The 47,645-nt window shown below is 68.7% G+C and carries 43 protein-coding genes, 2 rRNA genes and 1 pseudogene (2 of these 46 cut by a window edge); 22 read left to right on the top strand and 24 right to left on the bottom strand.

Annotated elements, in window-relative coordinates:
- Positions 1-914, top strand: a 23S ribosomal RNA gene (locus ACWPN8_RS01985); it begins 1,833 nt to the left of the window's first position.
- 146 nt (positions 915-1,060) lie between these two features.
- Positions 1,061-1,176, top strand: a 5S ribosomal RNA gene (gene rrf / locus ACWPN8_RS01980).
- 100 nt (positions 1,177-1,276) lie between these two features.
- Here the strand turns inward: rrf and ACWPN8_RS01975 are convergent.
- Positions 1,277-2,494, bottom strand: coding sequence for a glycerophosphodiester phosphodiesterase family protein (locus ACWPN8_RS01975; RefSeq protein WP_109446091.1), 1,218 nt, complete (start codon positions 2,492-2,494; stop codon positions 1,277-1,279).
- Between the two features lie 177 nt (positions 2,495-2,671).
- Here ACWPN8_RS01975 and ACWPN8_RS01970 point away from each other — a divergent pair, with 177 nt between their 5' ends.
- Positions 2,672-3,259: a hypothetical protein gene (locus ACWPN8_RS01970; protein ID WP_247872950.1), complete on the top strand. Its 588-nt coding sequence runs from the start codon at positions 2,672-2,674 to the stop codon at positions 3,257-3,259.
- Positions 3,260-3,282: 23 nt separating this feature from the next.
- Here the strand turns inward: ACWPN8_RS01970 and ACWPN8_RS01965 are convergent, their stop codons facing one another.
- From ACWPN8_RS01965 to ACWPN8_RS01925, 9 genes are all read right to left on the bottom strand, one after another.
- Positions 3,283-3,801: a flagellar protein FlgN gene (locus ACWPN8_RS01965; protein ID WP_109446093.1), complete on the bottom strand. Its 519-nt coding sequence runs from the start codon at positions 3,799-3,801 to the stop codon at positions 3,283-3,285.
- The gene (locus ACWPN8_RS01960) at positions 3,798-4,124 is read right to left on the bottom strand and encodes a rod-binding protein (protein ID WP_492239725.1); all 327 of its coding nucleotides are present in this window, start codon (positions 4,122-4,124) and stop codon (positions 3,798-3,800) included. Before ACWPN8_RS01960 ends, ACWPN8_RS01965 begins: the two co-directional genes overlap by 4 nt.
- A 15-nt stretch (positions 4,125-4,139) precedes the next feature.
- Positions 4,140-5,303: a flagellar basal body P-ring protein FlgI gene (locus tag ACWPN8_RS01955; RefSeq protein ID WP_492239724.1), complete on the bottom strand. Its 1,164-nt coding sequence runs from the start codon at positions 5,301-5,303 to the stop codon at positions 4,140-4,142.
- 11 nt (positions 5,304-5,314) lie between these two features.
- Positions 5,315-6,418 (bottom strand): flagellin N-terminal helical domain-containing protein, encoded by a 1,104-nt coding sequence (locus ACWPN8_RS01950; protein ID WP_492239723.1) that lies wholly within the window; start codon positions 6,416-6,418, stop codon positions 5,315-5,317.
- 4 nt (positions 6,419-6,422) lie between these two features.
- A complete protein-coding gene (gene flgK / locus ACWPN8_RS01945; RefSeq protein WP_492239722.1) occupies positions 6,423-7,820 on the bottom strand; it encodes a flagellar hook-associated protein FlgK in 1,398 nt (465 codons plus the stop codon).
- A 25-nt stretch (positions 7,821-7,845) separates the two neighbouring features.
- Entirely contained in the window at positions 7,846-9,090 is a 1,245-nt protein-coding gene (locus tag ACWPN8_RS01940) for a flagellar hook protein FlgE (RefSeq protein WP_492239721.1), read from the bottom strand.
- A gap of 211 nt (positions 9,091-9,301) precedes the next feature.
- Positions 9,302-10,324: a flagellar motor protein MotB gene (locus ACWPN8_RS01935; RefSeq protein ID WP_109446105.1), complete on the bottom strand. Its 1,023-nt coding sequence runs from the start codon at positions 10,322-10,324 to the stop codon at positions 9,302-9,304.
- 6 nt (positions 10,325-10,330) lie between these two features.
- Positions 10,331-11,218 (bottom strand): flagellar motor stator protein MotA, encoded by an 888-nt coding sequence (motA, locus tag ACWPN8_RS01930; protein WP_492239720.1) that lies wholly within the window; start codon positions 11,216-11,218, stop codon positions 10,331-10,333.
- A gap of 103 nt (positions 11,219-11,321) precedes the next feature.
- Positions 11,322-13,043: a hypothetical protein gene (locus ACWPN8_RS01925; protein WP_492239719.1), complete on the bottom strand. Its 1,722-nt coding sequence runs from the start codon at positions 13,041-13,043 to the stop codon at positions 11,322-11,324.
- 186 nt (positions 13,044-13,229) lie between these two features.
- Between ACWPN8_RS01925 and ACWPN8_RS01920 the strand changes: the two genes are divergently transcribed.
- The 6 genes from ACWPN8_RS01920 (at position 13,230) to ACWPN8_RS01895 (ending at position 17,337) form a co-directional block, all read left to right on the top strand.
- Complete coding sequence (locus ACWPN8_RS01920) at positions 13,230-13,586, top strand: hypothetical protein (RefSeq protein WP_492239718.1); 357 nt, start codon at positions 13,230-13,232, stop codon at positions 13,584-13,586.
- Between the two features lie 254 nt (positions 13,587-13,840).
- The gene (gene flgF / locus ACWPN8_RS01915) at positions 13,841-14,572 is read left to right on the top strand and encodes a flagellar basal-body rod protein FlgF (protein ID WP_492239717.1); all 732 of its coding nucleotides are present in this window, start codon (positions 13,841-13,843) and stop codon (positions 14,570-14,572) included.
- A gap of 24 nt (positions 14,573-14,596) precedes the next feature.
- Positions 14,597-15,382 (top strand): flagellar basal-body rod protein FlgG, encoded by a 786-nt coding sequence (gene flgG / locus ACWPN8_RS01910; protein WP_098735494.1) that lies wholly within the window; start codon positions 14,597-14,599, stop codon positions 15,380-15,382.
- 5 nt (positions 15,383-15,387) lie between these two features.
- A complete protein-coding gene (gene flgA, locus ACWPN8_RS01905) occupies positions 15,388-16,089 on the top strand; it encodes a flagellar basal body P-ring formation chaperone FlgA (RefSeq protein ID WP_247872951.1) in 702 nt (233 codons plus the stop codon).
- A 26-nt stretch (positions 16,090-16,115) separates the two neighbouring features.
- Positions 16,116-16,847 (top strand): flagellar basal body L-ring protein FlgH, encoded by a 732-nt coding sequence (gene flgH / locus ACWPN8_RS01900; RefSeq protein WP_492239716.1) that lies wholly within the window; start codon positions 16,116-16,118, stop codon positions 16,845-16,847.
- A gap of 28 nt (positions 16,848-16,875) precedes the next feature.
- Positions 16,876-17,337 carry a hypothetical protein gene (locus ACWPN8_RS01895; protein WP_109446115.1) on the top strand — a complete coding sequence of 154 codons (462 nt, stop codon included), beginning with the start codon at positions 16,876-16,878 and terminating at the stop codon, positions 17,335-17,337.
- 72 nt (positions 17,338-17,409) lie between these two features.
- Here ACWPN8_RS01895 and ACWPN8_RS01890 read toward each other — a convergent pair whose 3' ends face one another.
- Genes ACWPN8_RS01890 through ACWPN8_RS01865 form a run of 6 tightly spaced genes read right to left on the bottom strand, consistent with a single transcriptional unit; the run spans position 17,410 to position 22,617 of the window.
- The gene (locus ACWPN8_RS01890; protein ID WP_492239715.1) at positions 17,410-18,072 is read right to left on the bottom strand and encodes a flagellar hook assembly protein FlgD; all 663 of its coding nucleotides are present in this window, start codon (positions 18,070-18,072) and stop codon (positions 17,410-17,412) included.
- Between the two features lie 18 nt (positions 18,073-18,090).
- Positions 18,091-19,479, bottom strand: a complete 1,389-nt coding sequence (locus ACWPN8_RS01885; protein WP_492239714.1) for a flagellar hook-length control protein FliK — start codon at positions 19,477-19,479, stop codon at positions 18,091-18,093.
- 5 nt (positions 19,480-19,484) lie between these two features.
- Complete coding sequence (locus tag ACWPN8_RS01880) at positions 19,485-20,228, bottom strand: MotE family protein (protein WP_492239713.1); 744 nt, start codon at positions 20,226-20,228, stop codon at positions 19,485-19,487.
- On the bottom strand, positions 20,225-20,896 hold the full coding sequence (locus ACWPN8_RS01875; protein WP_492239712.1) for a DUF6468 domain-containing protein: 672 nt from the start codon (positions 20,894-20,896) through the stop codon (positions 20,225-20,227). The genes ACWPN8_RS01880 and ACWPN8_RS01875 overlap by 4 nt, the downstream gene beginning before the upstream one ends.
- Positions 20,877-22,049 (bottom strand): flagellar motor switch protein FliM, encoded by a 1,173-nt coding sequence (fliM, locus tag ACWPN8_RS01870; RefSeq protein WP_247872952.1) that lies wholly within the window; start codon positions 22,047-22,049, stop codon positions 20,877-20,879. The genes ACWPN8_RS01875 and fliM overlap by 20 nt, the downstream gene beginning before the upstream one ends.
- 19 nt (positions 22,050-22,068) lie before the next feature.
- A complete protein-coding gene (locus tag ACWPN8_RS01865) occupies positions 22,069-22,617 on the bottom strand; it encodes a flagellar basal body-associated FliL family protein (protein ID WP_492239711.1) in 549 nt (182 codons plus the stop codon).
- A 188-nt stretch (positions 22,618-22,805) separates the two neighbouring features.
- Between ACWPN8_RS01865 and fliF the strand changes: the two genes are divergently transcribed.
- From fliF to ACWPN8_RS01830, 7 genes are all read left to right on the top strand, one after another.
- Positions 22,806-24,524, top strand: coding sequence for a flagellar basal-body MS-ring/collar protein FliF (gene fliF, locus ACWPN8_RS01860; protein WP_492239710.1), 1,719 nt, complete (start codon positions 22,806-22,808; stop codon positions 24,522-24,524).
- Complete coding sequence (locus ACWPN8_RS01855) at positions 24,524-25,210, top strand: FliH/SctL family protein (protein WP_492239709.1); 687 nt, start codon at positions 24,524-24,526, stop codon at positions 25,208-25,210. Before fliF ends, ACWPN8_RS01855 begins: the two co-directional genes overlap by 1 nt.
- A gap of 21 nt (positions 25,211-25,231) precedes the next feature.
- Complete coding sequence (gene fliN / locus ACWPN8_RS01850; protein ID WP_109446131.1) at positions 25,232-25,570, top strand: flagellar motor switch protein FliN; 339 nt, start codon at positions 25,232-25,234, stop codon at positions 25,568-25,570.
- Between the two features lie 165 nt (positions 25,571-25,735).
- A complete protein-coding gene (gene fliP, locus ACWPN8_RS01845) occupies positions 25,736-26,518 on the top strand; it encodes a flagellar type III secretion system pore protein FliP (RefSeq protein ID WP_199237638.1) in 783 nt (260 codons plus the stop codon).
- A gap of 4 nt (positions 26,519-26,522) precedes the next feature.
- Positions 26,523-26,807, top strand: a complete 285-nt coding sequence (locus tag ACWPN8_RS01840; protein WP_492239708.1) for a hypothetical protein — start codon at positions 26,523-26,525, stop codon at positions 26,805-26,807.
- Between the two features lie 9 nt (positions 26,808-26,816).
- The gene (locus ACWPN8_RS01835; protein ID WP_492239707.1) at positions 26,817-27,845 is read left to right on the top strand and encodes a flagellar motor switch protein FliG; all 1,029 of its coding nucleotides are present in this window, start codon (positions 26,817-26,819) and stop codon (positions 27,843-27,845) included.
- Positions 27,846-27,890: 45 nt separating this feature from the next.
- Complete coding sequence (locus tag ACWPN8_RS01830; protein WP_492239706.1) at positions 27,891-28,607, top strand: hypothetical protein; 717 nt, start codon at positions 27,891-27,893, stop codon at positions 28,605-28,607.
- 40 nt (positions 28,608-28,647) lie between these two features.
- Here the strand turns inward: ACWPN8_RS01830 and ACWPN8_RS01825 are convergent, their stop codons facing one another.
- The 4 genes from ACWPN8_RS01825 to ACWPN8_RS01810 all read right to left on the bottom strand — a co-directional run bounded on the left by ACWPN8_RS01825 (position 28,648) and on the right by ACWPN8_RS01810 (position 33,884).
- The gene (locus tag ACWPN8_RS01825) at positions 28,648-29,484 is read right to left on the bottom strand and encodes an aldo/keto reductase (protein ID WP_492239705.1); all 837 of its coding nucleotides are present in this window, start codon (positions 29,482-29,484) and stop codon (positions 28,648-28,650) included.
- A 101-nt stretch (positions 29,485-29,585) separates the two neighbouring features.
- Positions 29,586-31,250: an ABC transporter ATP-binding protein gene (locus ACWPN8_RS01820; RefSeq protein WP_492239704.1), complete on the bottom strand. Its 1,665-nt coding sequence runs from the start codon at positions 31,248-31,250 to the stop codon at positions 29,586-29,588.
- An 11-nt stretch (positions 31,251-31,261) separates the two neighbouring features.
- Positions 31,262-32,341 carry an ABC transporter permease gene (locus ACWPN8_RS01815; RefSeq protein ID WP_492239703.1) on the bottom strand — a complete coding sequence of 360 codons (1,080 nt, stop codon included), beginning with the start codon at positions 32,339-32,341 and terminating at the stop codon, positions 31,262-31,264.
- Positions 32,342-32,498: 157 nt separating this feature from the next.
- Complete coding sequence (locus ACWPN8_RS01810; RefSeq protein ID WP_492239702.1) at positions 32,499-33,884, bottom strand: CmpA/NrtA family ABC transporter substrate-binding protein; 1,386 nt, start codon at positions 33,882-33,884, stop codon at positions 32,499-32,501.
- A gap of 812 nt (positions 33,885-34,696) precedes the next feature.
- Here ACWPN8_RS01810 and nirB point away from each other — a divergent pair.
- The 4 genes and pseudogenes from nirB to cobA all read left to right on the top strand — a co-directional run.
- On the top strand, positions 34,697-37,204 hold the full coding sequence (gene nirB / locus ACWPN8_RS01805) for a nitrite reductase large subunit NirB (protein WP_492239765.1): 2,508 nt from the start codon (positions 34,697-34,699) through the stop codon (positions 37,202-37,204).
- 6 nt (positions 37,205-37,210) lie between these two features.
- Complete coding sequence (gene nirD, locus ACWPN8_RS01800; RefSeq protein ID WP_109448330.1) at positions 37,211-37,618, top strand: nitrite reductase small subunit NirD; 408 nt, start codon at positions 37,211-37,213, stop codon at positions 37,616-37,618.
- A gap of 34 nt (positions 37,619-37,652) precedes the next feature.
- A complete protein-coding gene (locus tag ACWPN8_RS01795; RefSeq protein WP_492239701.1) occupies positions 37,653-40,292 on the top strand; it encodes a molybdopterin-dependent oxidoreductase in 2,640 nt (879 codons plus the stop codon).
- A 186-nt stretch (positions 40,293-40,478) separates the two neighbouring features.
- Positions 40,479-41,255 (top strand): annotated as a pseudogene (gene cobA / locus ACWPN8_RS01790) (uroporphyrinogen-III C-methyltransferase); the annotation flags it as partial.
- Here the strand turns inward: cobA and ACWPN8_RS01785 are convergent.
- Positions 41,157-41,939, bottom strand: a complete 783-nt coding sequence (locus ACWPN8_RS01785) for a C40 family peptidase (protein WP_492239700.1) — start codon at positions 41,937-41,939, stop codon at positions 41,157-41,159. The pseudogene cobA and the gene ACWPN8_RS01785 overlap by 99 nt on opposite strands.
- Positions 41,940-42,181: 242 nt before the next feature.
- On the opposite strand from ACWPN8_RS01785, the gene ACWPN8_RS01780 reads away from it, so the two are divergent.
- Positions 42,182-43,261 carry a saccharopine dehydrogenase family protein gene (locus ACWPN8_RS01780; RefSeq protein ID WP_109448334.1) on the top strand — a complete coding sequence of 360 codons (1,080 nt, stop codon included), beginning with the start codon at positions 42,182-42,184 and terminating at the stop codon, positions 43,259-43,261.
- Positions 43,262-43,279: 18 nt separating this feature from the next.
- Here the strand turns inward: ACWPN8_RS01780 and ACWPN8_RS01775 are convergent, their stop codons facing one another.
- The 3 genes from ACWPN8_RS01775 to ACWPN8_RS01765 form a co-directional block, all read right to left on the bottom strand.
- Positions 43,280-44,302, bottom strand: a complete 1,023-nt coding sequence (locus tag ACWPN8_RS01775; protein ID WP_492239699.1) for a potassium channel family protein — start codon at positions 44,300-44,302, stop codon at positions 43,280-43,282.
- Between the two features lie 141 nt (positions 44,303-44,443).
- Positions 44,444-45,853 (bottom strand): alginate export family protein, encoded by a 1,410-nt coding sequence (locus tag ACWPN8_RS01770; protein ID WP_492239698.1) that lies wholly within the window; start codon positions 45,851-45,853, stop codon positions 44,444-44,446.
- A 159-nt stretch (positions 45,854-46,012) separates the two neighbouring features.
- The gene (locus tag ACWPN8_RS01765; RefSeq protein ID WP_199237639.1) at positions 46,013-46,879 is read right to left on the bottom strand and encodes a 3-hydroxybutyryl-CoA dehydrogenase; all 867 of its coding nucleotides are present in this window, start codon (positions 46,877-46,879) and stop codon (positions 46,013-46,015) included.
- A gap of 331 nt (positions 46,880-47,210) precedes the next feature.
- Between ACWPN8_RS01765 and ACWPN8_RS01760 the strand changes: the two genes are divergently transcribed.
- Positions 47,211-47,645, top strand: the 5' end (the start) of a protein-coding gene (locus tag ACWPN8_RS01760; RefSeq protein WP_109448338.1) for an ABC transporter substrate-binding protein. Its footprint extends 576 nt past the window's final position; 435 of the gene's 1,011 nt are visible here — the first part of the coding sequence; it begins with the start codon at positions 47,211-47,213; the stop codon falls past the right edge of the window.

The following is a 47,645-nucleotide window of genomic DNA, read 5'->3' as shown; positions in this document are numbered from 1 at the left end:
CGTAACGACTTCCCCGCTGTCTCCAACACCAACTCAGCGAAATTGAACTCTCCGTGAAGATGCGGAGTTCCCGCGGTCAGACGGAAAGACCCCGTGCACCTTTACTACAGCTTTGCAGTGGTGCTAGGGACTTCATGTGTAGGATAGGTGGGAGGCTTGGAAACATGGGCGCCAGCTCGTGTGGAGCCAACCTTGAAATACCACCCTTGAAGTCTCTGGCATCTAACCGTGGCCCGTTATCCGGGTCCGGGACCCTGCATGGCGGGTAGTTTGACTGGGGCGGTCGCCTCCCAAAGTGTAACGGAGGCGCGCGATGGTGGGCTCAGAGCGGTCGGAAATCGCTCGTCGAGTGCAATGGCATAAGCCCGCCTGACTGCAAGACTGACAAGTCGAGCAGAGACGAAAGTCGGCCATAGTGATCCGGTGGCTCCACGTGGACGGGCCATCGCTCAACGGATAAAAGGTACGCCGGGGATAACAGGCTGATGACTCCCAAGAGTCCATATCGACGGAGTCGTTTGGCACCTCGATGTCGGCTCATCACATCCTGGGGCTGGAGCAGGTCCCAAGGGTTCGGCTGTTCGCCGATTAAAGTGGTACGTGAGCTGGGTTTAGAACGTCGTGAGACAGTTCGGTCCCTATCTGCCGTGGGTGTCGGAGTTTTGCGAGGATCTGTCCCTAGTACGAGAGGACCGGGATGGACATACCTCTGGTGCACCGGTTGTCACGCCAGTGGCATGGCCGGGTAGCTAAGTATGGACGGGATAACCGCTGAAAGCATCTAAGCGGGAAACCCACCTCTAAACCAGAGCTCCCTTGAGAGCCGTGACAGACCATCACGTCGATAGGAGGCATGTGGACGGGCGGCAACGCCTGAAGCTAAGCCTTACTAATCGCTCGATCGGCTTGATCTCGACACCACTAACCGCGCCATGCGCAGCAGCAAGCCTGCTCCAAAGCAGTGCTTGACCAGCGCATCGCCGTTCGATACATCCTCCTCACTTGCACTGAACAAGCATTAAGCGCTTTCGGTAACAGCGTCGGTCTTGTGCCTCGGTGACCTGGTGGTCATGGCGAGGTGTCAAACACCCGATCCCATCCCGAACTCGGCCGTGAAAAGCCTCCGCGCCAATGGTACTGCGTCTTAAGACGTGGGAGAGTAGGTCGCCGCCAGGTCGCTCAGGCACATGAGACGCTCAAATCAAAAGCACGCACGCTTGCATCTTCATCCGGATCACGAACGCCCCGCCTCGAAAGAGACGGGGCGTTTCGCTGTTTACTTCAGGTTCATGCAGTTCGCGTAATAGGTGACGGTCGCCGGCCAATCCGAGAAGATGCCCTCGACGCCGACCTGCTGGGCCAGCACATCGACCAGCTCATAGATCATGCCGTCGTTGTTCACGATCTCGTTGATCGACTTATAGTAATACCCGCCGCCCTTCTGTAGCGGGCCCGAGCGCTCCAGCGACCAGGTGATGATCTTCAGCCCGGCGGCCTTGGCTTCCCTGGCGTAGGCCGACGGAGCGATCCTGCCATTCTCCACGGTCACCAGCAGCGGCAGCGAGGGGGCGATGTAGTTGACGCCCATCTCCTTCAGCTCCTGCATCGAGGGCTTGAAGGTGGCCGGGTCCATGTGGTTGAAATTCTTGTCAGTTTCGTCCCGCTCATCCAGCAGGATGGCCTGCCTGGCGAAAGCCGGCTCGGCCTTGATCCAGTACAGAATGTCGGACAGGTTGAAGGACTGCGGGAACACATCCTCCGGCGGGATGCCGGCGGCCTTGTATTCGTCGATCATCGCCTGGGCGTAATTCTCCTGGGTCCAGCCCTGGTACGGCATGTCGACCGCAGGCGCCTTCAGTTCGGGCGTGAATTTCAGACCCTGCGCCTTGACCAGTTGAATGTACTCGGCATGGGTCATCAGCGTGCCGCCGGCCGCGGCATACAGGTCGGTGCGCCAGGCGGGCGTACCCTTCATATAGGCATCGACACTGGTCGCCTTGGTATTGGCGGCATCCATCTTGCCGGTCAGGCTCTTGAACTCGGCCAGGGTGATGTCGCTGGTGCGGCATTCAGCCGAGGCCGGCTTGTCCCCGTCGGACGGAGTGAAAGGCTTGGTGCATTTCCTGGCGAGGTCGGTTGCCAGGATGTTCGTGGTGGTGTGCAGGTCGTTCTGGGCGTGACGGCAGACGAGTTGCTTGTCGGCGGTGAAGGCCACGTCGCATTCCTGGATGCCGACACCCATCCGTGCCGCCGCGCGGTAGGACTGAAGGGTGTGCTCCGGGAACTGCATCGGCGCGCCACGGTGGGCGATGGAGAAGAGCTTCTTCTCCAGCGGCTTGTCGGCACAGGCCTCCAGCTTCGCCTTCAGCTCCGGATTGCGGATCTGGTCGATCAGGAAATAGGGGCGGGGGCCGACCTCCACCGCGGCCGCCGAAGCGGCACCAGCGGGCAGCGCCAAGGCCACGAAGAAAACCGGTGCGAACAGCCTGCGCATGGGGGGTGTGTCCTTACAGTATCCGGGGCCTTACATGTGCTTGATCACCCGATATGATCTTATGCCGTTTCGATGAAGAAGCGATGACGTGAGGATATTTGGGCTTTCTCGGCACCAAACCAGCTGTTCCCGGCGCCGCTTCACCGGCTATTAACATGTTTTTGCTGAATTTGACGGATGCGGTCCATCCCATGCGGTGATGACCTTGACGGTGGCGTGGTGATGGCGATGGGCGATTCGGACGATCTCTTCGACATGTATCGCAAGGACCACGCCGCGGCGGCGCCGACCGGTCCGGCCCTGGCGGCGGCGCTTGCCGACACGGTGAAGCGCAGCTTCGCCCAGATCGAGGAGCTTTGCGCCGACGTGACGCGGGCGCTCGCCCAGGCGCGCTACACCACGAAGCTGGCGCAGACGGTGACCGACCGCTCGAGCTATGTGCGGCTCGACCGCCAGTCGGAGACCTTCCGCGACTATCTGCGGAACTGGAGCCAGCAGCGGGCCGACAAGGGCGCCGGCGGCATGCATTGGGAAGCGCAGATCCTCGTCACCGACCATCGGCGGACGACGAAGGAGATCGGGCTGGGCGTCGCCTTCGAATGGCCGGGTGCGGGGGAGGAGGGCAGCCTCGCCTTCGTCGAATTCTGGCCGACCGGTGCCGGTGTGTCGCTGCCATCCGATGCCCGCGGCTTCCAGCGCGCGCTGGTCGCCAGCATCATCAAGCTGGAACAGGCCGGCGAGCTGTCCAGCGTGAAGGGCCGCTAAAGTCGATCAGATACCAACAGGCGCTACAGCGTGGCGTTCAGGCCGGAGGCCGACAGCTCCACCGGCCGGCGGGCCTGCCCGTCGCGGGCATAGGTGCCGTCGCTCGATGCCTTTTCCAGCGCGGTCAGCAGGTTGCGGTTGATGGTCAGCACCGCCTTGCGCAGGGCGACAAGGCCGGAGGCGTTGACCGACACCGCCCGCTCCAGCCGGTCGATGCGCTCCAGCGTCATTGTGCGCAGATCGTCGGGCAGGCGGATGCCCTCGTCGCGGGCGCGCAGGACGGCGCCTTCCAGCTGCTCGGCCATCGCCGCCTTGCGGTGGGCGAAGGCCTCCAGCCGGTCGAGCATGCCGGCGGCGATGCAGGCGGATTCCTCCTCCAGGACGGCGGACAGCGCCTCCACCGCGTCGAGGAAGTCGCGCACCAGCAGGGCGGTGGCACCGTCATAGCCGGGATCGGGAGCGGCCGGTCCCACAGCCTCCGCCTGTTCGGGCCGCCGGTCGGGGGCGAATTCGTGGATCAGGTCCTTGAGGGTGACGCTCATGAGCGCTGCTCCGCTTGGGCCGCGTAGAGGCGGGCGATCTCGTCGTGCGTCATCCTGCCGATGCCGAGCGTGCCGGATTCGGCGATGGCCTTGCCGTATTCCTGCAACATCATGCTGCGCCACGGCTTTTCCGCCGGACCGCCGCCGCCGAACAGCGGGCTTTCGCGCATGCCCGCGAACATGCTTTCCATCAGCTGGCCGACCAGCATCGCCTCGAATTCCTTCGCAACCTTGTCGGCCGCTTCCGGGGTGGGGATGGCCGGCGTCGCGGTTGTCGGCGTGGGCGTCGCAGGGCTGCGGAGGGTCGTTGCGGCGATGTCCATCGTCGTCTCCGGCGTTCAGATGATTTCGAGGTCGGCGTGCAGGGCGCCGGCTGCCTTGATGGCCTGGAGGATGGCGACCATGTCGCGCGGGCCCACCCCCAGCGCATTCAGCCCGTTGACCAGCTGTTGCAGGCTGACATTGCCGCCGACGGTCACGAACTGGCGGCCGTTGCCTTCCTGAACCTGCACGTCTGTGCGCGGCACGACGACGGTGGAGCCGTTGCTGAAGGGCTGCGGCTGCGACACCTGCGGCGTCTCCACCACGCGGACGGTGAGGTTGCCCTGGGTGATGGCGACCCGGCTGACCCGGACATCGTCACCGATGACGATGGTGCCGCTGCGCTCGTCCACCACCACGCGGGCGACGGCATCGGGGCGGACCGCCAGCTGTTCGATCTCGCCGATCAGGCGGGAGACGTTGCCGACATAAGAGCCGGTGATCCGCACGTCGACGGTGGTCAGGTCGACCACCCGGGCGTTGCCGGTGCCGAGCCGGCCGTTCACCGCGTCGGCGATGCGGATCGCCGTGGTGAAGTCGGGGTTGCGCAGGGCCATCCGCACCGCGCCGACATCGTTCAGCGCGAATTTCAGCTCGCGCTCCACCGTGGCGCCGTTGGCGATGCGGGCGGTGGTCGGCACGCCCTTGGTTACCGTCGCCGCCGCCCCGCCGGCGGTGAAGCCGCTGACCGACAGCGGCCCCTGGGCCACGGCATAGGCCTCGCCGTCGGCCCCCAGCAGCGGCGTCACCACCAGCGTGCCGCCCAGCAGGCTGGTGGCGTCGCCGAGTGCCGAGACCGTCACATCCACAGTGGTGCCTTGGCGCGGGAAGGGCGGCAGGCTGGCCGTCACCATGACAGCCGCGGCGTTGCGGGTGCGCAGGGTCTCGCCGCGGGTGTTGATGCCCAGCCGCTCCATCATCCCCTTCAGGCTCTGTTCGGTGAAGGGCGTGTTGATCAGCCGGTCGCCGGTGCCGTTCAGCCCGACGACAAGGCCGTAGCCGACCAGCTGGTTGCGGCGCACCCCGTCGAAGGTGACCAGATCCTTCACCCGTGTCTGCGCCGCCACGGGCACGGCCGACTGCATGCCGAACGCCAGCAGCAGCCCGCCGGCCAGCACCATGGCACGGCGCAAGGCGGGCCGGAGCCGGTACGATAGGGGGACCTGGATGCCGGGGATCATGTCGATGCGGCCTAGAGATAGTTGGTCAGGTGCAGCTTGGCGATGCGCGCGGTGGCGCTGGAGGTGGCGTCGATCTGCGCCTCCAGTTGGCTGATCCGCGTGCTGGCCTCGTAGGGATCGACCCCTTCCAGATTGTCGATCTGCAGGCTGAGGATCGATTTCTGCGTCTTGTGCTGTTCGGCCAGCGTCGCGAGCTGGGCGCGCTGGATGCCGAGCTGCGCCGTCGCCTCCCGCAGCTTGCCGAGGCCGCCGGACAGCTTGTCGACCGCAGTCCTGATGTAGTCGGGATAGGCGTCGACATCCATCTGCGAGGTATCGACCGCCGCCAGCATGTAGATGCCCTCCAGCATCTGCCGCATCATCGGGTCGTTTGCCTGCACGCCATAGGCGATGCCGGTGGACTCCGCCGGCTGGCCGCTGACGCGCGGCGATGCGGTGCCGCCCGGCTGCATCGCCGTGGTGCCGGTGTAGAGGCCACCCTCGAAGCTGTCGGTCAGCGGGGCGGGGGCCGGGGTCGCCGGATCGCGCACTGCGAACAGATCGTCGAGCCGGGCGACGACCGCCGCGGTCTCCGCCGCCGTGACCGGCATGGCGGTGCCGCCGGTGGCCGACTGGATGGCGTCCCGGACGATCTGCATCGGCGAGCGCAGGCCCGACTTGTCGCCGTCGACATTGCGCATCGGCGGCTGGTCGAGTGCTGTGCCGGCGAAGAGATAGCTGTTGCCGGACGAGGCGTTCAGCAGCCCGACCACCTGATCCAGCACGCCGCGCGCGCGGATTTGCAGAGACGTCCCGGTCGGCGACTGCTGTCCCAGCCCCGTCGAGGCGGCGGCCAGCAGGTCGGTGCCCGACGCGAGGATGCTGGTCATCGCGCTGTCCATCGTCTTCATCCGGCCGTCGAGCAGGTCGGTGGTCTTCACATACTCGTCGGTGCGGTCGAACAGGTTGCGCAGCGCGATGTCGCGGCCGGTGCCGGCGCCGATGGTCGCGGCGACGTCGGCATGGACGCCGGTCGACACCTCCTCGTTGGCGCGGGTCAGCTCCATCTGCTGCCGGGTCATGGTGCTTTGCAGCGACCGGCTCATCCCCAGCGTGGACAGGGCATTGTACAGCATCGGCTTACCCCTTGATCTGCAACAGGATGTCGATCATGCGGCCGGCGACCTGCACCACCTGGGCGCTGGCTCCGTAGCTCTGCTCGATCAGCAGCAGCTTCTGCATCTCGTCATCGATGTTGACGCCGTCGCGGTTGATGCGGGCGGTCTCCAGCGTGTCGGCGCTGATCTTGCGCGCGTTCATCTCCGACTCCGCCCCGGTGCGGTAGCCCTGCTGGGCCGACACCATGGCGGTGGCGTAGCTGCCGAGCGTCGCGGTGGCCGGCATGTCGGTGGCGGCGAAGCTGCGGATGCCGGTGAAGACGGCCTGGAATTTCTCGATCTGCGTCTGGTCGCCCGGCTGGAGCGGGGCCGCCGCCTGCACGCCGCTCTGCACCCGCCAGCTTTCCGTCCGCACCGCGTCGTTGACGGCGATGCGCGAGGCCAGCCCGGCGGTGGCGCCATAGGCGGCGCCTGCATCGGTGAACAGGCCGGGCTGGGTCGGGTCGGCCTCCGCCCCCTGGAAGGCCTGGACGAGGCCGGCGGCCAGCTCGTCCAACTGCGCCATGGCGCGGGGCATGTCCTGCTTGACGGTCTGGACATAGCCCATGATGCGGCCGCTCTGGATTTCGCTGTCCGGGTTGGCCGACAGGGCGACGCCATTGGCCATCACCTCGTCGCCCAGCAGGGTCAGCGGGCTTTCGCCGGGCGCCAGCGGATGGTCGAGCAGGGTCTGGCCGTTGCGGGTCATCACCACGACCTGGCCGTCCTCGCGGCTGTAGGTGCGGATGCCGATCTCCTGCGAGACCTGATCGAGCAGGCGGTCGCGCTGGTCGCGCAGGTCGCCGGCATCGCCGCCGCGCGTCTCCAGAGTCGCGATCTTGCCGTTCAGGTCGCTGATCCGCTGGAGCGAGGTGTTCACCGTATCGACGGAGGTCTGGAGCCGGCCCCTGGCATCGTCCTGCACCGTCTGCGCCGCTTCGGCGGCACGGTTCAGCCCGCCGGCCAGAGCCGTCGCCTGCGACACCACGGCGTTCCGCGCCGCGTCGTCGTTGGGCATGTCGTGCAGGCGGGAGAAGGCCTGTTGCAGCTTCGACAGCTGGGTCGAGACCGACTTCTCGTCCTGCGGCTGGCCCAGCACCAGCGCATAGTCGGCCAGCGCCGAGGCGCGCGCCTCCTGCCCGCTGTAGCGGCTGGTCTCGAACCGCGCATCGCGGATCAGCAACTCGTCCACCTTGCGGGCGACGGCGTCGACCCGCACCCCTGCACCTCGGCCCGCGGTGGTGACCGCCGACAGATCGAGGTTGCGGCGCACATAGCCGGCGGTGGTGGCGTTGGCGAGGTTGTGGGACACCATCGCCGCCTGCTGCTGCGTCGTGCGCAGGCCGGACAGGGCGGACGTGAGGGCGAGTTGGACGCTCATGGCCGGGGCTCCGTCGAGGCTGGGCTCAGCGCTTCAGGCGCGTGGTTTCTTCGACCATCTCGTCGGCGGTGCGCACCAGGGTGGCGCTGGACGAGTAGGCGCGCTGCGTCTCGATCAGCGACACCAGCTCGGTCGCGATGTCGACGTTGGACTGTTCCAGCGCGCTGCCGATGACGCTGCCGGCGCCGCCCTGCTTGCCCGCCCCCAGCGTCAGGGTCCCGGTGTCCGCGCCCAGCGTGTAGGTGTTGCCGTCCTGGGCGACCAGACCGTCCGGGTTGGTGACGGTGGCCATCGGGATCTGGTACAGCGCCTGACGGGCGCCGTTGTCGTACATCACCCACAGCTTGCCGCTGTCGTCGATGTTGACCGAAGTGACCTGACCGACCTTGGCGCCGTCGCCGGTGACGGTCGGCACGTAGTCGCCGTTCAGCTGGGTGAGGTTGCCGAGCGACAGGGTGAAGCTGTCGGCGGTCGGCGTGGCCGGCGAGGTGACGGTGAGGCCCGGCATCGGGTCGAGTGGCAGGCCGGCGCCGTCCACCGGCTTGCCGGCATAGGGGCCGGTCGCGGCGAAGGTCAGCGTCACCGGCGCGCCGGTCACGGTATAGCCGGCCGGGCCGGTGGCGGTCAGCGTCCATTGGTTGGGGCCGGCGGCCTTGGTCCAGGTCATCGACAGGTCGAGCGGGTTGCCCAGCCCGTCATAGAAGGTCGGGCTGCTGGTGAAGCTGTCGCCGGTCGCGGCCTGGGCCGGCAAATTGCCGGAGAAATCCATCTGCGTCGTTTTGCTGCCGCCATAGACCAGATTGCCGACATTCACCGACTGGAGGTCGTCGAAGCGGGAGCTGCTGACGTTCGGCATGGTGCCGTCCGGGTTCAGCTTCCAGGCCTCCAGATACTGGCCGGCATTGTTGCGCAGGAAGCCGGCTTCGTCGGGCAGGAAGCTGCCGGCGCGGGTCAGCGAATATTGCGGCGTGCCGGACGCCTTGTTGCCGACGACGAAGAAGCCGTTGCCGCTGATCGCCATGTCGGTGGTCGAGCTGGTCCCGAGGATCGTGCCGTCCTGCTGCATCTGATAGTGCGTGGCGGACTGCACGCCGCTTGCCGTGTAGGTGCTGCGGCTGCCGGGCGAGGTGACCAGGGTGGAGAAATCCACAGTGGCCCGCTTGTAGCCGACCGTCTGCGAATTGCTGATGTTGTCCGAAATGGCGGCAAGGCGCGAGCTTTGCGCGGACATGCCGCTGACACCGGACCGCATGGCGCTGTAAAGGCTCATCCTTGGAATCCTCTGGTCAACCGTCGAACGGGCCGTCGCAGTGACGACGAACGGAAGGGAAGGTGTGCGTTCCGGGATTCTCCGCGGATGACTGGCGGGGTTAACGGTAGCGAAGGGGTTTTAAAGGGGCTTTAAAAGAAAAAGCCGGCGGTTTTGTTAAAATGCGCAAGGCTTTTTCTTTTGATTGCCTTTCCGGCTTGATTGTTTTCGCCTATTGCCCCGCCGGCCGGCGCAGAAGCGTGATGCTGATCCGCCGGTTGCTGGGGTCCAGCGGGTCGCTGGCGCCGAAATGGTCCAGATCGGCCCGCCCTTCCACCCGGACGATGCGCCCGCCCGGAATGCCGCTGGCCAGCAGTTCGCGGCGGGCGGCGTTGGCGCGGTCGCTCGACAGTTCCCAGTTGCCGTACTTCGCATCCGGCGCATAGCCCAGCGCATCCGTGTGTCCGGTGATGCCGATGGGGTTCGGCACCGAGCCGAGCGCCGACGCCACCATCCGCATCAGCCGCCGCCCCTGGTCGTTCATCTGGGCCGAGCCGACCTTGAACATCGAGAAGCGGGCCTGATCGGTCAGCTGGACGCGCAGCCCCTCCGGTACCTGCTGGATCACCAGACTGCCTTGCAGGGCGCTGAGGTCCGGCGACGCGGCGATGCGCTGGCGGAGATCCCGTTCCAGCGACTCCAGCGCCACCTTCTCCGTCAGTTCGGAGGATTGGCGGTCGAGCAGCGCCTCCAGCTCGGCACGGGTGGCCTGGACAGTGGGAGCGGGCGGTTCCGCTGAGGGGGCTGCGGGCGCGCTTTCCGTCGCGGGGCGCAGCAGGTCCACCGGCGGGGCCGTGCCGCCGGGCGGGTGGGGCATCGGGTCCTTGCGGCCGGCGGGCTGGCGGTCGCTGTCGCCGACCGAGGCGACGACCGGCGGGGAGGCGACCGGGCTCGCCTGATCGCCGGCGGCGTTCGGGGTGGTCAGCGATCCGGTCTTGTCGACCGAACGGCCGGCCAGCATGCCGTCGGCGCCGGAATTGCTCTGCGACACCGCGACCGGGTTGAAGTAATCGGCGATTCCCTTGCGCTGTTCGGTGGTGGTGATGTTCATCAGCCACATCACCAGGAAGAAGGTCATCATCGCCGTCACGAAGTCGGCGTAGGCCAGCTTCCAGGTTCCGTTGTGCTCCTCTTCCTCGTGGCCGCCGAGGTGGCGCTTGACGATGATCGGGGGCAGGGCGGTCTTGCGCGGCATGGCCGGTCACGCCGGCTGGCGGGCGTCGCGGGCCTTGGCCTGCGACGACAGCGCGGTGGCGACCTCGACCTCGGCAAGGCTGGGCTGGATGTCGGTGTACAGCACCTTGCGGGCATATTCGGCGCAGACCTGCGGCGGGCTGCCGCGCAGATAGGCGCACAGCGCCGCCTTGATGCAGAAATACATGTTCAGCTCCAATTCGCGGCGCTGGCGGGCGGCGCTGGCGATGGGACCGACCATGCCGTAGGAGAGCAGCACGCCGAGGAAGGTGCCGGTCAGCGCGCCGCCGATCATCCGGCCCAGCACCTCCGGCGCCTCGCTGATCGCGCCCATGGCGTTGATGACGCCCAGCACCGCGGCGACGATGCCCAGCGCCGGCAGCGCGTCGGCAAGGTTCTGCAACGCCTTCGGCACCTGGTTCAGCTCGCGGCCCAGCGTGTCCAGCTCTTCCGCCATCAGCGATTCCAGGTCGTGCGGGTTGTCCTGGCCCAGCGCGATCAGGCGCAGATAGTCGCACAGGAAGGTGATGCAGCGGTCATAGCGCAGGACGTTGGGGTACTGGGTGAACAGCGGGCTGTCGGCCGGCTTGTCGATGTCGGTTTCGATCTGCGACATGCCCTTGGACTTAGCGACGCGCAGCAGTCCGTAGACCAGCGCGATCATGTCGAGATAGTCGTTCTTGGGCGTGGTCCGCCCGCGGGCGATGGTGCCGACGGCGCGCAGCGTGTCGCGCAGCACCGCCGGGCTGTTGGCGATGGCGAAGCCGCCGATGCCGGCGCCGATGATGATGACGATCTCCACCGGCTGCCACAGCACCGCCATCCGCCCGCCCATCGCGTAGAACCCGCCGAGCACGCTGGCAAACACCGCGATCAACCCGAACATCAAGCGCATGTCTTCTTCTCCGGATGTGCAAAGGCCATCGCGATTGGGGGCAACGGTCTGCCGACGCTACAGCCCGCCGTTTAAAGCGGCTTTACGGATCGGGGCCGAACGGTCAGGGGGACTTCCGCCACCCGCGCGCCAGCCGGTCGAGCGCGGTCGCCGCGGCAAGGTCACGCTCCACCGACTCCGCGCGCAGCGGCCCGTCGGCCGGCGGCGGGGCCAGCGCATCGAGCAGCCCGGCCCAGCGAGTGCCGGCCAGCCGCGCGCGCTGGGCCGCGCCGAAACCGCGCGAGGCATCGGCGTCGCCGGCCAGATAGGCCGACAGCCCCTGCAAGGCCAGATCGTCGGCCGTCGGTTCCGTCCCGGTGGCGGCCAGTTCGGCGAAGGCGCTCCGCGCCGCCCGCCATTCGCCGGCCGCGAACAGCCCCTCGGCCCGCAGCCGCGCCGCCTCCGCCCCGCCCAGGCCGCGCAGCGCGTCGAGCGCCCGTACGGTGTCGCCGTCGCCGAGCAGCGCGTCGGCGCGCAGCAGGGCGCGGCGTTCGGCCAGGGCCGGCTCCAGCGCCGCGCCACCGGTGCGGGCCAGCACATCCAGCGCCTCCCCCTCGCGCCCGCCGTCGATCAGGGCGCGGGCCAGCGTGGCGCCAAGCTCCGCCCGGCGCGGGCCGGTGGCGCCTTCCGTCAGCGCATGCAGGATGCGGGTCGCCTCCAGCCCATAGCCGTCGCGCAGCAGCAGGGTGGCGAGGCGCAGCCGCAACCCGCCATCCGAGCCGTCGACCAGCGTCACCAGCCGTCCATGGCGTGCCTGCAACGCCAGCGCATAGAGCCCGCCGGGCGGGGATTGCTCCAGCCGGTCGAGCACGGCGGCCAGCAGGGTCCGCCCGGCCGCCAGCGCGTCGCGTCCGCGCGCGGTGGCGCCGAAACGCCGCCCCAGCAGGCCGAAGATGTCGAGCGCCGCTTCGGTCCTGCCGCTGCGGGCATAGGCGCCGCCGAGCGCCGCCAGCGCATCCGTCTCCACATCGTCGCCGCGCCAGGCGAAGCGCAGGGCTTCCAGCGCCTTGATGGCGCCGTCCTCGTCCAGCCGTCCGAGCCCGCGGCGCAGTTCGATGGCGCGCACCTCCGCCCGGCGGGCGAAGGGACCGCGGCGCAAGGCCGCTGCGGCGTCGTAGCGGTCCAGAGCCGCGTCCGGTGTCGCCTTCAGCTCTGCTAGCCGGCCGCGGAAATAATCCAGCCGGCCGTCGGCCATGCCCGTCGAATCGACGGTGATCATCTCCAGCACGATCAGGTTCAGCGCCGCGCTGTCCCCTGCCTCGTCGGCCGCGGCGGCGAGCGTGGTCAGCAGCCGGCTGCGCAGGTCGGCCGGATAGTCGAGCAGCCGGCGCAGCGCGATGGGCAGTCCCTCCTTCGCCGCCATCCAGCGGCTCGGCGCCAGCGCGACGCTGCGCCAGACATGATGGTCGGGCATGGCGCCGGCCGGCAGCTGGACGAACAGGTTGTCGTCGGGCGCGTCCTCGCGGTCGAGCGCCCGGAAGGCGTCGCCCAGAATGCGCAGGCCATAGCGCTGGTCGGGCGCCGGCGACAGGCTGGCCGCCGTCTCCAGCGCCGCGCGCCCTTCCTCATCCATGGCGCGGGCCAGCAGGAAGCTGACCAGCGCGATCTGCGCCTCGACCCGCGCGCGGCCCTGCGCCGTGTCGAGCGCCCTTTGCAGAGCCTCGCGCGTGCGGTTGAAATCGTCCCCGGCCCAGCCGGCGAGGTCCATCGCCCCGATGGGCGGCGGAGCGGGCGGCTTGGGCGGTTCGGCGGTTTGCGGGACGGGTTTCGCTGGGCGTTCCGGCATGCGCTCCAACTGGCGCAGGGTCTGCTGGATGCTGTCGCGGATTTCGCCCTCCAGGCTGGCGACGACGGGGAGGGGCGGCGTCTCCCTCTCCCCCCGAGGAGAGGGGATTGCTCCTGGGGTGCGAGGGTGACAGGCGCAGCATTCGCTGTGCCGATAGGATTCAGCGCTTCAACGACCTCGGCGACAATGACAGGAGCCGAAGCCTGCGGCGGCGCAGTGGCGACCACCGCATCCGGCGTCCCCTCCATCGTCCCATCCGCCGGCGCCTCCGGCTTGACCCCCGGAACCGGCGGCCCGCCGACATCGACGATCAGGTTCCGCCGCTCCATGAAGCTCGCCACCCGCGCCCCGCAGGGCACCGTCGCGGTCAGGCTGCGCCCACCGTCCGCCGTGACGAAGTCCGACAGCCGGCGGGAAAAGCTGTCGCGCAGGCTCGCCAGCGGCCAGCGCACCGGATCGGGCACGGCGATGCGCAGGACGCAACCGTCGACGACCGCCACCGGCTCCATCCCCTTCGGCACCGACAGCACCAGCCGCGAATAGTCGCCGTGATCGCCCAGCTGAGCCCGGACGGCGGCCTGCGCCGTCCCCGACAGCAGGGCAAGGACCAGTGTCGAACCAAGCGTCAGTGCGGTATCCGGGCGCCGTTTCATCACAGTCGTCTCGCATTTTATCGAAATGATCGCCAAACCCGTGCCAAGTCCGGCAAGGCATCCGCCGGAATGGGTCAGGTTGAAACCCGGCTTTAAACTGCCTCGTCCAGATTAAGGCGGAGTTCAAAACCGGAGTGTTCGGCGATGGAGAACCAGCTTTACATCGGACTGTCGCGCCAGATGGCGCTGCGGCGGCAGCTGGACGTCGTCGCCAACAACGTCGCCAACATGAATACCGTCGGTTTCCGTGGCGAACGCACCCTGTTCGAAGCGGCGATGGAGGCGGGCGGGCGCAAGCCGACCGACCGCATCGCCTTCACCATCGACCGCTCCACTTACACCGACCTGCGGGCCGGCGCCTTCACCGAGACCGGCAACCCCTATGACGTGGCGCTGGACGGCGACGGCTTCCTGTCGGTGCAGACGTCGGACGGCGTGCGCTACACCCGCGACGGCCGGCTGCGCCGCGATGCCGACGGCACGCTGGTCGGCCCCAACGGGTATGCCGTGCTCGACGACGGCCGCCGGCCCATCGTCATCCCGTCCGATGCGTCCAGGATCACCATCGGGTCCGACGGGCTGCTGTCGGCCGACGGCGCCGTGGTCTCCCGCATCGCCGTCTCGCGCTTCGACAGCCCGCAGGCGCTGAAGCAGACCGGCGACCTGCTGTTCGAGCCGGCCGACGGCATGGAGGCGCGCCCCGCCCCCGACACCCGGCTGGTGGAAGGCAAGGTCGAGCGGTCCAACGTGCAGGGCATCGTCGAGATCGGCCGCATGATGGACCTGACCCGCGACTATCAGGCGGTGACCAAGATGGTGGACGACGGCCAGGACCTGCTGCGCTCCGCCATCAACCGCCTCGGCAAATCCTCTTAAAATCCCCACAGGGAGAGTCCGTCCATGCGCGTGCTCAGCATCGCGTCCACCGGGATGATGGCCCAGCAGATGAACGTCGAGGTCATCTCGAACAACATCGCCAACATCAACACCACCGCCTTCAAGCGCTCGCGCGCCGAATTCCAAGACCTGATGTATCAGGCGGAGCGCCGGCAGGGCAGCCAGTCGACCGACAGCGGCACCATCGTGCCGACCGGCGTCGAGGTGGGGCTGGGCGTGCGGCCGACCTCGGTCAACCGCATCAACACCACCGGCAACCTGACCTCGACCGGCAACGAGCTGGATCTGGCGATCGAGGGGCGCGGCTATTTCAACGTGACCCAGCCCGGCGGCGAGACCGTCTACACCCGCGCCGGCAGCTTCAAGCTGTCGCCGGAGGGCACCATCGTCACCGCCGACGGCTTCACCGTCGCCCCTGGCATCACCGTGCCGCAGGGCACGCGCGAGGTGGTGATCAACCGCTCCGGCGAGGTGCTGGCCTATGTCGACGGCAAGGCCCAGCCGGTCAACCAGGGCCAGCTGGCGATGACGGTGTTCGTCAACGACAGCGGGCTGGAGGCGCTGGGCGACAACCTGTTCCGCGCCACCCCGGCCTCGGGCGAACCGCAGGAGGGGCTGGCGGGCCAAGCCGGCTTCGGCACCATCCGCCAGAAATACCTGGAATCCTCCAATGTCAACGTCGTGCAGGAAATCACCGAACTGATCTCCGCCCAGCGCGCCTACGAGATGAACGCCAAGGTGATCGAGGCCGGCGACCAGATGGCCTCCACCATGACCAACATGCGGTGATCGTCGTGCTGCAATCCCTCCGCCGGCCGCTCTCCGTTCTCCTGCTCGGGACCATGCTGGCGCTTCCCCTTCCGGCTGCTGCCGGTCCTGTCGAGACGCGGCTGGCGGAGGAGCTTCTGGCCTCCCTCGGCCCGTCGGTGCCGCCGGACGCCCAGGTGGCGCTGACGCTGGGCCGTCCCTTCGATGGGCCTGTGGATGCCGTGCGCGACATCGCGCTCGACCCCCGCACCGGCATCTTCCAGGCCCGCATCCTCAGCAACGGCCATGCCGTCGAGCTGAGCGGCCGGGCCGACGTGGAGGTGACGATGCCGGTGCCGGTCCGCCGCATCCGGCCGGGCGAGGTGATCGAGCCGTCGGACCTGACCACCATGCGCCTGTCGCTCGACCGTGCCGGGGCCGGCTTCATCGCCACCGCCGATGCGCTGGTCGGCCAGTCGCCGCGCCGCCAGCTCTCCGCCGGGCGGCTGGTCCAGGTCGGTTCGGTCGGCGCCCCCATCGTCGTCCAGCGCAACCGGCCGGTGACGCTGGTCTACGAGGACGGCGCGCTGCTGCTGGCCGCCCGCGGGCGGGCGTTGCAGGAGGGCGGCGTCGGCGACAGCGTCCGCGTCATGAACATCGCCAGCAGCACCGTCGTCACCGGCACCGTCACCGGGGCCGAGACCGTGTCGGTCAGCGGCCCGCGGGTTCCGCAAGCGGCACGGCCCTAGGCCATCTCATCAAGGGAGCTTCCGTCATGCGCACCGCGCTCGTCCCCATCCTGCTGCTGTCGCTTGGCGCCGGCGGCTGCGCGCGGCTGGCCGACATCGGCAGCGCTCCTTCCCTGTCGGAGATCTCCAACCCGGCGATGCAGCCGGAGGCCCGCGTCATCTCGCTGCCGATGCCGCAGCCGTCGACGGCCGAGCAGATCCCAAGCTCGCTGTGGCGCACCGGGTCGCGCGATTTCTTCCGCGATCCCCGCGCCAAGGCGGTGGGCGACCTGCTGACCGTCGTCATCGACATCTCCGATCAGGCGCAGCTGCGCAACAGCACCCAGCGCGGGCGCACCAACAACGAGAAGGCCGGGCTGCCCAACTTCTTCGGGCTGGAGAGCCGCCTTCCCGCCATCCTGCCCGACGCGGTCGATCCGTCCAGCCTGGTCGATCTCGACAGTTCCAGCACGTCGAGCGGCAACGGCACCATCCAGCGCAACGAGCGCATCGCCATGCGCGTCGCCGGCGTGGTGACCCAGGTGCTGCCCAACGGCAATTTCGTCATCGCCGGCCGGCAGGAGGTGCGGGTGAATTACGAGCTGCGCGAGATGCGCATCGCCGGCGTGATCCGTCCCGAGGACATCAGCAACGCCAACACCATCGAATACGACAAGATCGCCGAGGCGCGGATCACCTATGGCGGCCGCGGCCAGATCACCGACGTGCAGCAGCCGCGCTACGGCCAGCAGGTGCTGGACGTGATTCTGCCCTTCTGATGATCCTGCCTGTTCGGGAGCCCGCGCCATGAAAGCCGTCCTGCTGTTCGCCGTGGCCGCGGCCCTCGCCTTCGCCGGCGGCTACGGCTTCGGCCGGTTCGAGGCCCCGCAGGAGGCCGCCCCCGCGGCCCCCGCCGAAACCGTCGCCGGCGGTCCCTATTACGTGGAGGCCGGCCAACTGGTCGTGCCGATGCTGGAGCGCGGGCGGACCGTCGCCTTCATCCTGACCCAGGTCACGCTGGAGGCGTCCAGCGCCGACGACGCGCTCCTGGTCCGCCGCCGCCTGCCGCACGCGCGCAGCGCCATGCTGGAAGCCCTGTTCGACCTTGCCGGCCATGGCCGCTTCAACGGCCCGGCGGTCGATCCGCAAGGGGTGGCGATTGCGCTGCTGGCCGGCGCCAACGGCTCCCTCACCGGCCGCGAGAGCGCCCAGCCGGTCCGTGCCGTGCTGATCGACCGCTTGCTGCGTCAGGACAACACGCGGCTGTAAGAGTGCCCTTTCTTCCAAGAATCCCCTCTCCCCGGGGGAGAGGGAGAGTCCGCCGGGAGAGGGATTGTTCCGTCACGATGCCGACAGCACCGCGTTCGACTCCACAGTGGCGCCGTTCTTCAGCACGAACTTGCTGGCGCCGTCGACACTGCGCACCTCGGCGACCGTGTCGCTGACGACGGTGGCGCTGGTCAGCGCCTTGCCGTCCTTGTCCTTCGCCGTCACCCGCAGCGTATAGACCCCGTCGGGTGCCGTGCCACCGCTGGCGGTCCTGCCGGTCCAGTCGAAGACCTGCCGGCCCGTCTTCAGCGAGCCGGGGGCGCTGTAGACGACGCTGCCGGCGCCGTTCAGCACCTCCAGCTTCACGGAAGCCGGCGTGCCGTCGACGGTGTAGGCGGCCTCCGCCTTGCCGCCGGTCAGCGACAGCTGGTCGGACGCCACCTCCACCTTGCGGCCGAGCAGGGCCATGTCCATCCGCATGCCGCTGCTCTTCAGCGTGTCCAGCACCTTGCCCAGCGTGTCGTTGGAGCGCATCGACTGCTCCACCGTGGACAGCTGTGCCAGCTGGGTCATGAACTGGGTGGCGTCCATCGGCGCCAGCGGGTCCTGGTTGCGCAGCTGGGCGGTCAGCAGCTTCAGGAAGGATTCGTAATCGACCGTGGCCTTCTTGGGCTCTTCCGTGGCGGCCGTCCTGGTGGCGGCCGTCGTCGGGGCGGTGCTGGGCGTGGTGGTCATTGGGGAAGTCTTTCCTGTTCAGACGGTGACGTCGACCAGCCCGTCGATCGGGCGCAACGACCGGTCGGCAACGGGTTCGGGAACAGCCTCGGCCTGCACGCGCCAGCCGCCGGAACTGCCGCCGCGGTCGGGAGCGGCGAAACCGCGCGACTGGCCGTCGCCCTGCAACGAGAACTGAAGGCTGGAACTGTCGAGCGACAGGCCGGCATCGCCGAGCGCGCGTTCCAACTGCGTCAAGTCGCGCCGCAGCAGGACCAGCGTGTCGGCCTGTTCGGCCTGGACGGTCAGCGAGACCTTGCCGTCGCTGACGTCGGCGACGACGCGGATGCGGCCCAGTTCCGCCGGGGCGAGGTCGATGTGGAACTCGCCGCCGCCGGACTCCGCCACGCGGACCAGCGGGGCCGCCAGCTGCGCCATCGCCGGGCTGTGCGCGGTGGCGGCCCGGCCGGACGCGGCGGCAGCGGCATAGTGCGTCGCCGCCTGGGCCGGCAGGGGCGGCACCGCCTCGAACCCGGTGGCCGCCGCCTCGCCGCCGCCCGTGGCCGGGGGAGCGCCGAAGGGAAGGGCGGCATCCCGACCGGCGGGGGCGGGAGCGGTATCGGGTGCCGGCTGGCCGCGTTGGGGGGGTGCGGATGCAGCGGCCGGCTGGCCGGCATTGCCGGCAGCGGTATTCTGACGACTGCCTCGCAAGCCACGGACGACGGTGCGGGGATCGGTGCTTTCGTCGCGCCTGCTCTCCCGCCCGTCCGGGGAGGGCGTTGCCTCTGCGGTCGTGCCCGGTGTCGCGGATGTTGCGGCCGGCAGGGTGGCCTGTACGGCCTGGAGCGGCGCCGGAGCCTCCGCCGTCTGTCCGGCGCTGCCCTGTGCCGCCATGTCGGCCTGTGCCACCTGATCCGGTCCGCTCTTCCCGGCCGGTCCATTGGAGACGGACGGTTCCGGCGTCGGCTGCGGAATGGCTGCCGGTGCGGTCGTCGATGCGGTCGCCGCGGCTTGCTCGGCGGGGTGCCTGCCGATACCGGCGGGTTGTCCGGCTTTGGGCACGGCGGAGTCCGGCCCAGCTTCAGGGACCGCCGCTGTCAGAGCCGGTGAGACGGTGGGAGTCGCGTCGGACGGCGGAACGATGGCCACCATCCAGGGCATCAGCGGCGCGTCGGTGCCGCCAGCCTGGACGACCGCCTGCACCACCGCCTGGACGATTGCGCCCTGCGCGGCGACGGGATCGTCCGGCCGCGGGTCCCTGCGTTTGCGCAAGCGGTCGGGGCGGGCCGCATCGTCGGGCTCCTCGTCGGCGGACTCGTCGACCAGACTGGCGAAATCCTCGTCGCGCGCGTCGTCGCCGGACGAACCGCCGCGCTGGGTCTGGGTCGGGCGCGACGGGGCCGCGACGGCATCGGGCATGCTGGTCATGGCGCTCAATTGGTCAGGGTGGGGCGCGGCATGGCGGTGACGGGAACTGCGGCCCCGACGACCGCCGGAACGGCCTTGCGGTCGCCGGGCAGGGCGCGGCGTTGCAGGATCAGCCGCGTCACCTCGCGTGCCTTGGCGTCGGCCATCTCGGCCAGGATCGGCGCGGCGCGCCGTTCGGAAATGCGGTCCAGCACATCGACGACCATGTCGGTTTCCATGTCGGTCAGGATGCGGGCGGCGTCGCGCGGCTTCATCGCCTCGTAGATCGCCACCATCCGCTTCAGGTCTTCCTGCGCCAGGGTGGAGCGCTGGCTCATCAGCGCCTCGACCTCGCGCTTCACCCCGTTCAGCCGCTGGATCTGCGTGCCGACCCGCGCCTCGGTGGCGGCGAGCACCGCCTCGGCTTCGCGCAGGCGGTTCTGCCGGCCGGACGTGTCGGTCTTCTGCTCGTCGATGGCGGCGCGCAGCAGCGGATCGGTGCAGTTGGGCGGCGCCAGCGCCACCGGCGGCGGGATTTCGGCGACCGGCGTGGACGTCGGCTGTGGCAGCGGCAGCGGTGTGGGCGCCGCCTCCGCCGTGGCCTTGCCGTCGTTCGCCTTCAGGTCGGTCGCCCAGGGCCGTTCATGGGCGCCGAACTCGCGGTCGAACTGCTGGGCGATGACCGGAAAGCCGTCGACCAGGGCGCCGAGCTTCAGCGGCAGCACCATCAGCACGGCAACCAGGGTGATGGGAAGGATGCGCGGGATCATGCCGACGCCTCCGACCCGACGGTGCGCAGCCGCGCATAGAAGGCGCTGGCCGCCGCCTTCGCCGGGCCGGCGGACCCGGAAGCGGGCGCTGGGGCTGGGGCTGGCGCTGGGACTGGGGCGGCGGCCTCGACAGGCTGGCCGGCAACCGCGCGCAGCGCCGCTTCGAGCGCCTGGAACTCGCCCTTGTCCACGTCCGCCGCCTTCAATGCCGACAGCAGCGGAGAAGCGGGTGCGACCTCCGCGTCCCTGGTCACGCTACTGGCCTCATCACCCTCTTCCGGTCGCGCCCGGTTGCGCGCGGCGCGCGCAGAGCTTGCCATCGCGCCCTCGTCCAGGCGGCGCAGCAGGGCGCGGGCGTGCTGGACCGACTCCTCCATGCGCGCGGTGGTGCGCTCGCAGGAGCCCAGGATCAGCGTCATGTCCTCCTTCATGCCCCGGGCGCGGTCGAGATCGTCGGACAGCCGGGCAGCGATCTCCGTCGCCGACGCCACCATGCGCTTCATCGAGGCGTCGGTGTCGTCGATGGACTTGGAGAAGGTCGACACCAGGGCGTTGATCTCGGACTGGCCGGTGCGCAGCAGCTTCAGCCGCTTGTTGACGATGACCAGATAGGCGGTCGCCGTGACCAGCATCACCGCCAGGGCCGCATCAATGAGAAAGGAGACCATCGATCAGCTCCTGCTTGGTGTCGAGATCGGTGTCGATCTTCACCGCGATGTTGTCGTTGCGCTGTCCCATGTGTCCGGCGAACAGCGGGATGGTCTTGCTGAAGACCAGGACGGTGGAATCGGGGTTTATGCGCAGCTTCAGCGACTGGCCCTTCTGCCAGGCCAGCACCTCGCCCAGCGGAACCTTGGTCTCCGCCAGCACGGCGACCAGCTCCAGCTTGGAGCGCATCAGCTCGTTCTTCAGGTGGCTTTCCCACACCGTGTCATGGCCGAACTTCTCGCCCATGAACATCTGCACCAGCTTGCCGCGGACCGGCTCCAGCGTGGCGTAGGGGATGACGATGTCGATGTGGCCGATGCGGCGCTCCACCTCCACGGCGATGCGCACGCGGATGATGGCGTTGGTGGCCCGCGTGATGGTGGCGAACTGCGGGTTCACCTCCAGCCGGTCAAAGACGAAATCGACCTGGGCCAGCGGGTCGAAGGACTGCCCCAGATCCTGGAGCACCACCTTCATCATCCGCTCGGTCATCTTGCGTTCGATGGAGGTGTAGGCCCGCCCGTCGATCCGCCCCGGCCTCGACCGCCGACCGCCCAGCAGCACATCCATCATGCAATAGATCAGCGCGCTGTCGATGGTCACCAGCATCTGGTTGTCCCACGGCTCGGCGCGGGCGACGCCGATCAGGGCCGGCAGCTCGATGGCGTCCTGGAAGTCGGTGTAGCGCAGCCATTCGATCTTCGACAGCGATGCCTCGACGTTGGTGGAGGCAAACTGGCGCAGCGAGGTGTTCAGCATCCGCACCATGCGGTCGAACACCACGTCCAGCATCGGCAGCCGGTCCTTGTTGACCGTCGTCGAGCTGACCAGCCGCTGGATGGCGCTCATCTCCGGCCCGCCACCTTCCGGCGCGCCGAAATTCAGCAGCCGGTCGATCTCCTCCTGGCTCAGCGTCTTGGTCTCGCCGGCCAGCGCCTCCCGCATCGCCTCCGCCATTGCCGCGGCCTCCTCGGCCTGCGGCGGGGCGGGAGCGGCGGTCTGCTGGGCCGCGGCCAGTTCCCACGCGGCGTCCGACCAGTCCGCATCCTCGGCCGGAGGGGATTGGGGGGCTGGCATGGTCGTGGAAGGCGGGGCGGGGGTGTCGGTCGTCATCCGGTGCCTCTGGAGGTCGCTATTGCGTGAGCAGGCTGCGCAGCAGAACGTCGGTGACGACGTCGCGCCGGCCGGCGGGGTCGGACAGGATCAGGTTGAAGCGGCGCTTGATCTCGCTGCGCAGGCGGTGAAGCCCGGCCGATCCCTCAAGATCGTCCTGGTCCAGATTGCGCAGAAACTCCTGCAGGCTGTCGGTCAGCTGCGGCATCGCCTGTTCCAGCGCCTGCCGGTCGCGGTGGGCGACGGTCAGGGACAGGCCGATCTTCAGGAAGCGGGACGGCGTGTCGCGGCGAAGGTTGACCACCAGTTCCGGCATGTCGACCACGGCATCGGCCGGCGCCGTCTCCGCCGACCGCGTCCACAGCCGCTCGACCGCCTGCGGACCGGCAGCCAGCCAGTAGCCGCCGAACCCGGCCGCCGCCACCGCCGCCAGCGCCGCAAGGCCGGCGAGCAGCCGGGCGACCGGCAAGGCCACCACCAGGATGCGTCCCGATCCACGCAGCCGGTCGAGCACCTCGTCCCGTGCCGCACCCGTCCCTGTCTTCGCCATGCCGAACCGTGTAATCATCGCTCCATCCCACCGGACATTGCCGAAAATTTTAATCAACCGAGCGTTCTTTAAAGTTTTAGCGGCTTTGTCTTTGGCGACATCCCCGTTTTTTACTCCGCTTAAAAGTCGCGTCGTTAGCGTGACGGGGTGCGCAGGGCGAAGACTAGGCCCGCCGATTTTCAGAAACTTTAAAGGTGCGGGGAACCGTGGACAGTCTGATCGACACCTTGCGGTCCTTGGGGCGCGGTCGGCTGCTCGTGCTGGCGGGCACCGGGCTCGGCATCGTCCTGGCGGTCGCCGGTATGGCGCTGCTGCTGTCGCAGCCGCACATGACCGCCCTTTACAGCGGGCTGGAACCGGCGGAGGCTGGCCGCATCGCCAAGGCGGTCCAGGACATGGGCGTGCCGGTCAATGCCGGCTTCGACGGCACGACGATCAGCGTGCCGCATGCCGACGTCTCCCGCGTCCGCATGGCCCTGGCGGAGAAGGGCCTGCCCGCGCATGGCGGTGTCGGCTACGAGCTGTTCGACACCGACAAGCCGCTGGGCATCACCAGCTTCATGCAGCGCATCAACCGCCTGCGCGCCATGGAAGGGGAGCTGGGCCGCACCATCGAGACGCTGTCCGGCGTCGAGGCCGCCCGCGTCCACATCGTCCTGCCGGAGCGCGAGGAGTTTTCGCGCAGCGCGCCGAAGCCGACGGCCTCGGTGGTGGTGCGCATGCGCGGCCGGGGGTCGATGGACCGCAAACAGGCCCTGTCGATCCGTCATCTCGTCTCCGCCGCCGTGCCCAACCTGAAGCCCAGCGCCGTGACGGTGATGGACTCCTCCGGCGAGCTTCTGCTGACCGAGGACGATGGGCCGGGGCTGGCGTCGGCGCGCACCGACGGGCTGCGGGTCGCGGCGGAAACCCGCGTCGCCCGCGCGGTGGAGCAGATGCTGACCGCCCGGCTCGGCGCCGGCAATGTCCGCGTCCAGGTCGCCGCCGAGGTGGAGACCAAGCGCGAGGTGGTGCGCAGCCAGACCTTCGACCCCAACAGCCAGGTGATCCGCTCCACCCAATCCGTGCAGGAGCAGGAGCGCAGCCAGGACAGCAATGGCGAGCCGCCGGTCACCGCCGAACAGAACCTGCCGCAGCGCGACGTGCGCGCCCAGCAGCAGGGGCCGCAATCCTCCAACGACACCAAGCGGCAGGAGGAGACGGTCAATTACGAGATCTCCAACGTCAGCCGCGAAACGGTGATCGAGCCGGGCGACGTCCGCCGCCTCAGCGTCGCCGTGCTGGTCAACGGCACCTGGAAGACCGCCGCCGACGGCACCCGCCAGTACGAGCCGCGCAGTGCGGAGGAGCTTCTGCGCCTGGGCGAGCTGGTCCGCTCCGCCATGGGCTTCAGCGAGGCGCGCGGCGACCGGGTGACGGTGGACAATCTGGAATTCGTCGATCTGGCCCCCGACCTCGCGCCGCGCCCGCTGGGCGACGAGATCGCCGAGACGCTGACCCGCAACGTCATGACGCTGATCCAGTGGGTGATCCTGCTGGTGCTCTCCGCCCTGGTGATCCTGGTCGGCCTGCGTCCGCTGATCCGCCGCGTCTTCCCGGCGCCGGAACCGGTGGTGGCGGAGGCTCCCGCCCCGGCGCTGGCAGCTCCGGCCGGCGGCGCCATGCCGCAGCTTACCGGTCCCGCCGTCACCGCGGCGGCCGGTGCGGCGCTGGCCGACGGCGGGGAGGCCGATGCCGCGCTGGCCGCCGCGCCGATGGCGCCGCAGCTGGGCATCGAGGAGACGATGGACCAATTGATCGAGCTGCGCACCGTGGAGGGCCGCGTCCGCGCCTCCTCCATCCGCCGGCTGGGCGAACTGGTCGACCAGTATCCGGACGAGGCCATCGATATCCTGCGCTCCTGGCTCTATGAGGAGGTGGCGTGATGGCCGCCTATCCGCGCTACCGCTTCGACCACAGCTTCGGCGCGCCCGCCGCAGTGCTGGAACCGGACGAGGCGGATGCCGTCGATCCGCTCGACCTGCCGAGCCTGTCCGAGCGCGACCATCGCGCCGCACTGGACAAAACCCGCCGGACCGCGCTGGCCGAGGGCCTCGCCCAGGGCCGGCGCGACGGCGAACTGGCCGCCGCCCGCCGGATCGAGGCGGAGCTGTCGGCCACCCTCGACCGGCTGGCACAGCGGATGGCGGCGCTCGACACCGATCATGCCGCTCTGATGGAGCGGCTGGAGGCCCAGGGCGCCTTCGTTCTGCTGGCGCTCGTCCGTCGGATGGCGCCGCGGCTGCTCGACAAGGTCGCCCGCGCCGAGGTGGAGCGTCTGGCCGTCGATGCCCTGCGCGCCGCCGGGCCGGCTCCCGTCCTGACCCTGCGCCTGCACCCCTCGCTCTGCGGCCCGCTGGAGGAGCGGCTGGCCGGGCTGGGCAGCTTCCAGGGCCGCCTCGACATCCAGGGCGACCCGGCGCTGGACGTCGGCGCCCTGGAGGCGGGTTGGGGCGCCGGCTCCGTCAGCCGCGACCCGGCCGCCATCCAGGCTTCCATTGAGGCCGCCGTCGCCGCCCTCACCGACCGGGCCGTCGCCGCCCTGGCGCCGGCACTGTCGCCCGCCCCTTAACGATCCGGAGCGAGAACCCTCATGCCTCCCTTGAACCTCGACATGCTCGACGACGATCCCAAGCAGGCGGAGAAGGCCGCCGAAAAGGCCGGCGACAAGCCTTACGACGGGCCGATGAACGCGATCTACAACGTGCCGGTGGACGTGCAGGTGGTCCTTGGCCGCACCAGCATGCTGGTGGCGCAACTGCTGAAGCTCGGCCGCGGCGCGGTGCTGGAACTGGAGCGCAAGGTGGACGAACCGGTCGAGGTGCTGGTCAACCACCGTCTGGTCGCCCGCGGCGAAGTGGTGATCGTCGAGGATCAGCGGCTCGGCGTGACGCTGACCGAGATCGTGCGGACGGAGCTGGAGATCGACTGAGGGACTGTCCCCTCTCCCCCCTGGGGAGAGGGTTAGGGTGAGGGGGACGCGCGGCGTGCCTTGGTCGGCCCAGCAGCATTTCGCATCCTTGCCTATCCACCCCCTGCATCCCCCTCACCCCGACCCTCTCCCCGGGGGGAGAGGGAGCATCCCCGAAAGCCTCCCATGCGCCTCCGATCGCTGATCCTCCTCGCCCTTCTCCTCGCCGCCGGCCCGGCCGCGGCGGCGCCGCTCGACCTCAATCTCGGTGCGCTGGGCTCGCTGGCGGACGGAGGGAGCCTGTCGGGGCGGATCGTCCAGGGCATCGTGTTGCTGACGGTGCTGAGCGTCGCGCCCGGCCTGCTGATCATGGTCACCTGCTTCACCCGCATCATCGTCGTGCTGTCGCTGCTGCGCTCCGCTCTCGGGTTGCAGCAGTCGCCGCCCAACATGGTGCTGGTCAGCCTCGCCATGTTCCTGACCTTCCACATCATGGGGCCGGTGATCGACAGCGCCTGGCAGGACGGGCTGCGTCCGCTGCTGAACGAGCAGGTCACCCAGGAGCAGGGGCTGGAGCGGATGATCGAGCCGTTCCGCGGTTTCATGGCCTCGCATGTCCGGGACCGCGATCTGGCCGCCTTCGCCGCCTTCACCGCAAAGCCGAAGCCGGCGGGCGAGGGCACCGAACCGGCTCGGGACGAGCGTCCGGTGACGGCGGAAAGCGTCGATCTGCGGCTCTTGATGCCGGCCTTCCTGCTGTCGGAGCTGCGCCGCGCCTTCGAGATCGGCTTCCTGCTGTTCCTGCCCTTCCTGGTGATCGACATGGTGGTGGCGGCGATCCTGATGGCGATGGGCATGATGATGCTGCCGCCGGTGATGATCGCGCTGCCCTTCAAGATCATCTTCTTCGTGCTGACCGACGGCTGGTTCCTGATCGCCGGCAGCCTGATCCGCTCCTATGGGGTGTGAGACGATGGACGACACGCCCGCCGACGTTGCCGCCAGTCCCGGCGCCAGTCTGGCCGACAGCCTGCTGGCGCTGGCCCGCCGCCGCGGGGTGGCGGTGCCGGAGGACGGTTCGGTCGCCGGGCTGCTTGCCGCCCTCGATCCCAACCCGCTGATCCCGCATCCGCTGCTGCTGGTGGCCGGGGCGGTGATGGCGGTGGCCTTCCGCCATGACCGCGCGCTGGCCCTGCCGCCGGCCGACGCGTCCGACAACGCCCCGTCTTCCGCCCGCTCCGCCGATTGCTCATTCTGAGGTGCCGCCATGGGAACGCCGATCAAGATCCGTGAGAACTACAAGAGCCTGACCGGCATCGAGAAGAGTGCGGTCATCTTCCTGGCGCTGGGCGAGGAACGCGGATCGCGGCTGATGGAGCGGCTGGACGAGGACGAGATCCGCCTCGTCAGCCGCTCGATGGCGACGCTGGGCAACGTCACCTCCAATCTGGTGGAGACGCTGATGCGCATCTTCACCGAACGCTTCGCCAATGCCGGATCGGTCGTCGGCTCCTACGACAGCACGGAGCGGATGCTGAACCGCTTCCTGCCGGCCGACCGCGTGACGGAGATCATGGGCGAGATCCGCGGCCCCGCCGGCCGCACCATGTGGGAGAAGATGTCCAACGTGAACGAGGGGGTGCTCGCCAGCTATCTCGCCGGCGAATATCCCCAGACGGCGGCGGTCATCCTGTCCAAGATGCGGGCCGACCACGCCGCCAAGGTGCTGGTCCTGCTGCCGCCGGCCGCGCGCACCGAGGTGATCGAGCGCATGATCCAGATCGAATCGGTGCAGCGCGAGGTGCTGCTGGACATTGAATCGATCCTGCACAACGAATTCATGGCGAATTACGCCCGCACCCACGGCAACAACTCGCTGGAGCGGATGGCCGACATCTTCAACCGCATCGACCGCGAGACGCTGACCGAGATCTTCGACGATCTGGAAACCGTGATGCCGGAGCCGACCCAGCGCATCAAGCAGCTGATGTTCACCTTCGAGGATCTGATGCGGCTCGACCGCGTCTCGTTGCAGGCGGTGATCCGCCGCTGCGACACCGGCCAGCTCGCCATCGCGCTGAAGGGGGCGCCGACGCCCCAGCGCGACCATTTCCTGTCGGTCCTGTCCGAACGCGCCCGCCTGATCCTGCTGGACGAGATCGAGAACATGGGCCCCTTGCGCATGCGCGACGTCAACGATGCCCAGGCGGAGATCGTGCGCGTCGCCAAGGCGATGGCGGAGGACGGCACCATCATCATCCCGCAATCCGACGACGCCGACGCCGTCGTCTATTGAGCGGAGCGCCAGCGAATGGGGACCATCCGGATGGAGGCCGATTGAATGGCGGGGCGCGACCTCGTTCCCCGGCATGTGCCGCCGCCGAGCCTGCTGGCGGCGCATTTCGCCTCGTCGCCGGCACCCGCCGCCCATGCCCACGGCTTGGCCGACGGCGACGAGGCACCGGCGCTGGTGCGCCGTCTGCTCGACCTGCTGGAGTCGCTGTCGCCGGCCGATGCGGTGCTGGCGCGCGGCTGCCTGCCGCGCTGCGATTCGACGTTCGGCGCGGCACTCGCCCTGTTCCTGGCGGCGACCGCCGGCGGCTGCCGCGGCTGGGTCGGCGCGGACGCGGCCGCAAGGCTGGCGGATCTGGACGGCGGATTGCTGATCGACGAGTGCGACCGGGCGCTGGCGTCGCGCTTCCAGCCGGTGGACGGGCGGCTGTGGCGGCTGTCGCGCGTGCCCCTGCTCGACAGCGACGACGGGCTGCTCTGTGCCGTCGGCATCGACGACGGGCTGTCCGACCGCGTCACCCTGGTGCTTCAGGCCCGGCCGCAGCGGCTGGGCCCGGTGCAGCTGATGGCGACGCTGGCAGGCCACCGGCTGGACGTGACCTTGCGGCTGGCGATGGGCCTGCCGTCCGCCGCCCTGGCCGACCTGCATGAAACCTTCAGCACCGCCCTGGCCGACTGCCGGATCGACGGGGCATTGACCGTCGGCCCGCTGGCCGATGCGTGGCTTGGGCTGGATCAGCCCCTATCGTCCGATCTGGCGCTGTGACCGGGGCGTTCCGCTCCTTCGGCCATCCCCGGATCGTCGCTCAGATCATTGCCAGCGGCTGCTTGCGTTTCGGCGGCGGAAAGGCCTTGTCGATCTCCGCGATGTCCTCGCCGGTCAGGGTCAGCTTCACCGCCTCGGCATTCTCCAGCGCATGCGCCGTCGTGCCGGCCTTGGGGATCGCGATCACCCCCTGCTGCCGCAGTGCCCACGCAATCGCGACCTGGGCCGGCGTCACGCCGTGGCGCTTCGCCACCGCCAGCAAGGCGGGGGAGCGCAGCAGGCGACCGCCCTGGCCGATGGGGGAATAGGCCATCACCGGCATCCGCGCGGTGTGCTGGAAGGGCAGCAGGTCGTATTCGATACCGCGGTGTTCGGGGTTGTAGAGCACCTGATTGACGGCGCAGCCGTGCAGGTCGGTGGCCTCCGCCAGTTCCTCCAGATCGTCGACATCGAAGTTGGAGACGCCCCAGCGGGCGATCTTGCCGGCCTGGATCAGCGATTGGAACGCCTCCACCGTCTCCTCCAGCGGCACGCCGCCGCGCCAGTGCAGCAGATAGAGGTCGATGCGGTCGATCTTCAGCCGCTTCAGGCTGCGCTCGCAGGCCTTGACCGTGCCGATGCGCGACGCGTTGCTGGGCAGCACCTTGGTGACGATGAACAGCCCGTCGCGCCGGCCGGCGATGGCCTCGCCCACCAGTTCCTCCGACGCGCCGTCGCCATACATCTCGGCGGTGTCGATCAGGGTCATGCCGCGGTCGATGCCGGCCCGGATGGCGGCGATCTCGGCGGCGCGGTCGCCGCGCCCTTCCGCCATCATCCAGGTGCCCTGGCCGAGAGCCGGGACCTCGGTGCCGTCCGGCAGGGTCACGCGCTTCATCTTCCTCTCTCCCGTCTCAATCGCCGAAAGACAACAAGCTGGTCCCGCGGGGCCAGCTTGTCGATGGGTCTTCGGTGGGCTTTCCGGGGGATGGGACGCCGCTATGCCGCCTTTTTCGGCGCCCCGGCATGGCCGCCTTCGAGGAAGTTCAGCAGCTCCTCGCGGTAGTCGTAATAGCGCGGGTGCTCCAGCAGGGCCTGGCGGGTGCGGGGATGGGGGATGTCGACGGATAGGATGTGGCCGATCTTGGCGTTCGGGCCGTTGGTCATCATCACCACCCGGTCGGCCAGCAGCAGCGCCTCGTCCACGTCATGGGTGACGCAGACCGCGGTGACCTTGGTGCGCGCCCACACCTCCATCAGCACTTCCTGCAACTCCCAGCGGGTCAGGCTGTCGAGCATGCCGAACGGCTCGTCCAGCAGCAGCAGCTTGGGCGACAGGGCGAAGGCGCGGGCGATGCCGACGCGCTGCTTCATGCCGTTGGACAGCTCCGACGCCTTCTTGTTCATGCTGTCGCCCAAGCCCACGCGGGCGAGGTAATAGCGGGCGATGTCGGCGCGCTCGCCCTTGCTGGCGTGCGGGAAGACGCGGTCGACGCCGAGCATGACGTTTTCGTAAGCCGTCAGCCAGGGGAACAGGCTGGGGGCCTGGAACACCACGGCGCGGTCGGGACCGGCGCCGTCCACCTCCTTGCCGTCCAGCACGATGCCGCCGCTGGTCACGTCGGCCAGCCCGGCGACCATCGACAGCACGGTGGACTTGCCGCAGCCGGAATGACCGATCAGCGAGACGAACTCGCCCTTGCGCATCTTCAGATCGAAGCCGTCTACCACGGTCAGCGGACCCTTCGGCGTGGCGAAGGTCTTGGTCAGGCGGGTGAATTCGAGATAGCGGTCCTCCATCCCGCGCCCGCCCATCGCCTCGATATAGGCCTTGGGCGGGGGCGAGGCGGTGATCGGCTTCACGTCGGGCAGGACAAGCCCGTCATCGCCGCCGGTCCCGCGGGCGACGCCGACCTCCATCAGATACGCGGTGACCTCGGCGCGCAGGCGTTTGAAATCCTCGTCATGGTTGACGGCGGTGCGGTCGCGCGGGCGCGGCAGATCGACGGTGAAGGCAGGGCCGAGCGTGGCGTTCGGGCCGGGGGTCAGGGGCACGATGCGGTCGGCCAGCAGGATCGCCTCGTCCACATCGTTGGTGATGAGGATGACGGTCTTGCGGTCCTTGCGCCAGATCGCCTCGATCTCGTCCTGAAGCTTGGCGCGGGTCAGGGCGTCGAGCGCCGACAGCGGCTCGTCCAGCAGCAGCATCTCCGGGCTCATGGCCAGCGCGCGGGCGAAGCCGACGCGCTGGCGCATGCCGCCCGACAGTTCCTTCGGCCGGCGGTCGGTGGCATGGCCGAGACCGACCGTCTCCACCGCCCGGCGGGTCAGCACGCCGCGTTCGGCGCCGCCCTTCGCCTTGTGGACGGCGTCCACCGCCAGGGCGACATTCTCCTTCACGCTGAGCCAGGGCATCAGCGAATAGGACTGGAAGACGAGGCCGCGCTCCGGGCCGGGGCCGGTGACCGGCTTGCCGCGGTAGAGCACTTCGCCGGCATCGGGCATCGCCAGACCGGCGATCAGGTTGATGAGGGTCGACTTGCCGGAGCCGGAGAAGCCGACGATGGCGACGAACTCGCCCTCTTCGATCGACAGGTCGATGTCGCGCAGCACGGTGTTGCCGCCGTAGGACTTCGACACACCCTTCAGGTCCAGGATCGCCATGGCCGGTCTCCTTAGCGGGCGGGGCTGTGGCTGACGGCGGACTGGAGCGCCAGCATCACGCGGTCGAGCAGGAAGCCGATCAGGCCGATGGTGAAGACCGCCACCATGATCCTGGCGAGCGAGCTGGCGGAGCCGTTCTGGAACTCGTCCCAGACGAACTTGCCGAGGCCGGGGTTCTGGGCCAGCATCTCCGCCGCGATCAGCACCATCCAGCCCACGCCCAGCGACAGGCGCAGCCCGGTGAAGATGAAGGGCAGGGCCGACGGCAGAACGAGGCGGCGGACCATGGTGAAGCCGGAGAGCTGAAGCACCTTGCCGACATTCATCAGGTCGCGGTCGATGGAGGAGACGCCGACCGCCGTGTTGATCAGCGTCGGCCACAGCGAGCACAGCGTGACGGTGATGGCGGACGTCAGGAAGGACTTCTCGAACAGCGGGTCGCTGCCCGACACGGTGGCGCTGACCACCATGGTGACCAGCGGCAGCCAGGCCAGCGGCGACACCGGCTTGAAGATCTGGATCAGCGGGTTGATCGCGGCGTTGACCGTCGGCGACAGGCCGCTCGCCACCCCCAGCGGCACCGCCACCAGGGCACCCAGCAGGAAGCCGGTGAAGACGGTCTTCAGGCTGGTGACGATCTGGTCGAGGTAGGTCGGCTTGCCGGCATAGGGGCGGGTCCTGACCTCCGCCTTCGGATCCTTCGCCAGGATCTCGGCGTTGCGCTTGGCCTGCCGGTCGTAGAAGGCGGCCTCCTTGGCGCGTTCGGCCTTGTGGTCGGCGTAGAGGTTGGTCGCCTGCTCCCACACCTGGGCCGGGCCGGGGATGGCGCCGAGGCTGGTCTGCACCTGCGGGGCGGCCCAGCCCCAGGCGGCGAGGAACAGCAGGATGGCGGTGAGCGGGATGCCCATCTGGCGCCACAGCTCGATGCCCTGCTGGCGCGGGTTCTCGCCGGATGCCAGCCGCAGCAGCGGCGCCAGCCAGCCGAGGCCGATCGTGGTCAGGGCGGAGGCGATGCGGTTCAGCACATGGGCGCGGCGGGCCTTGTGCTGGGCGCGGGCAAGGTCGGCGGAGGTGTCGGTCAGGCTGGTCATGGAAGTCTTCCCCTTGGAAAGATCCCTTCTCCCCCCTGGGGAGAAGGTTAGGATGAGGGGGTTCGGCGCAGCCGAAATCAGTTCGGCCTGTGCATCCCCCTCACCCCGACCCTCTCCCCGGGGGAGAGGGGGAATTGGCGGGTAAAGGCGGGAGGACTCAGCCCCCCACCACCTGACCGCCCTCGATCTTCTGGTCGCCCTTCAGGCCGATGGGCTGCTTGGCGAGGTAGTCGTTCGGCTTGTGGCCGTCATAGGGGATGCCGTCGATGAAGCCGGTGTCGACCGGCTTGTAGCCGTCGCTCTTCCACGGGAAGTCGGCTTCCTTGGATTTGCCCTCCTCGACCAGCAGCTTCGCGGCCTGGAGATAGATGTCCGGCTTGTAGACGCTGCGGGCGGTCTCGTCGTACCAGTTGTCGGGCTTGGCCTCGGCGATCTGGCCCCAGCGCCGCATCTGGGTCAGGTACCAGACGGCGTCCGAATAGAAGGGGTAGGTCGCGTTGTAGCGGAAGAAGACGTTGAAGTCGGGAACGTCGCGCTTGTCGCCCTTCTCGTATTCGAAGGTGCCGGTCATCGAATTGGCGATGACCTTGGCGTCGGCGCCGACATATTCGGACTTGGCGAGGATCTTCACCGCTTCGGCGCGGTTGGCATTGTTGTTCTCGTCCAGCCACTGGGCGGCGCGGATCAGCGCCTTGACGACGGCCAGATGGGTCTTGGGGTTCTTGCTAGCCCACTCGTCGGTGACGCCGAAGACCTTCTCGGGGTTGTTCTTCCAGATCTCGGTGTCGGTGATCACCGGCACGCCGATGCCCTTGACCACCGCCTGCTGGTTCCACGGCTCGCCGACGCTGTAGCCGTAGATGGTGCCGGCCTCCAGCGTCGCCGGCATCTGCGGCGGCGGGGTGACGGAGAGCAGCGCGTCGGCGCCGATCTGGCCCGACACGTCGGTCGGGCTGTAGAAGCCGGGGTTGATCCCGCCCGATGCCAGCCAGTAGCGCAGCTCGTAATTGTGGGTCGAGACCGGGAAGACCATGCCCATGTTGAAGGGCTTGCCCTCGGCCTTGTACTGGGCGATCACCGGCTTCAGCGCATCGGCCTTGATCGGGTGGACCGGCTTGCCGTCGGCGCCGGTGGGCACGTTGGCCTTCATCTTGCGCCAGACGTCGTTCGACAGCGTGATGCCGTTGCCGTTCAGGTCCATCGAGAAGGCGGTGACGATGTGGGCCTTGGTGCCGAAGCCGATGGTGGCACCCAGCGGCTGGCCGGCCAGCATATGGGCGCCGTCCAGCTCGCCGGAGATCACGCGGTCGAGCAGGACCTTCCAGTTCGCCTGCGGCTCCAGCGTGACGGAGAGGCCTTCATCCTCGAAGAAGCCCTTCTCGGCGGCGATGGCGAGCGGCGCCATGTCGGTCAGCTTGATGAAGCCGAGCTTCAGCTGCTCCTTTTCGACGTCGAGCGGGGCGGCATAGGCAGAGACGCTTGCCGTCAGGGCGACGACGGCAGCAGCGGATGAGAGAAGGTGGCGGAAGGTGCGGTGGGCCACGTCGGTTGCTCCATCTCTGAAATCCGGACCAGCGGTCGGGCGTGCGACACCGGTGTCGATTTTCTGGGCAGATTCCGGACTGGCTGTTTTTCGGGCAGATGGCTCATGCGTGCCTTGGCCGTCGAAAGCGTCCAGCGGGATCGACCGGAAAAGCCTTTTGAAAAGGCCTGTCGATACCGGGGTCGGCAACACTGCCGGGGGCTGGCCCATCATTGGACGCTTGGGATGCACGCACCGTCGTTGGCGCGTCTCTGGCATGCCTCTTCGCAAGCCTCATGCCAAAGGATGGCTTTTGCCGAAAAATCGGCCGGAGCGGTTGATTTCGTTGGCTATGACCGGGCTGAAGGTATGAGCTGCCTGTCGAGAGTATCGGGCCGCCTGCTGATTTTTGCGGCGCACACAGGCCGGCATGTCCATGCTTTGTGCAATACCTAAGCATGATCCAAAAATAGGCACCTAGGTATCGGGTGCGATGATGGTCGGGAGCCCGCGGAATCCCTGGAGTTTTGCCGGACGCACCCATCGATGCGGTGACTGGCACGTGGATTGCTTAGGAGACGGCGAGACAACAGCGGGCGCCGGCAACGTCGTCGGTGCCCGCAACATCGGCCAACACCGTGCGACGACGTGCGGATTTGGCCCTGGTTCGACGACGAACCGCCCGGACAACGGCGTCCGAACAGGTTTGCACCGGTCTTCGCGGTTCACTCGCGGGGCAGGGACGCAGGCCCGTTCGGACGCCTTTCTTTTTGGCCCCGTGCCTGACTTTGCAGCAGGCCGGACACGATAGACGAGGCAGACGCGCCATGGACATGCATCTCTCATCGAACAACGGGCCCGCCGTCGAATCCAACGAATCAGAACTGCACAGCACCGGCCCGGTCAGGGAACGGCTGGTTGTGGTCGGCAACGGCATGGCCGGCATGAAGACGGTGGAGGAACTGCTGGCCAAGGCGCCCGGCCGCTTCGACATCACCGTCTTCGGTGCCGAGCCGCACCCCAATTACAACCGCATCATGCTGTCGCCGGTGCTGGCGGGCGAGAAGACCTTCGACCAGATCGTGCTGAACAGCCGCGAGTGGTACGACGCCAACGGCATCGCGCTGCTGACCGGCGAGGCGGTTGAGAGCATCGACCGCGTGGGCAAGATGGTGGTCTCGCAGTCCGGCCGCGTCGTTCCCTATGACCGGCTGCTGATCGCCACCGGCTCCATGCCCTTCATCATCCCGGTGCCGGGATCGACCCTGCCCGGCGTCATTGGCTTCCGCGATCTGGCCGACGTCGACGCCATGCTGGCGGCGGCGGCGAAGGGCGGCCGCGCCGTGGTGATCGGCGGCGGGCTCTTGGGGCTGGAAGCCGCCAACGGCCTGCGCGTCAAGGGTATGGAGGTCACCGTCGTTCATCTGATGCCGACGCTGATGGAACGCCAGCTCGACCCGTCGGCCGGCATGCTGCTGCAACGCGAGCTGGAACGCCGCGGCATCGAGGTGCTGACCGGCGCCGACACGGCGGAGATTGTCGGCGACGAGTGGGTCAGCGCGGTCCGGCTGCGGGATGGGCGCGAACTGCCGGCCGACATCGTCGTCATGGCGGTGGGCATCCGCCCCAACATGGCGCTGGGCAAGGCAGCCGGTCTGGACTGCGGGCGCGGCATCCGCGTCGACGACCGGATGCGCACCAGCGACCCGTCGATTTCCGCGGTCGGCGAATGCGTCGAGCATCGCGGCGTCACCTGGGGCCTCGTCGCTCCGTTGTTCGAGATGGCGAAGGTGCTGGCCCACGATCTCGCGGGCGGGGAGGGGGCGGCCTACACCGGCTCCGTCACCTCGACCAAGCTGAAGGTCACCGGCGTTGACGTGTTCTCCGCCGGCGATTTCTCGGGAGGGGTGGGGACCGAGGACATCGTGTTCCGCGACGCCGCCCGCGGTGTCTACAAGCGTCTGGTGCTGAAGGACGGCAAGCTGCTGGGCGCGGTGCTGTATGGCGATACCAAGGACGGCGCCTGGTACTTCTCGCTGCTGAAGGACGGCACCGACGTGTCGGCCGAGCGCGACAGCATGATCTTCGGCCAGGGCTTCGGCGGCGCCGACGCCGGCGACCCGAACGCCGCCATCTCGGCACTGCCCGACAGCGCCGAGATCTGCGGCTGCAACGGCGTCTGCAAGGGCACCATCGTCAAGGCGATCACCGAGAAGGGCCTGACCAGCCTGGACGAGGTGAAGGCGCACACCAAGGCCTCTGCCTCCTGCGGCGGCTGCTCCGGCACGGTGGAACGGCTGCTGGCGGTGACGCTGGGCGACGGCTTCACCGCCGCGCCCAAGGTCAAGCCGATGTGCAAATGCACTCACCACACCCATGATCAGGTGCGGGCGGCCATCGTCGAGAGCGGGCTGAAGACCATGCCCGAGGTCTTCCAGGCGATGGAGTGGACGACGCCCGACGGCTGCGCCTCCTGCCGGCCGGCGCTGAACTATTACCTGCTCTGTGCGTGGCCGGGCGAGTACAAGGACGACTACCAGTCGCGCTACATCAACGAGCGCGCCCACGCCAACATCCAGAAGGACGGCACCTATTCGGTCGTGCCGCGCATGTGGGGCGGCCTGACCAATGCGGCGGAACTGCGCGCCATCGCCGACGTGGTCGACAAGTTCGCCATCCCGACCGTGAAGGTGACCGGCGGCCAGCGCATCGACCTGTTCGGCGTGAAGAAGGAGGATCTGCCGGCGGTCTGGGCGGATCTGAATGCCGCCGGGATGGTGTCGGGCCATGCCTATGCCAAGGGGCTGCGCACGGTGAAGACCTGCGTCGGGTCGGAATGGTGCCGCTTCGGCACGCAGGATTCGACCGGGCTGGGCGTGAAGCTCGAGCGGATGACCTGGGGCACCTGGACCCCGCACAAGGTCAAGCTGGCGGTGTCCGGCTGCCCGCGCAACTGCGCCGAGGCCACCATCAAGGATCTCGGCGTCGTCTGCATCGACAGCGGATACGAGCTGCATGTCGGCGGCAACGGCGGCCTGCATGTCCGCGCCTGCGACCTGCTGATCCGCGTGGGCACGGAGGAGGAGGTTCTGGAATACACCGGCGCCTTCATGCAGCTCTACCGCGAGGAGGCCCGCTATCTGGAGCGCACAGCACCCTGGGTTGAGCGGGTCGGCCTCGACCACATCAAGGCGGCGCTGGTCGAGGATCCGGAGCGGCGCCGGGCGTTGAACGCGCGCTTCCTGTTCTCGCAGACCTTCTCGCAGGACGACCCGTGGGCGGAACGCGCCGCCAAGGGCGTCGACCGTCACGAATTCAATCTGCTCGCCGAAGTGGGGTAAGGGATCATGGACAGCATCATCATGGAAAACGCCGTCTCCGAGCCCGCCATCTCGGAAACCGTCTGGACCCAGGTCGGCAGCATCGACGACATCCCGGTGCTGGGCTCGCGCGTCGTCCGCACGCCCGGCGGCGACATCGCCCTGTTCCGCACGGCGGCCGACGAGGTCTTCGCGCTGGAGGATGCCTGCCCGCACAAGCAGGGGCCGCTGTCCCAGGGCATCGTCCATGGCCGCCGCGTCACCTGCCCGCTGCACAGCTGGGTGATCGAACTGGCGACCGGCGAGGCCGTCGCCCCCGACGAGGGCCGCACCGGCCATGTCCCGGTGCGGGTCGAGGGGCGCAGCGTCGCCATCGCGCTGGGCGAGGCCAAGCTGTCGCGCGGCGGCTGCCGCAAGGCCTGCGGCCATGTTTGACGGGGCGGAGTCGCCCTCCGGACCGGCACGGGAGGTGAAGACCACCTGTCCCTATTGCGGGGTCGGGTGCGGGGTGATCGCGCGCGTTTCGGCCGATGGCGCCGTGACCGTGCGCGGCGATGCCGACCACCCGGCGAACCGGGGACGGCTCTGCTCCAAGGGATCGGCGCTGGCCGACACGCTGGTGCCGGATGGGCGGCTGCTCTATCCGGAAATCGGCGACAAGCGGGTGTCGTGGGACGAAGCGCTGGACGAGGTGGCCCGGCGCTTTTCCGACACCATCGCCAGGCATGGGCCGGACTCGGTGGCCTTCTACGTCTCCGGCCAGCTGCTGACCGAGGATTACTACGTCGCCAACAAGCTGATGAAGGGCTTCATCGGCTCGGCCAACATCGACACCAACTCGCGGCTGTGCATGGCCTCGTCGGTGGTCGGGCACAAGCGGGGGCTGGGCGCCGACGCGGTGCCGGGGGCTTACGAGGATTTCGAGTGCGCCGATCTGGTGGTGCTGGTGGGGTCCAACCTCGCCTGGTGCCACCCGGTTTTGCACCAGCGGCTGCTGGCGGCACGGGCCGAACGCGGCACCCGGATCGTCGTCGTCGATCCAAGGCGGACCGACTGCGTCGATGCCGCCGACCGCCATCTGGCGCTGAGGGCCGGCACCGACGCGCTGCTGTTCAACGGGCTGATGGCCTATCTGGATGAGCGCGGCCATCGCGATGCGGGCTTCGTCGCCGCCCATGCCGAGGGGGTCGAGGAGGCGCTGGCCGCCGCCCGTGCCGATGCGCCGGATGTGGCGACCGTGGCCCGCCGCTGTGGGCTGGAGGAGGCGGAGGTCGCCGCCTTCTATGCCGAGTTCGCCGCCACAGACCGGGTGGTGACGGTCTATTCGCAGGGCGTCAACCAGTCCTCCCAGGGCAGCGACACCGTCAACACCATCCTGAACGTCCATTTCCTGACCGGGCGCATCGGCCGGCCCGGCTGCGGCCCCTTCTCCGTCACCGGGCAGCCGAACGCCATGGGCGGGCGCGAGGTCGGCGGGCTGGCGAACCAGCTGGCCGCCCATATGGGCTTTACCGAAACGGAAGTGGACCGGGTCGGCCGCTTCTGGAATGCGCCGCGCGTGGCGGCCAAGCCGGGGCTGAAGGCGGTCGATCTGTTCCGCGCCATCGAGGCCGGCACGGTCAAGGCGGTGTGGATCATGGCGACCAACCCTGCCGTCAGCATGCCCGATGCGGGCCGGGTGCAGCGGGCGCTGGAACGCTGCGAGACGGTGGTGGTCTCCGACTGCATCCGCGACACCGACACCGGCCGCTTCGCCCATATCCGCCTGCCGGCCAGGGGCTGGAGCGAGAAGGACGGCACCGTCACCAACTCCGACCGCACCATCTCGCGCCAGCGCGCCTTCAAGGACGGCGCCGGGGAGGCGCGGGCTGACTGGTGGATCGTCACCCAGGTCGCCCGCCGCATGGGTTTCGCCGAGGCTTTCTCCTACGAGAGTGCTGCGGCGGTGTTCCGCGAGCATGCCGCGCTGTCGGACTTCGAGAATGGCGGGACGCGGGCGTTCGACATCGGGGCGCTGAGCGGGCTGGACGATGGCGGGTACGATGCGCTGGCGCCCTTCCCCTGGCCCTGGCGGGTGGATGCCAAGCCGCAGAAGCGGCTGTTCGGCGATGGACGATTCTTCACCGCGGACGGGCGCGCCCGGGTGCTGCCGGTCACGGCGAAGCCGCTGCCGCGCGAGATGCCGGACGGGGCGCTGTTGCTGAACACCGGGCGGCTGCGCGACCAGTGGCATACCATGACCCGCACCGGACTGTCGGCGCGGCTGTCCGCCCATGCGCCGGAACCGCGGCTGGAGATCCACCCGGCCGATGCAGCGGCGTGGGGGCTGGAGGATGGCGGGCTGGCCCGCATCGCCACGGCGGCGGGTGAGGCGCTGGCGCGGGTGCGCGTCACCGATGCGCAAGGCGAAGGCACGGTCTTCCTGCCGATGCATTGGACCGAGCGCTTCACCGGTGCCTGCGTCATCGGCCGGCTGGTCGACGACGAGGCGGTGGACCCCTTCTCCGGCCAACCCGACCTGAAGCGGATGCCGGCGACGGTGGAGCCCTGGCGGCCGCACTGGAACGCCTTCCTGCTGGTCCGCCATGCCGTGGAGCCCGGCCATGGCGGCTATTGGGCGCGCCGCGCCGTGGCGGGCGGGCATCTGGTGGAGATGGCGGGGATGGGGGCGATCCCGGCGGTGGCGGAGTGGCTGCCCGGCCTCGACCCCGCCGGGGCGGTGGTGGAGTTCCGCGACCCTGCGCGCGGCGGCCTGCGGATGGCCTGGATGGACGGGGACCGGCTGGAGGCCTGCCTGTTCGTCGCCGCCGACGGGCGCCTGCCGCCGCGCGGTTGGCTCGCCGGGCTTTTGGAAAAGGATGGGCTGGACGACGGGGCGCGGGCCGGGCTGCTCGCCGGCCGGGCGCCGGGGGTGCAGGCCGATGAGGGGCGGATCGTCTGTGCCTGCTTCAGCGTCGGCATCAACCGGTTGGTCGGCGCCATCCGCGACCGCCGGCTGACCAGCGTGGCGGAGATCGGTGCGGCATTGAAGGCCGGGACGAATTGTGGTTCCTGCGTGCCTGAACTCAAGGAGGTGCTTCGTCATGCTCACCAGCGCGAAGTGGCGTGAGAGTCTCGCGGCGCTGGCGCGCCTCTTGGTGCCGCGCTTTGCGGGTGCTGGCGGCGGTGCCTTGTCCCTTCTCCCTCTCCCTTGGGAAAGGGCCGCCACGCGACCCCCTCACCCTAACCCTCTCCCCGGGGGGAGAGGGGGTACCGTGCTGCTCGGCAAAAAGAGTGCGGGCAAGTCACCCTCGTCGGTGCCGGTCCCGGCGACCCCGACCTGCTGACCGTCGCGGCGGTCAAGGCGCTGGCGGCGGCCGAAGTCGTGCTCTACGACGCGCTGGTCGGCGACGGGATCCTCGACCTCGCCCATCCCAAGGCCGAGCGCATCTGCGTCGGCAAGCGCTCCGGCCGGCATTCGCTGCCGCAGGGGGAGATCAACGCGCTGATCGCCTTCCATGCCCGGCGTGGCAAGCGGGTGGTGCGGCTGAAGGGCGGCGACCCGATGGTGTTCGGCCGGGCCGGCGAGGAGATCGAGCATCTCGACAGCCTCGGCATTCCGGTGCGGGTGGTGCCGGGAATCACCGCGGCACTCGGTTGTGCCGCTTCGACCGGGCTGTCGCTGACCAAGCGCGGGGTGTCGCGCGCCGTCACCTTCGTCACCGCCCATGGCCGTGACGGAGAGCGGTTCGAGCCCGATTGGGCGCGGCTGGCCGATCCGCAGGGCACGCTGGCGATCTACATGGGACGCGAGCAGGCTCGCGCGGTCGGGCAGGGGCTGACCGGTGCCGGGCTGCCGGCCACGACGCCGGTGCTGGCGGTGGAGAATGGCTGCCGGCCCGACGAGCGGCGGTACTGGACGACGCTCGGCCGGATGGCGGAGCAGGGGGTGGCCGCCGGCAAGGGGCCGACCCTGCTGCTGGTGGGGGAGGCGCTACGCCCGCGCCAAATTGCCGGTGAGACGGTTGGGACGGCGGACACCATTGACCTCCGCGCGCTCGGCGACCTCGCTCAGGGGTTCGATCACGACTGACATGGTGAAGACGGTGGCGTGCAGCAGGTTCGTCCCGTCCACCATCAGCCCGACATGGCCGGGGAAGAAGACGATGTCGCCGCGCCGATACTCGACGCCGCGGCCGTCCTCGGACACCCACGCCCCCAGCCGCTCGTCTTTGCGCTGCATGCCGCTGCTGTGGTGGGAGACGATTCCGGCGGCCGCCATGGCGGTCAGCACCAGCCCGGAACAGTCGATGCCGAAGCTGCTGCGGCCGCCCCAGACATAGGGCGTCTCCAGGAAGCGCAGGGCGGTGGCGATGTGGTCGGGGGCGGGAGTGGCGCCCACCGGCTCCAGCCAGCCGGCGAACAGCCACAGCCCGTCGTCGGTGCCGACCCAGCCATTTTCGGCCCGGCCGTCCAGCGTCACCAGCGACCCGAAGCTGAGCGTCGCCACCGGCGGCGCCCGGTGCGTCGCCGCCGGGTGCAGGTCGGCGCGCAGGGCCCGCACACGGTGGGTGGGGGCGACCGGCTCCCGATGCGCGGTGCCCGGCGGCAGCCAGCCGACATGGCCGTCGAAGGCGTTCTCCGCCCGCAGCCAGCCGTCACGCTCCTCCAGAATGCGGAAGCGCTCACCGCGGATCATCTCGCTGGTCTGGGCGATGCCGTCCTGCGGCTCTTCCAGCAGGACGGCGTGCGGGGCGGTCAGTTGGCGAAGGGTCATGGGGGGCGGGCCGGATTTGGGGAAACCGGCTGCGACCTTAGCGCCGCCGCCGCGGTGGTGCGAGGGATAAAGCATGTCCGTCATTTCAACGGGAATTCCGTCATTTCACCGGAAAACTCAAGCGCCACCGGCGCATTGCCCGGTTCTGCCCGGCGGCATCCGCCGACATCTTTCGTGTGCGGGCCAAACCATCGGCATGGCCCGCCAACACGGGACACGGCTGAACAGAGGAGCGGGAGACCATGGCAACGATGAAGGTTCTGGTTCTGGGGGCGGGCAAGATCGGCTCGATGATCGGCACGCTGCTGTCCGAGACCGGCGATTTCGCCGTCACCATCGGCGACCGGGACGAGGCGCTGCTGTACCGCGCCGAACATGCCGGGCTGCGGGTGGCGCGTGTCGATGTCGAGGATCCGGCGTCTCTGCGCGCCGCCATGGAAGGCCAGCAGGCGGTGTTGAGCGCCTGCCCCTTCACCCTGACCCCAGTCATCGCCACCGCCGCCGTCGCGGCCGGCGCCCATTACCTCGACCTGACCGAGGATGTCGCCGCCACCCGCAAGGTGAAGATGCTGGCGGAGACGGCCAGTACGGCGCTGATCCCGCAATGCGGTCTGGCGCCGGGCTTCATCTCCATCGTCGGCCATGACCTCGCCCGCCGATTCGACGAGCTGCACAACCTGCACCTCAGGGTCGGCGCGCTGCCGCAATACCCGACCAACGCCCTGAAATACAATCTGACCTGGAGCACCGACGGGCTGATCAACGAGTATTGCAACCCGTGCGAGGCCATCGTCGACGGCCGTCCGCACGAGGTGATGCCGCTGGAGGGTGACGAGCGCTTTGCGCTGGACGGTGTCGATTACGAGGCCTTCAACACGTCGGGCGGGCTGGGCTCGCTGTGCGAGACGCTGGCCGGCAAGGTGCGGAACCTCGATTACAAGACGGTCCGCTATCCCGGCCACCGCGACATCGTCCGCCTGCTGATCCGCGACCTGCGGCTGGGCGAGCGGCGCCATCTGCTGAAGGACGTGCTGGAGACCGCCGTGCCGCTGACCTTGCAGGACGTGGTTCTGGTGCTGGCGACCGCCACCGGCATGCAGGACGGCGAGCTGCGGCAGGAGACCTTCGCCACCAAAATCTACAGCAAGCCGATCGCCGGCCGCACCTGGAGCGCCATCCAGGTCACCACCGCCGCCGGCATCTGCGCCGTGCTGGACCTGCTGCGCGAGGGCTCCATCCCGCAGGCCGGCTTCATCCGGCAGGAACAGGTGCCGCTGGATGCCTTCCTGAACAACCGCTTCGGCCGGCATTACAAGGGGTGAGCGTGTGGGGGGCCGATCCTAGTTGGGTTGGCTCCCCTCCGCGGGCAGGCTGATGATCAGAAGGGTGTCCTGCAGCTGGATGAGGTAGCGGTTGCGTTCGGTGAAGGGGATGTCGCGGCCGTGGCTGTGGACCTGCACCACCATGCCGGCGCTGACCTCCGCCATGGTCAGGCCGACCTCGTCCGGCTCCGCCCGGCGTTCGCTCAGCACCATCTGCCCGCCGGCCGACATCAGGTCGCACAGGAAGGGGGTGGCGTAGCGCGTCTCCACCGCGTCGGCCATCAGGTAGCCGCCGATCTTGGGCGGCGACACCACCAGGTCGGCGCCGCTGAGGTTGGCGAGCTTGATGTTCTCCTCCTGCTTGATGTTCGCCACGATCTTGGTGGCGGCGGACAGGTGGCGCACGGTCAGGATCACCAGGATGGTGGTGTCGTCGCGCCCGGTGCTGACGATCACCGCCTTCGCCTTGCCGACACAGGCATTTTTCAGCGTGTCCTCGCTGGTGCCGTCGCCGAGCAGGCCGACGAAGCCGCAGTCGGCCGCCAGCTGGATGCGGTCCTCCGACTCGTCGATGACGACGATGTGGTCGGCGGGATGGCCCTTCGAGACGGTCTCCTGCGCGGCGATGAAGCCGCTGTGCCCGAAGCCGCACAGCACGATGTGGCCTTGCAGCTGCTTCTGAATGCGGCTCAACCGGAATTCCTCCACGATCCTCTGCACCACCAGCTCATAGGCGGTGCCGAGGAAGATGAACCAGATGAAGATGCGGATCGGCGTGACGGCGAAGGCGTCGATCAGCCGGGCGGTGTGGCTGACCGGAACGATGTCGCCGTAACCGACGGTGGTCACCGTGATCATGGCGAAGTAGAGGATGTCGGGAAAGCTGATGTGGCCATCGATCTGGTCCTTCAGCCCGTCGCGGTCGAACCAGAACACCGCGATGACCAGCGCGATCAGGGCGGCGACGATCCCGACCCGCAGCAGCAGGGTCTTTTCCGCCGACAGTCCAGAGCGGACATGGAGAAGCCTTCCCTTTCGCAAGGACGGTTTGGTCCGCCGTCTGTCCTGAAGTCTCCGTTCCACCGCTTCCCGCATCCGCCGTCGGTCCATATGGGGCTTGTCGAAAGCCCCGGCTGATTGACTGAACGTACGGGATCGCCGTCCGGCTGCAAGGCTTGCGCTTTAAAATTTGAAGACTGCTTCCATCCCGGCGAAATGGATGGTCTTGGCCGGGCCGCTGTCCTTCAGGAAGGGCCCGGGCCGGAACAGCGAATAGGAGACCAGCCCCTCGAAGGAGCGGCCGGAGCTGTAGGACAGCACCAGTTCGCCCTGCGTGCCGACATAGCGCGCCTTCGACGCCGAACCGGAGCGCAGAAGCCCGCCGGTCAGGTCGTACACGCCGTCGTCCAGGCTTTCCCGCCAGAAGGCGATGGCGGAGGCGGACAGGCTGAAGTCGTCGGACAAGGAAAGGTCCAGCGACGGATGCAGGTTCATCAGGTTGTAGGGACCGATGGGCGTCAGTTCGCCGAAATACTTGGCGCGCGGGAACAGCGGGTTGAAGGTCTCCAGACGGTCGTCGCGCGGGTTGCTGTCGCCGCTGGCGATGTTGGCCTTCAGGCCGAGCCGGGGTTGCAGCGGCAGGTCTGTGAAGCGATAGCCGCTGTCGGTGGCGAACGACCAGGCCCGGATCGACCCGCTGCCGAAACGGCCGAACTGTCCCATCGCTTCCCAGTTCCAGTCCCAGCCGGCCGCCTTGCCGAAGCTGCGCAGCCCGACGGTATGCCGCAGCTCGTTCGCCCTGCCGGCGTTGAAGCCGGCGCGGCGGTTGCGATAGCCGATGTAATAGGCGTCCAGCCCGGCGCTGCCGCCCCCTTCGAATCCCAAATGGCCCAGATCGAGCGGCCGGGTGGCATAAAGCCCCCAGGCGGTGCGCTTGGCGTCGCGCCCATCGTCGAAGAGATCCGGTGTCGGCTGGACCGGCCGGCCGTAGAAGGCGTCGACCCGCCAGGGGCCGGCGGTGACGATGCCCTTCACCGCGTCGAAGGCGCGCGGGACATTGGCGCCGTAGCGGATGGAGATTAGCCGTTCCGAACCGTAGGCCAGCATCTGGCGGCCGACGCGCAGCGTGCCCTGGGCCTCGCCCAGCGGGGCGTTCAGGTCGGCGAAGCCCTGCATCAGGTCGATGCGGTCGGCATCGGGCGGTGCCAGCGGGTCCAGCTTGCCCACCGCGTCGGCCATGATCAGCTGGCCGAACAGGTGCAGGCTTTGGCCGACGCGCAGGTCGGCGTAGGGCAGGGCGCGCCACAGCCCATAGGCGTCGTTGCGCGGTTCGTCCTGGCCCCAGCCGCTGTTGCGGACCGCCTCGCCGCGCAGGCGCAACTCAAGCCCGGTGGAGAGCGAGGCGAAACCGTCCGGCGTGACCGGGATGGCCTTGAACCGCTCCCAATAGGCGCCGGTCCCTGCCCCGGGCTGGAGCAGGTAACGGTAATCCTCGTCATAGCGGGTGTTGGTCAGCGGTGGCGGATCGGCTGCATGGGCCGGACCGATCCACAGCAAAAGGGCGACCGCCGCCGCGCGAAGGCGGGCCGTCATGGGGCATCTCCGTGATGGCGCTGGACTGCACCGATCCTATGGAGATGCCCGGCCGGGTGATTGCTCCATCCGAACCGCTTTTGACGGTTCTGCGCACCCCCTTGCCGACTTGACCGGATTTGGCAGGGAGGGCGCTTGGGCCCTCCCTTGCCGCAGCGGTTACTTGCTGTAGTCGTAGAAGCCGCGGCCGGTCTTGCGGCCGAGGTAGCCGGCGTCGACCATCTCCTTCAGCAGCGGGGCCGGGCGATACTTCGGATCGTTGAAGCCTTCGTAGAAGACCTCCATCACCGACAGCATGGTGTCCAGACCGATCAGGTCGGCCAGCGCCAACGGGCCGATCGGGTGGTTGCAGCCCGCCTTCATGCCGGCGTCGATGTCCTCGGCCGTGGCGATGCCTTCCTGGAGCGCGAAGATCGCCTCGTTGATCATCGGGCAGAGGATGCGGTTGACGGCGAAGCCGGGGCTGTTCTTGGCGGTGATCGGCGACTTGCCGACGCGCTTGGCGAAGGCCATCGCCTTGGCATGGGTGTCGTCGCTGGTCTGGATGCCGCGGATGATCTCCAGCAGCGCCATCAGCGGCACCGGGTTGAAGAAGTGCAGGCCGATGAAGCGGTCCGGACGGTCGGTGGCCGTCGCCAGCTTGGTGATGGAGATCGACGAGGTGTTGGTGGCGACCAGCGCCTCCGGCTTCAGGGTGGCGCAGAGATCCTTCAGGATCTTGACCTTGAGGTCTTCATTCTCGGTCGCGGCCTCGATCACCAGATCGCAGGTGGCGAGCTTCGACTTGTCGGTGGTGGCGGTGATGCGCGCGACGGCGGCCTCGCGGTCGGCGGCGGTCATCTTCTCCTTCTTGACCAGACGGTCCAGGCTGCCGCCGACGGTCGACAGGCCGCGCTGCACCGCTTCCTCGGAGATGTCGGTCATGACCACCGTCAGGCCGGCGACGGCGCAGACCTGGGCGATGCCGTTGCCCATCTGTCCGGCGCCGATGACGCCGATCGTTTCGATCCCCATGCTCTCGGCCATGTTTCTTGTCCCTAATCGGTTGAGCGCGTGCGTTGGTTCGCAGATGCAGCATCTTCTACACGCTTTTTCGTTGCGCTGCGATGACTTGTCGTAAGGGGCAACGGCGGCTTTCGCCCGGCGCGGCGACCTGCCGCAGGGCCGGGTGTCGGCGGAATTCCGCCTGTCCGTGCAACGACATCGGCGGCTTTCCGCCGATGCAGCCCATGGCCCGAACGGCCGGGTCCAGGCTTTCCAACTGTTTGCGCGGCGAACTGACAATGGCACGCCCCTTGCTCTCCTCCAGGCCAACCGCGGCGACGGGTCGCGGATCAAGCCCCATGGGAGAGACACGATGCTCCGGAAGACTCTGCTCGCCGCCACCGCCTTCGCTGCCGCAGCACTCGCCGCCCAGGGCGCCTCGGCCGCCGATCTGGTCCGACTCGGCAACCTGAAATTCGCCCATTACGGCGCGGTCTCCTACATGAAGGAGATCGCCGGCAAGTACGACCTGAAGATCGAGGAGCGGGTCTTCCCCAAGGGCATCGACATCCTGCCCGCCATCGTCGCCGGCGAGATCGACGTGGCCGCCAGCGCGGTGGACGCCGCCATCGCCGGCCGTGCGTCGGGCGTGCCGATCTATGCGGTGGCCGGCTTCGCCAAGGGCGGGGCACGCATCGTCGCCAAGCCGGATGCCGGCATCAAGAGCGTCGCCGACCTGAAGGGCAAGAAGGTCGCCACCCCGCGCGGCGGCGCCCAGGAACTGATCCTGCTGGCCGAGTTGGCGAAG

Source organism: Azospirillum sp. UENF 112521, assembly GCF_058780665.1.
Note: the sequence above shows the minus strand (reverse complement) of the source record. Positions and strands in the feature narration are given on the sequence as shown.

Coding starts and splice junctions, on each gene's coding strand:
- ACWPN8_RS01780 (WP_109448334.1), top strand. CDS start 42,182: ATGGCAACGATGAAGGTTCTGGTTCTGGGGGCGGGCAAGATCGGCTCG.
- ACWPN8_RS01875 (WP_492239712.1), bottom strand. CDS start 20,896: ATGGTCTCCTTTCTCATTGATGCGGCCCTGGCGGTGATGCTGGTCACG.
- ACWPN8_RS01880 (WP_492239713.1), bottom strand. CDS start 20,228: ATGATCCCGCGCATCCTTCCCATCACCCTGGTTGCCGTGCTGATGGTG.
- fliM (WP_247872952.1), bottom strand. CDS start 22,049: ATGACGACCGACACCCCCGCCCCGCCTTCCACGACCATGCCAGCCCCC.
- ACWPN8_RS01970 (WP_247872950.1), top strand. CDS start 2,672: ATGCGGTCCATCCCATGCGGTGATGACCTTGACGGTGGCGTGGTGATG.
- ACWPN8_RS01940 (WP_492239721.1), bottom strand. CDS start 9,090: ATGAGCCTTTACAGCGCCATGCGGTCCGGTGTCAGCGGCATGTCCGCG.
- ACWPN8_RS01955 (WP_492239724.1), bottom strand. CDS start 5,303: ATGATCCCCGGCATCCAGGTCCCCCTATCGTACCGGCTCCGGCCCGCC.
- nirB (WP_492239765.1), top strand. CDS start 34,697: ATGCATCTCTCATCGAACAACGGGCCCGCCGTCGAATCCAACGAATCA.
- ACWPN8_RS01975 (WP_109446091.1), bottom strand. CDS start 2,494: ATGCGCAGGCTGTTCGCACCGGTTTTCTTCGTGGCCTTGGCGCTGCCC.
- ACWPN8_RS01765 (WP_199237639.1), bottom strand. CDS start 46,879: ATGGCCGAGAGCATGGGGATCGAAACGATCGGCGTCATCGGCGCCGGA.
- ACWPN8_RS01825 (WP_492239705.1), bottom strand. CDS start 29,484: ATGAAGCGCGTGACCCTGCCGGACGGCACCGAGGTCCCGGCTCTCGGC.
- ACWPN8_RS01935 (WP_109446105.1), bottom strand. CDS start 10,324: ATGCCGCGCAAGACCGCCCTGCCCCCGATCATCGTCAAGCGCCACCTC.
- ACWPN8_RS01815 (WP_492239703.1), bottom strand. CDS start 32,341: ATGACCAGCCTGACCGACACCTCCGCCGACCTTGCCCGCGCCCAGCAC.
- ACWPN8_RS01820 (WP_492239704.1), bottom strand. CDS start 31,250: ATGGCGATCCTGGACCTGAAGGGTGTGTCGAAGTCCTACGGCGGCAAC.
- ACWPN8_RS01830 (WP_492239706.1), top strand. CDS start 27,891: ATGGCGGGGCGCGACCTCGTTCCCCGGCATGTGCCGCCGCCGAGCCTG.
- ACWPN8_RS01770 (WP_492239698.1), bottom strand. CDS start 45,853: ATGACGGCCCGCCTTCGCGCGGCGGCGGTCGCCCTTTTGCTGTGGATC.
- ACWPN8_RS01855 (WP_492239709.1), top strand. CDS start 24,524: ATGGCCGCCTATCCGCGCTACCGCTTCGACCACAGCTTCGGCGCGCCC.
- ACWPN8_RS01925 (WP_492239719.1), bottom strand. CDS start 13,043: ATGCCGGAACGCCCAGCGAAACCCGTCCCGCAAACCGCCGAACCGCCC.
- ACWPN8_RS01885 (WP_492239714.1), bottom strand. CDS start 19,479: ATGACCAGCATGCCCGATGCCGTCGCGGCCCCGTCGCGCCCGACCCAG.
- flgH (WP_492239716.1), top strand. CDS start 16,116: ATGCGCACCGCGCTCGTCCCCATCCTGCTGCTGTCGCTTGGCGCCGGC.
- flgF (WP_492239717.1), top strand. CDS start 13,841: ATGGAGAACCAGCTTTACATCGGACTGTCGCGCCAGATGGCGCTGCGG.
- fliN (WP_109446131.1), top strand. CDS start 25,232: ATGCCTCCCTTGAACCTCGACATGCTCGACGACGATCCCAAGCAGGCG.
- flgG (WP_098735494.1), top strand. CDS start 14,597: ATGCGCGTGCTCAGCATCGCGTCCACCGGGATGATGGCCCAGCAGATG.
- ACWPN8_RS01965 (WP_109446093.1), bottom strand. CDS start 3,801: ATGAGCGTCACCCTCAAGGACCTGATCCACGAATTCGCCCCCGACCGG.
- ACWPN8_RS01865 (WP_492239711.1), bottom strand. CDS start 22,617: ATGATTACACGGTTCGGCATGGCGAAGACAGGGACGGGTGCGGCACGG.
- ACWPN8_RS01835 (WP_492239707.1), top strand. CDS start 26,817: ATGGGAACGCCGATCAAGATCCGTGAGAACTACAAGAGCCTGACCGGC.
- ACWPN8_RS01785 (WP_492239700.1), bottom strand. CDS start 41,939: ATGACCCTTCGCCAACTGACCGCCCCGCACGCCGTCCTGCTGGAAGAG.
- ACWPN8_RS01920 (WP_492239718.1), top strand. CDS start 13,230: ATGACAGGAGCCGAAGCCTGCGGCGGCGCAGTGGCGACCACCGCATCC.
- ACWPN8_RS01895 (WP_109446115.1), top strand. CDS start 16,876: ATGAAAGCCGTCCTGCTGTTCGCCGTGGCCGCGGCCCTCGCCTTCGCC.
- ACWPN8_RS01890 (WP_492239715.1), bottom strand. CDS start 18,072: ATGACCACCACGCCCAGCACCGCCCCGACGACGGCCGCCACCAGGACG.
- flgK (WP_492239722.1), bottom strand. CDS start 7,820: ATGAGCGTCCAACTCGCCCTCACGTCCGCCCTGTCCGGCCTGCGCACG.
- motA (WP_492239720.1), bottom strand. CDS start 11,218: ATGCGCTTGATGTTCGGGTTGATCGCGGTGTTTGCCAGCGTGCTCGGC.
- ACWPN8_RS01960 (WP_492239725.1), bottom strand. CDS start 4,124: ATGGACATCGCCGCAACGACCCTCCGCAGCCCTGCGACGCCCACGCCG.
- fliP (WP_199237638.1), top strand. CDS start 25,736: ATGCGCCTCCGATCGCTGATCCTCCTCGCCCTTCTCCTCGCCGCCGGC.
- nirD (WP_109448330.1), top strand. CDS start 37,211: ATGGACAGCATCATCATGGAAAACGCCGTCTCCGAGCCCGCCATCTCG.
- ACWPN8_RS01840 (WP_492239708.1), top strand. CDS start 26,523: ATGGACGACACGCCCGCCGACGTTGCCGCCAGTCCCGGCGCCAGTCTG.
- ACWPN8_RS01950 (WP_492239723.1), bottom strand. CDS start 6,418: ATGCTGTACAATGCCCTGTCCACGCTGGGGATGAGCCGGTCGCTGCAA.